This window comes from Streptomyces sp. BF23-19, from assembly GCF_041106355.1.
GTDB classification, from domain to species: Bacteria; Actinomycetota; Actinomycetes; order Streptomycetales; family Streptomycetaceae; genus Streptomyces; species Streptomyces virginiae_A.
The window spans coordinates 31,532-86,400 of the sequence record NZ_JBGBPT010000006.1 but is presented as its reverse complement, the minus strand read 5'-3'; the positions used below and the strand labels follow the sequence as shown (position 1 = coordinate 86,400).

The following is a 54,869-nucleotide window of genomic DNA, read 5'->3' as shown; positions in this document are numbered from 1 at the left end:
TGTGCAGCTCGTCGATGAAGGTGATGATCTGGCCGTCGCTGGACTTGATCTCCGCGAGGACGGTCTTCAGCCGCTCCTCGAACTCGCCGCGGTACTTGGCGCCGGCGACCATGGCGCCGAGGTCCAGGGAGACGAGCCGCTTGTTCTTCAGGGACTCGGGGACGTCGCCCTTGACGATGCGCTGGGCCAGGCCCTCGACGACGGCGGTCTTGCCGACGCCGGGCTCGCCGATGAGCACGGGATTGTTCTTCGTACGGCGCGAGAGCACCTGCACGACGCGCCGGATCTCCTGGTCACGGCCGATGACCGGGTCGAGCTTGCCCTCACGCGCGGCTGCCGTGAAGTCGGTGCCGAACTTCTCCAGGGCCTTGTACTGACCCTCGGGATCGGGGGTGGTCACCCGCCGTCCTCCTCGTGCGTTCTCGAAGGCGTCGAGCAGCTTCTTCGCCGTCGCGCCCTGGGTGGAAAGGACCTCGCCGGCCGCGCCGCCCTTGGGGGGGGCGGGGATGAGGAGGTGTTCGGTGGAGAGGTAGTCGTCGCCGAGCTTGCCGGCCTCCGCGTCCGCCTCGGCGAGTACGGCGAGCAGTTCGCGGGTGGGCTGCGGGGGCGCGACCGTGGAGCCGGTGACGCTGGGCAGGGCGGCGAGCAGTCGCTCGGCTCCGGTCCGCACGGCGGCCTGGTCGGCGTCGGTGGCGACCAGCAGGTCGATGACGTTCTCGTTGTCCTCGCCTGCGAGCAGGGCCAGCAGGAGGTGCGCGGGAGTCAGATCCGCGTGGCCGTCCTTGACGGCCCTGCTGGTGGCCGCGTTCAGCGCGTCCCGGCTCTTGTTGGTCAGCTCGGCGTCCACGGTGTCCTCTCCTCTCCCCAAGGGGTAGTTCCGACTGGCTCCGACAACAACACTGACAATGTCAGCGTATGCAAAGTTGAGTCTATTCCACTCAAGGCAAATGAGGGCACGATCGGGCCGTACCCTTCGGGCCATGTCCCATGACGTACTCAATCCGACGCCCGAGTACCTCGCCTTCTGGCGGGAGCGGCACGTCTGCACCCTGACCACCCCGCGCCCCGACGGCACGCCCCACGTGGTGCCGGTGGGGGTGACGTACGACCCGGAGGCCGGCCTGGCCCGGGTGATCAGCAACCGGCACAGCAAGAAGGTGCGCAACATCCTGGCGGCGCAGGAAGCGCAGGACGCTCAGGCCGGGGAGGCCGGGGAGGCCGGGGAGGCGACGGCTCGGCCGGAGGGCGCGCGGGTCGCGGTCTGCCAGATGGAAGGGCGCCGCTGGGCCACGCTGGAGGGCCGTGCGGTGATCCGCACGGACGAGGCGTCGGTCGCCGACGCGGTGGCGCGCTACGCGGAGCGCTACGGGCGCACGCCGTCACCCAATCCCGACCGGGTCGTCATGGAGATCACCCTGGACCGGGCCATGGGGCGCGCGTAAGCCGTTGATTCTTCATCTTGTCCGGTTCAGGCACTGGACTTGGACATCACAACGGCGCCATCGTGGTCAGGTCCACGATGGCGCCGTTGTGTGGGGGTAGCGCCTGAGCGATCTGGAACGACGGGGGAATCGCGTCAGGCACTGCGGGGGGTGGCGGTGGTGATATCGGGTTCGAAGAGCTGGTGGTCCCGCTGATCGAGATTGACGAAGACCATTCCGTAGCGCACCTCGCAGCGGACGGGCTGCGGCGCGCCCCGCGGGCGGCGCAGGCACCGGTAGGCACGTACGTCCTCGTCCTCCTCGCGCACGACGACGATCGGTTGGCCGAACAGGGTGACCATCAACGAGTCGCCCGGGTGGGGGATGGCCGTGGCGAGATCGATGAACTGCCAGCCCGACCGGTAGGCCGAGGCCATCTCGCGGCGGAAGCCGCGATCGTCGGGGGTCACGCGGACACCGTCACAGGCGCGTCGGTCCAACCCGTATCGCCGTTCCCGCCCAGCTGGTGGCTGGTCCAGCCGGTGTCCGCGTACTTACCCGCGGGCGCCGTGGTCCAGCCCGTGTCGTCCGTGCTCGTCAGGCTCGTGCCCTGACCGTCCCTAGCGCTCCCCGCGTCACTTTCGACGGCGCTGACTGCCCCAAAAACCGCAACGGCGGAGAAAACTATGGCAAGCACCGAGCGAAGCATTCTCTTGTACATGGTCGGCTTCGTCCTCACTTGATGGAATCCTCTCCCCCGCGTGACAGACGATGGCTCATTCAGGCACGTCAATGCCACAGGGACGATGCATCATGTTCTTGCATGTTCAGGACCCTGGGGGGTGGAGATTTGACGCGAAACGAGACAAAGGCGACACATCCCCACCCTGTGACGTCCATGTGCGCCGAGGGGACGCGGCTCTACGCGACCGCGCTGAGCACCGGCCGGATCGCCCGGGGCGAGATCCAGAACGCCCCCTGCCTGCTTGAATTCGCTCTTCTGCAGCCCGACCCGGATGACGCGAACCAGCTCCGTCCGGTTCCGCCGGCCGTAGCTTTGGCTCAACGGCTCCATCCGATTGAACGCGAGATCCAGGACCGCCGACGCAGCGCTGTAGATCTCACCGACACTTTCGAGCCTTTCCTCGCCATCAGCGCACAGAGCCCGGCCAACACGCACGCCATCACGGTGCTGGAGGGCTTCGAACAGATCAACGCCGCCCTGAACCTCGCGACGGCCGAATGCCACACCGAGGTGCTGACGGTCCAGCCGGGCGGCGCCCGGCCCTCCCTGGCCCTCACCCAGGCCCTGGAACGCGACCAGCCGCTGATCGACCGCGGGGTCAGCATACGGACCCTGTACCAGCACACCGCGCGGCACAGCCAGGGCACGCTGGCCTACGTGGAACGGATCTCGACGGGCAAGGTGGAGATCCGCACCCTCGAAGAGCTGATAGAACGCCTGATCATCTTCGACCGCACGGTCGCCTTCATCCCCGTGAGCGACGACCGCCGGGTCGCCCTGGAACTGCGCCACCCGGGCCTGGTCGACTACCTCATCAAGGTCTTCGAGCAGCTGTGGCACCGGGCCGTGCCGCTCCAGGAGGAAGTGACGTACCGCAGCACCCCCGGCGGGATCTCCGGCGTGCAGCGGACCATCGCCCAGCTCCTGATCGAGGGCCACGTCGACGAGGCCATCGCGCGCCGCCTCGGCATGAACGTCCGCACCTGCCGGGCGCACATCGCCAAGCTCGCCACCACCCTCGGCAGCGGCAGCCGCGCCCAACTCGGCTACCTCATCGCCCAGGCGGGCATCCTGGGCCGGCCCTCCTGCCCGGACCAGGACGCCGACGGACATCCGGACCACGAGCCGGACCCGGAAGGCCTCTGAGGGCGCCGAGGGCGCCGAGGGCGCCGAGAGCCGCGAGCCGCGAGCCGCGAGGCCGCGAGGCCACGAGGCCGCAAGGGCTCCGAAAGCCCGCAGGCCCCGCCCTGGGAGGGGCGGGCCCGGCGGGTGTGCGAGACGGGGACCGGGGTGCCGGTCAGTCCATCGGGCGCTTGGGGCTGGGCCGCCAGACGACGAGGGCACTGCCCGGCTGCGGGGGCTGGTACGGGACCAGGTCGCGCCGGTACGAGGCGTGCACCTGGGCCTCGCGGGCCTGCAACGTGGCCGCCGCCCCGTCCACGGCCGCGGCGAGCTCGGCCACGCGCTGCTGGAGCGCGGCGACCTGGTTCTCCAGTTCGATGATGCGCTTGATGCCCGCCAGGTTGATGCCCTCGTCCTGCGACAACGCCTGCACCGTACGGAGCAGTTCGATGTCACGGGCCGAGTAGCGCCGGCCGCGGCCGGCCGTACGGTCCGGGGAGACCAGGCCGAGGCGGTCGTACTGGCGGAGGGTCTGCGGATGCAGACCGGAGAGCTGGGCGGCCACCGAGATCACATAGACCGGGGTCTCGTCGGTGAGTTGGTAGGCACCATTTCCCAGACGGGAGGACTGTCGTCGGCGGCCGTCCATGTCATGCTCCCTTCGCGGACTCGAACAGCGCGGAGCGCGGGTCCTGCGACTCCGTCGCCTCGCGGTACATCTCCAGGGCCTCGCGGGCCTTGTCGGACAGTTCGGTCGGGACCGCGACCTCCACCGTGACCAGCAGATCGCCGCGGGTGCCGTCCTTGCGGACCGCTCCCTTGCCGCGCGCCCGCATGGTGCGCCCGTTGGGGGTGCCCGGCGGCAGCTTCAGCGTCACCGAAGGGCCGTTCAAGGTCGGGACCTTGATGTCGGCCCCCAGCGCCGCCTCCGCGAACGTCACGGGCACGGTCACCGTCAGGTTGTCGTCCTTGCGGCCGAACACCGGGTGGGAACCGACGTGCACGACCACGTAGAGGTCACCGCCGGGACCGCCGCGCTCGCCCGGCGCACCCTTGCCGCGCAGCCGGATCCGCTGGCCGTCGGAGACGCCCGCCGGGATCCGGACCTGCATGGTGCGGGAGCTACGGGCACGCCCGCTGCCCTTGCAGACCTCGCAGGGGGTCTCCGCGATCAGGCCGCGGCCCTTGCAGTCCGCACAGGGGTCGGTCAGGGAGAAGCCACCGCCGCTGCCCCGCGAGACCTGGCCGGTGCCGACACAGGTCGGGCACACCCGGGGGGTGCCGTTCTTGTCGCCGGTGCCCGAACAGGCCTTGCAGGGAGCCTGGGAGGACATCCGGAGCGGGACCGTGGCCCCGTCCACCGCCTCCGTGAAGGAGAGGGTGACCTCCGACTCGATGTCCTGGCCGCGGCGCGGCTGGGTACGGGTGCCCGTACCCGGGCCGGCGCCGCGGTTGAAGAGGCCGCCGAAGACGTCACCCAGGCCGCCGCCGAAGCCGCCGGCCTGGCCGGCGCCCTGCTGCTGCCCCCCGAAGAGGTCGCCGAGGTCGAAGTTGAACGAGCCGCCGCCGCCCGGCCCGGGGCGGAAGCCACCGTTGCCGAACAGGGCGCGCGCCTCGTCGTACTCCTTGCGCTTCTTGGCGTCGCCGAGGATGTCGTTCGCCTCGGAGATCTCCTTGAAGCGCTCCTCGGCCGAGGCGTCGCCCTTGTTGGCGTCCGGGTGGAACTCGCGTGCGAGCTTCCGGTACGCCTTCTTGATCTCGGCCTCGGTGGCGTCCTTCGGGACACCGAGGACCTTGTAGTAGTCCTTCTCGACGAAGTCCTTCGTGCTCATCCCCGGTGTCCCTCCTCCCGTGCTTCTACGTGTGGTGCATCAGCCCTTGTCGGGGGCATCCGCGTCCAAGCCGTCCGGCGCTTCGCCCTCCGCGGACTCGGACTTGGGGGCCGCGCCCGGCTGGGGCTCGGCCACCGCGACCCGTGCGGGACGGATCGTACGCTCGCCGATCCGGTACCCCGGCTGAAGGATCGCCACGCAGGTGTCCTCCGTGATGTCCGGCGCGTACGAGTGCATCAGGGCCTCGTGGATCGTCGGGTCGAAGGGCTCGCCCTCCTTGCCGAACTGCTGCAGGCCCATCTTCGCGGCGACGGTCTCCAGCGATTCGGCCACCGACTTGAAGCCGCCGACCAGCTCGCCATGCTCCCGCGCCCGGCCGATGTCGTCCAGGGTCGGGAGCAGTTCCGTCAGGAGGGACGCGACCGCGATCTCCTTGACGGTGATCCGGTCCCGCTCCACCCGGCGGCGGTAGTTCTGGTACTCGGCCTGGAGCCTCTGGAGGTCCGCGGTGCGCTCGGAGAGCGCGGTACGGGCCTGGTCCAGCTGCGCCAGCAGCGCCACGTCCTGGCTTGCGTCCCCGGCCGGGGCCGCCGCCTCCTCCTTGGCGGAGTCGGCGGCCTTCGGCTCGGCGTCGTTCTGACCGGCGTCGGGGACTTCGGGCTTCTCGTCGAAGCCCGGGGTCTCCTCCGACATCAGGCAGCGCCGCCCTTCGGCTTCTCGTCGTCGACGATCTCGGCGTCGACCACGTCGTCGTCGGCCTTGGCCTGGCCCGTGTCACCGGCGCCGCCGGCGGCCTGGGCGGCCTGCGCGTCGGCGTAGATGGCCTGGCCGAGCTTCTGGCTGACCGCGGCGAGCTTCTCCGTCGCGGTGCGGATCTCGGCCGTGTCCTCGCCCTTGAGCGATTCCTTCAGCTCGGCGACGGCGGACTCGACCTCGGTCTTGACGTCGGCCGGGACCTTGTCCTCGTTGTCCTTGACGAACTTCTCCGTCTGGTAGACGAGCTGCTCGCCCTGGTTGCGGGACTCGGCCGCCTCCTTGCGGCGCAGGTCCTCGTCCGCGTACTGCTCCGCCTCCTGGCGCATGCGGTCGACCTCGTCCTTGCCGAGCGAGGAGCCGCCGGTGACGGTCATCTTCTGCTCCTTGCCCGTGCCAAGGTCCTTGGCCGTGACGTGCATGATGCCGTTCGCGTCGATGTCGAAGGAGACCTCGATCTGCGGGACGCCACGCGGGGCCGGCGGCAGGCCGGTCAGCTCGAACATGCCGAGCTTCTTGTTGTACGCCGCGATCTCGCGCTCGCCCTGGTAGACCTGGATCTGCACGGACGGCTGGTTGTCCTCGGCCGTCGTGAAGATCTCGGACCGCTTGGTCGGGATCGTGGTGTTGCGCTCGATGAGCTTGGTCATGATGCCGCCCTTGGTCTCGATGCCGAGGGACAGCGGGGTCACGTCGAGGAGCAGGACGTCCTTGACCTCACCCTTGAGCACACCGGCCTGGAGGGTGGCGCCGATGGCGACGACCTCGTCCGGGTTGACGCCCTTGTTGGCGTCCTGACCGCCGGTGAGCTCCTTGACGAGCTCGGCGACGGCCGGCATACGGGTGGAGCCGCCGACCAGGACCACGTGGTCGATCTCGGACAGCGCGATGCCGGCGTCCTTGATGACGTTGTGGAACGGGGTCTTGCAGCGGTCGAGCAGGTCCGCGGTCAGCTGCTGGAACTGGGCGCGCGTGAGCTTCTCGTCCAGGTGCAGCGGGCCCTCGGCGGAAGCCGTGATGTAGGGCAGGTTGATCGTGGTCTCCGTGGAGGAGGACAGCTCGATCTTCGCCTTCTCGGCGGCCTCGCGCAGACGCTGGAGCGCCATCTTGTCCTTGGAGAGGTCCACGCCGTGACCGTTGGCGAACTGCTTCACCAGGTAGTCGACGACGCGCTGGTCCCAGTCGTCACCACCGAGGTGGTTGTCACCGTTGGTGGCCTTCACCTCGACGACGCCGTCGCCGATCTCCAGGAGCGACACGTCGAAGGTGCCGCCACCGAGGTCGAAGACGAGAATGGTCTGGTCGTCCTTGTCGAGGCCGTAGGCCAGGGCGGCGGCCGTCGGCTCGTTGACGATGCGCAGGACGTTCAGGCCCGCGATCTCGCCGGCCTCCTTCGTCGCCTGACGCTCGGAGTCGTTGAAGTAGGCCGGGACGGTGATGACCGCGTCCGTGACCTTCTCACCCAGGTACGCCTCGGCGTCGCGCTTCAGCTTCTGCAGGATGAAGGCGCTCATCTGCTGCGGGTTGAAGTCCTTGCCATCCAGGTTGATCTTCCAGTCAGTGCCCATGTGGCGCTTGACGGAGCGGATGGTCCGGTCCACGTTCGTGACCGCCTGGCGCTTGGCCACCTCGCCGACGAGGACCTCGCCGTTCTTGGCGAAGGCGACGACGGACGGCGTGGTCCTGGCGCCCTCGGCGTTGGTGATGACGGTGGGCTCGCCGCCTTCCAGAACGCTGACGACGGAGTTAGTGGTGCCCAGGTCGATGCCGACCGCACGTGCCATTTCAATTCCTCCAGCTGACTTGAGTGGAACAGACTCAACCATGCCGCATCGCCACGCTTGCGTCAACAGAGCTGAGTCGAGTCGACTCAACCTTTAGCTAGCGCTTACGCGCAACCCTGGGAGCTCGAACCCGGCCCCGTCCGGCCTCCGGGGGTCGGCCCCCGGCAACGGAGGGACGGCCGAACGGGTCACCATGGCCGCGCGCCACCGCAAGACCGCCGGAGGCGTACGGCAGCGTGCTGGCATGCCTCTCACCCTCACCGCTCCGCGGGTGCGGACCCCCGCCGCCCCACCGGCGAAGCGGGTGTTCGACCTCGTCGGGGCACTGGTGCTGCTCGCGGCGCTCGGCCTGCCGCTCGCGGCAATCACCGCTCTGCTGTACGCGACCCTGCGCGGCCGCCCGTTCGCGCGGGAGGTCGCGGCGGGGTTGGGCGGCAGACCCTTCCGCACCTGGCGACTGCGCACCGACGACGGCGCCGGCCGGATCGGCGCGGCGCTGGACCGCTGCGCCCTCGACGGCCTCCCGCAACTGCTGAACGTGATCCGCGGCGAGATGTCACTGGTCGGGCCGCGGCCGGAGGCCCGTACCGACCGCCCCGAACGACTGCTCGTACGCCCCGGAATGACCGGATTGTGGCAGGTCAGCGCGCGTTCGGACCTCCCCTGGGAGGAGATGGCTCTGCTCGACCGGCATTATGTGGAGAACCACTGGCTCGGGATGGACCTCGCGATCCTGGCGCAGACCCCGCGCGCGGCGTACCGGCAAAGGGTCGCCTGAGCGACACAGATCACCGCACGCTCGGCTACATTGCGGCGTCGGGAATGGGTAACCTCAAGCCTTGACTTCATAAGTTACCGCTTAGTAAGTGCCGCCCGAGGAGCCCTTCCATGCAACTCGCCGCGATCATCGTGTCGCTGGTCATCACGGTGGTGGCCGTCGCGCTGTTCGGCCGTGCCACCGTGCAGATCTACCGTTTCGTGCGACTCGGCCAGCCAGTGCCCGCGGGCACGCGCACCGGCGATCCCACGCAGCGCACCATCACCCTGGTCAAGGAGTTCCTCGGCCACACCCGCATGAACCGCTGGGGCATCGTCGGCTTCGCGCACTGGTTCGTGGCGGTGGGCTTCTTCTCACTGCTGCTGACGATCGTCAACGCCTTCGGCCAGCTCTTCCAGGCCGACTGGCTGATCCCGATCATCGGTGACTGGCTGCCGTACGAGATCTTCACCGAGTTCCTCGGCCTGATGACCGTGCTCGGCATCGTCACCCTGATCGTGATCCGGCAGCTGAACCGGCCGGGCGGGGCGGGGCGCAAGTCCCGCTTCACGGGCTCCAAGACGGGCCAGGCCTACTTCGTCGAGGCCGTCATCCTGATCGTCGGCGCCTGCATCATGACGCTGCGCGCGCTGGAGGGGACCCTGCACGGCGTCGACGGCTGGGAGCCCGGCTTCTTCGCCTCGTACCCGCTGATCGCCCTCTTCGACGGGCTGAGCCTGAGCACGCTGCAGTACCTCACCTACTTCTTCGCGGCGCTCAAGATCGTCACGTCCTTCACCTGGATGATCACGGTCTCGCTCAACACCAACATGGGTGTCGCCTGGCACCGCTTCCTCGGCTTCCCGAACATCTGGTTCAAGCGGAACGCGGACGGCGCCACGGCGCTCGGCGCCCTGCAGCCGATGACCTCGGGCGGCAAGGAGATCGACTTCGAGGACCCGGGCGAGGACGACTCCTTCGGTGTCTCCCAGGTCGAGCAGTTCTCCTGGAAGGGCATCCTCGACTTCTCCACGTGTACGGAGTGCGGTCGCTGCCAGTCGCAGTGCCCGGCCTGGAACACGGGCAAGCCGCTGTCCCCGAAGCTGCTCATCATGTCGCTGCGCGACCACGCGCACGCCAAGGCCCCGTACCTGCTGGCCGGTGGCGGCAAGGACATGGAGGGCAACGAGAAGGCCACGGCGGAGCAGCTCGCCGGTGTCCCGGCCGCCGCTCTCGCGGAGGCCGAGCGCCCGCTGATCGGCACCGCCGAGGAGAACGGCGTCATCGACCCGGACGTGCTGTGGTCCTGCACCACCTGCGGTGCGTGCGTGGAGCAGTGCCCGGTCGACATCGAGCACATCGACCACATCGTCGACATGCGCCGCTACCAGGTGATGATCGAGAGCGCGTTCCCGTCGGAGGCGGGCACGATGCTCAAGAACCTGGAGAAGAAGGGCAACCCCTGGGGCCTGGCGAAGAAGCAGCGCGTCGAGTGGACCAAGGAGGTGGACTTCGAGGTCCCGATCATCGGGAAGGACGCGGAGGACCTCTCCGAGTTCGACTACCTCTACTGGGTCGGCTGCGCCGGCGCCCTGGAGGACCGGGCCAAGAAGACCACGAAGGCCTTCGCGGAGCTGCTGAACATCGCGGGCGTCAAGTTCGCGATCATGGGCGGCGACGAGAAGTGCACCGGTGACTCGCCGCGCCGCCTGGGCAACGAGCCGCTGTTCCAGCAGCTGGGCCAGGAGAACGTGGCCATGCTGAACATGGCGTTCGGCGAGGACGACGACGATCCGTCGACGAAGAAGCCGAAGTCGGCGAAGCGGATCGTCTCGACCTGCCCGCACTGCTTCAACACCATCGCGAACGAGTACCCGCAGCTGGGCGGCGAGTACGAGGTCATCCACCACACGCAGCTGCTGCAGCACCTGATCGACGAGGGCCGCCTCACGCCGGTCACGCCGGTCGACGGCCTGATCACGTACCACGACCCGTGCTACCTGGGCCGGCACAACAAGGTCTACACGCCGCCGCGCGAGATCATGTCGGCCGTGCCGGGCCTGCGCCAGCAGGAGATGCACCGCCACAAGGAGCGGGGCTTCTGCTGTGGCGCCGGTGGCGCGCGGATGTGGATGGAGGAGCGGATCGGCAAGCGCATCAACAACGAGCGCGTCGACGAGGCCCTGTCCCTGAACCCCGACATCGTCTCCACCGCCTGCCCCTTCTGCCTCGTGATGCTCACCGACTCGGTGAACGGCAAGAAGAACGACGGCCAGGCGAAGGAACACGTCCAGGTGGTCGACGTGGCGCAGCTGCTGCTCGACTCCGTGAAGGCCCCGGGCCCGACGGAGGAGGAGCTGGCCGCGCTGGCGGCGGAGGCCGAGGCGGCAGCCGCGGCGGAGGCGGAGGCAGCTGCCGCGAAGGCCGCGGCGGAGGCGGAAGCCAAGGCGAAGGCCGAGGCTGAGGCGAAGGCCAAGGCAGAGGCCAAGGCGAAGGCCGAGGCCGAAGCAAAGGCGGAAGCCGAGGCGAAGGCGGCGGCCGAAGCCGAGCCGGAGGCCGAAGCCGAGCCGGAAGCCAAGGTCAAGGCCGAGGCCGAGGTCAAGCCCGAGGCGGAGGCCGAGGTCAAGCCCGAGGCGGAGGCCGAGGTCAAGCCCGAGGCGGAGGCCGAGGCCGAGGTCAAGCCCGAGAGCGAGCCCGAGGCCAAGACCGAGCCCGAGACCGAGGCCGAGACCAAGTAGGCCGTAGGACGCAGGACACCCGCAGTACCGGAACGGCCGGTCCCCCACCCGGGGGACCGGCCGTTCCGTCGTGCAGGCAGGGAGGGGAGGGCCTCAGGCCTGGTGGCTCAGCATGGTGAAGCCCAGCCCGGCCGCACCGGCCGCCGCCGTGCCGCCGCCCGAGGCGACCAGCACCGGGCTGCCGACCCCCGCCGGGTCCACCGTGTACTTCTCGATCAGCCTGCCGTCGAAGTCGTAGACCCAGCTGTTCCCGCCGCCCTTGCCGTCGATGACGACGAACTTCACGTGCTTGCCGTCGCGGACGAGCTTGCACGTCCAGCCGTCGTGCTGGACGCTCGCACGTCGCACGTCGATCGTGGCGAGGGCGTGGCCCTTCGACGTGGAGAGCTCGACGCGCTTGCCGTTCGGGCCGTCCACGAGCTTGGCGATCCGCCCGTCGGCAAGGGTGATCCGCACGGAGCTCTCCTTCCTGATCTCCTCCTCGGGGGCGGGCTTCGGCTTCGGCTGCGGCTTCGACGCGCCGTCCATCCAGGAGGTGACCGTGCCGTTCGGCTGGAGCACGACGTGCAGGCCGTTGTTCTGCCCGTACGACGCCGCCCCGCCCTTGCCGACCAGTCTGTCCAGCTTCGTGGAGCCGGCGAAGATGTCCGCCTCGAAGTAGCTGTCGCCGATCTTGTAGACCTTGGCGACGGAACCGTCCGCCAGCTTCACGGTGGTGACGTACACGCGGACGCTCGGGGCCGGGCCGGCGGACGACTTGACCGACGGGGCCTGCGGTACGGCCGGCGAGTGCGCGAAGGCGGAGCCGACGGGGACGGCCAGGGCGGTGGCCGCGCCGGCGACGACGGCGGCGCTGCGAAGGGTGGTTCGGCGAGTGGTGCGCATGTGTGGGGCTCTTCTCGTGTCTCGTGCTCGTACTCGTTCGTCCTGCCTGGCGGCGACGAGTACGAAGCTACGGACCCGATATGTGCGTAATCCGTCGAGAACGTAACGGAAAGCCGCAGAACACACCGCAATCTCGTAAATCGGGCACTCGGCGGGGTCGCACACGGGGTGGGGACAGCCCCTCCGGGATCCCCTAAGGGATGTCACAGGTCAGCCGCAAAGGGTGGCTGTTCCGGCTGCCCGTCCACCGATGCTCGCCGGACCAGGTACGTTCGATCACGTGGCTGGATTCAGGATCGGACGCGGCAGGGACAACAACCGCTCTCCGCAACAACCCCCGCAGCAGCAGCAGTCGTACGGTCAGCAGCAACCGCCGCCGTACGGCCGCCCGCCCTACCCTCCCGTCGGCGGCCCGCCACCGCAGCAGCAGTGGCCGCAGCCGGGCCCGGGAGGTCAAGGCGAGCCGGAGTACTTCGACCCGTACGGGCAGCAGCAGCCGCACGCGCAGCAGCCCCCGTACGGCCACGGAGGCGGTGGGGGCGGTGGGGGCTACAACGACAACCCGGGGCACACCCAGGTCTTCGCCGTCGGCGAGGACCCGTACGGCCAGGGCGCGACCTACCAGGCGGGTGCGGCCTCGGCGGCGCCGTCCGGGCCGCGGCTGCCGTGGAAGGAACTGCTCCGCGGGATCGTGACGCGGCCCGGTCAGACCTTCCTCCAGATGCGCGACTACGCGGTCTGGGGTCCCGCGCTGATCGTGACCTTCCTCTACGGGCTCCTGGCGGTCTTCGGCCTCGACGACGCCCGCGAGGACGTCATCAAGGCGACCGTGCCGAAGGCCATCCCGATCGTCCTGTCCGCCGGTGTGGCCTTCGTCATCTGCGGCCTGATCCTGGGCGCGGTCACGCACACGCTGGCCCGCCAGCTGGGCGGCGACGGCTCGTGGCAGCCGACGGTGGGCCTGTCGATGCTGGTCATGTCCATCACGGACGCGCCGCGCCTGCTGTTCGCCGTGTTCCTCGGCGGCGACAACATGGTCGTCCAGGTGCTGGGCTGGGCCACCTGGGTGGCGGCCGGCGCCCTGTTCACCTCGCTGGTGAGCAAGTCGCACGACCTGCCGTGGCCGAAGGCCCTGGGCGCGTCCGCGATCCAGCTGGTCGCCCTGCTGTCGATCATCAAGCTGGGCACGATCTAGCCCGCAGCCCGCACCCCGCACACGAAAGGGCCCGCCGCGCACTGTGCGCGGCGGGCCCTCTGTGTGGTGCCGTCGTCCGTCCGTCCGCCTGTCAGGCGTCGAGGACCTGGCCCTCACGCTTGACGACGGGCGGCTCGACCGACCACGGGAAGTTGATCCACTCGTCGGTCTTCTTCCACACGTACTCGCACTTCACGAGGGAGTGGGACTTCTCGTAGATGACGGCGGAGCGCACCTCGGCGACGTGACCCAGGCAGAAGTCGTGGACGAGTTTCAGCGTCTTGCCGGTGTCGGCCACGTCATCGGCGATGAGGACCTTCTTGTCGGTGAAGTCGATCGCCTCGGGCACGGGTGCCAGCATGACCGGCATCTCCAACGTGGTCCCGACGCCGGTGTAGAACTCCACGTTCACCAGGTGGATGTTCTTGCAGTCGAGCGCGTACGCGAGGCCGCCGGCGACGAACACCCCGCCGCGGGCGATGCTCAGGATGATGTCGGGCTCGTAGCCGTCGTCGGCGATCGTCTGCGCCAGCTCGCGGACGGCGCGCCCGAAGCCGTCGTAGGTCAGGTTCTCGCGTACGTCGCTCATGCCTCGTGCCTCACCTGGGTGCGGTGGAAGTTCTGGAAGGAGCGCGAGGCGGTCGGCCCGCGCTGCCCCTGGTACCTGGATCCGTAGCGCTCACTGCCGTACGGGAACTCGGCGGGCGAGCTGAGCCGGAACATGCACAGCTGCCCGATCTTCATGCCCGGCCAGAGCTTGATCGGCAGGGTGGCGAGGTTCGACAGCTCCAGGGTCACGTGCCCCGAGAACCCGGGGTCGATGAACCCGGCGGTCGAATGCGTCACCAGGCCGAGGCGGCCCAGGCTGGACTTCCCCTCCAGCCTGGAGGCGATGTCGTCGGGCAGCGAGATGACCTCGTACGTCGAGGCGAGGACGAACTCACCGGGGTGGAGGATGAACGCCTCGTCGCCCTCCGGCTCGACCATCCGGGTCAGGTCCGCCTGCTCGATCGCCGGATCGATGTGGGCGTAGCGGTGGTTCTCGAACACCCGGAAAAACCGGTCGAGACGTACATCGATGCTGGAGGGCTGCACCATCGATTCCTCGAACGGGTCGATGCGAACCCGTCCGCTGTCGATCTCGGCCCGGATGTCTTTGTCAGAGAGAAGCACGTCCCGAGGATACGCAGAGCGCGCGGGCCACCCCCAATCGGAGCGACGACCCGCGCGCCGGCCCGGCGACTACCGCTTCGCGCCGCCCACGGGCACCGCCTGCCGCAACCGCGCGCACCGCGGACACCGCAGCAGCCGCCCGGGCCCGATCCGGCCGGCACCGAGGTGCTGCAGCGGGAAGGAGGCGGTACTGAAAACGTGCCCTTCGGCACAACGGACGACGGTGTGCTCCATCGAGTCCCTTTCCCCAACGAGCCGTACTGCGACGAATCGCCACATTAGGGGATGATCGGCACCCACTCCAGCCGCCGCTCCGCATCACACGGTACGCCCCAACTCCCGCACCCACACGTCCCGGTGTACGCCACACACGACAACGACCCCGCGGCAAATTCACCGGGGGTCGATCATGAGGTAGAGTGAGCAAAGCCAGGGATGCAGGCAACTGGCCCACTGTGCGGATGTAGTTTAATGGTAGAACATGAGCTTCCCAAGCTTATAGCGCGGGTTCGATTCCCGTCATCCGCTCCATGACAAAGCCCCAGGTCAGCGACCTGGGGCTTGTTTATTGTCTAGACCGCTCAGAGGTCGACCCGCCCCCGCGTGCCATAACTACCCTCACAGCGCACCAGGTTGGGCGGCCGGGGATGGGATCTCGGCGCGGCGAGGGTCCCACGGAGCAGACCCAGGGAGACCGCGACTGCGCGCTGGATGGGCCGCCCGTCCGCCCGATCCGGCCGTGAGCGCAACCCTCGGTGGCCGACGGCCTTCAGCAACAGCACCTCGCAGGCGACACGGACGTCAGGCGGGCGAAACGCCGGGCCGAATACTCCCAGGCGCGATAGTATCGCCGCCGATACTATCTTCGGCGGAAGCGTGTGGCGTGCGTCGATTCATCGGGCGGGAACACGAGCTGCGGGTTTTGGGCGCGGCCTTCGAGAAGGTCCGCGAGGGGGGCGGTTCCCAGAAGCCGGGCGAGTGCATCCTGCTGCGCGGACGCCGTCGGGTCGGCAAGTCGAGCCTGGTCGAGGAGTTCCTGAGCCGGACCGAGGTCCCCCACCTCTTCTTCACGGCGGCAGGGGGATCAGCAGAGGACGAGCTGACGGAACTGCTCGACGCCGTCGCCTCCTCCACCCTGCCAGAGCGGTATCTGTTCGCCGAGGAGGCTCCGACCCAATGGAACGCCGCGTTCCGGCTGCTTGCAGAGATCCTGCCCGACGACAGCCCGAGCGTGGTCGTGATCGACGAAGTCCCGTACCTCATGGACCGGATCGACGCTTTCGAAGGCATGCTGCAGCGGGCGTGGGACCGGCTGCTCAGCCGCAAGCCGGTACTCCTGCTGCTGGTCGGCTCCGATCTGTCGATGATGGAGGCGTTGAACAGCTACGACCGGCCCTTCCACCAGCGGGGACGCGAGATGGTCCTGGGGTCGCTCAATCCCGCTGACATCAGCGCCATGCTCGGCCTGGAACCGGCGGCCGCGTTCGATGCGGCACTGGTCACCGGCGGGCTACCTCTCATCTGTGCCGAGTGGGCGCAGGGGGCCTCGCTGTGGGAGTTCCTCCGCACCTCGCTCGACAATCCCATCTCCGCGCTCCTGGTCTCCGCCGAACGGTCACTGGCCGCCGAGTTCCCTCCCCAGGCGATGAGCCGAGAAGTACTGCGTGCGATCGGGCGCGGCGAGCGCACGTTCACCAACATCGCCCGGGCAGCCGGCGGAATCGCCCATACGACCCTCACCCGGGCCACGGACGTCCTGGCGGACAAGCGCGTGATCGCGGCCGAACTGCCTGTCTCCCTCCGGCCGTCGAAGGAGCGCCGCTACCGGGTGGCGGACCCGTACCTGCGCTTCTGGCTGGCGTTCCTCGATCCGCACATGGCAGAGATCGAACGCATGCGCGGCGACCTGACCCTGAGCCGGATCAAGGAACAATGGACAAGCTGGCGGGGCCGCGCCGTCGAGCCGCTTGTACGCGAATCCCTTGCCCGCCTCCTGCCCGACGACCACCTGCCCGCCGCCCCTGCCATCGGCGGATACTGGACCCGCAGCAACGACGTCGAGATCGACCTGGTCGGCGCCGACCGCCAGCCGGTGGCCAAACAACTGCTCTTCCTCGGATCGGTCAAATGGCTGGAGAACTCGGCCTTCGACAACCACGATCTCGCCGCACTGCACAAACACCGGGCAGCAGTCACCGATGATCCCGTGCCACTGATCGCGGTTTCCCGCAGCGGCGTCAACTGCGCCGGACTCCAGGCAACGTACGGCCCGGAAGAACTGCTCACCGCCTGGCGCGGAAACTGACCAGCGTGCCACTACGTGCCAGTCAGGGCGGAAAGCAGCGGTCAACAGAGGTGCGGAACGGGATCCGAAAACGAGTTCCAAGCTGGACGTTTCCGCAGGTCAACAATCTTCCAGCGCCTCAAGTACCAGGTGATTCGCAAGCTTATAGCGCGGTTCGATTCCCGTCATCCGCTCTTGAACGAAGGCCCAGGTCACCGACCTGAGCCTTCTTCGTTGTCTGGGCCTCTCGGGCCCAGCCGCGCCCTCCACGCGCCCCAACTCGCAGGCCGGCGGAGTCAGCTGCCCTGACCGGAACGCGGCAGGCGCTGGGCGCGCGTGATCAGCACCAGGGCCAACAGCAGCACCACGGCACCGGGCATGGTGAAGGCACTGCGGCAGGGGGAATCGACCGCCAGGAGACCGTGGCGATGCCGGAGGCGGCGAGCAGCAGTCCCTCACGCCCTCGCCCTCAGCTACGTCGAGGCACCCGCCCCGTTCGGTTCCGCGATGTACTCCGCGTTCGACCGGGTGACCCTGCGGGAGCGGATGGTCTACGTCCACCGGAGCCCGGTGGAGATGCCCCGGGTGCCGCGCGGGGTGACCGTACGCCGTCTGACCTCCCAGGACGCGCCAGCCCTCGAAGCCCTGGACGGGCAGGCCGCCTGGATCCACGCCACCAGGGGCCGGCCCGTCAACTTCGCCGCCTCCGGCTACGGATGGGGCGCCTTCGACCATGACGGCATCGTCTCGCTGGCCTGCACCCGCTTCCGGGGCAGCGCCTACGAGGACATCGCCGTCCTCACCCACCCCGACCGCCGCCACGAACGACTCGCGCTCGCCCGCGTCAGCGCCCTAACCGCCGACATCACCGCCCGCGGCCGCACCGTCAGCTGGTGCTGCTCGCGCGACAATCGGGCCGGCCTGCCTGCCCTCTGTTTGCCCCAATTCCGCGAGCCGCTCGGCGAGTTCCGCGGCACCTCTCCTCGGCACCGGTCGGGACCGCACCGTCAGGGGTTCGCACCGCGGGGCACGACCATGTCGGTCAGCCGGGCGGCACCAGGTTCAAGGGACGACCAGGGCCCCGGCACGCGCAGCACGGCGATCGCGGATGTCGGGAACTTCGTACGGGTCTGCTCCAGCGCGTAGCCGTCCGTCTCACTGGCAAGCAGCAGGACCAGCTCCTGCACGCCGGGGTTGTGCCCGATCAGCATCAGCGTCCGTACGTGCGCGGGGATCTCTCGTACGACGTCGAGCAACTCCCCGGCACTCGCCCGGTAGACGCGTTCCTCGTGGATCACCGCAGTGCCTGCGCCGAACTCGGCCGCGACGAGGTCCCACGTCTGGCGGGTGCGACGGGCAGGGGAACACACGACGAGGTCGGGAACACAGTCGGCTTCGCGCAGCCGGCGGCCGGCCGCCGGGGCGTCACGGCAGCCGCGCGGGGCGAGTGGCCGCTCGAAGTCGGCCACGTCCGGCGGCCAGGCCGACTTGGCGTGCCGCAGGACGACCAGCCGCCGCAAGGTGCCCGAAGTCATGGCGTCGCCGGGTGCTGGTGGCCGACCTGGCGCGCGAGGTCCAGCCCGAGTACGCGGTCGAGGAAGGCGAACGTCTCGAACTTGGCACCGGCCGGCACGTCGGCGCGCTTCGCCACGCTGACCAGCATGTCCAGGACAGCTGGGACGCCGAGATCATCGGCGAGCGCGGCATGGGCCTGTCGCAGCACGTCGGCGGGGATCGGCCTGGACGGCTCCTGTGCCCAGTCGGCCACCTGCTGCCGCCAGTGCCTCAGCATCCGCCGGGCTTCGTCGAGCGCGGCGCTGGTGACCGTGACCGGCGTGCTGTGGGCGTGCCCGAGCAACAGCATCCTCACAGCCAGCGGGTCGGTCCCCTCCGGGGCGAATGCGTCCGGGAGATCCGAGGCGAGGAGGTGGCCACGGCCTGGGACGCCCCCGTCCGGGGGTGCCGGGCTGACCTGGCCCACGTCGATCCGGACCCCGCCGACGGCGTCCTGCACTGAGGTGCCGTACGCGAGCACGTGCACGTCGGCAGCGGCGCACACCGTCTCGGTCAGATGGTGAACGTCGACGGTGGCGGGCGGGTGGATGCCGAGAACGGCCATGGCCCGTTCGAGCGTCCGGGCCGGCTCAGGCGGCAGGTCCGGCGTAGCGAGGACCGTGACGGACTGCAGCCCTTGCAGCTCCGCGGTGCGCGCCAGTACGTCGCCGACCAGGGGCGCCCGCAGGTGCACCGCGCCGATCCCGGTGTCGATGACCGGCAGGTGGACGCAAATGCGCAGCAGGTGGCGGTGTGCGGAGGGGATCTCCACGAGGCGGCCGGTGCGAGTGTCGGCGATACGCAGCATGATGCGGAGGCTAGTCGTGGAAGCCTCCGGTACGGGGGAAGACCTGACCAGAACGCCGACGTTGTGGAATACCGCGCGTCGCACGGTCGTAGGGCGCGGGCCCCATCCGTGCCCTTGGGCGGAAGCGTCGCTCGGGCGCGCTGCTGCCAGGATTCTCACGGCGATAGGTGGCCCGTACCGCCGCGAAACATCACTGGTGCCGGAGAAACGCCAGGGGCATATCATGATAAATGGGTCGATGCACTCTCACGTGCAGCGCCCGGAAGGGCGGCCCCGGCGTGTGAATGTGCCGGGGCCGTTGTGGCACCCTCGTCGCACCGCAGGGAACGGGGCATGATCCATTCAGCCGATATCCGCGAGTGGCGCGACTGCGACGTCGTCGACCCAAAAGGACACAGGATCGGCTCGCTGGAAGCGATCTACGTGCACACCGCTACCGACGAACCGGCCATGGCCACCGTCCTCACCGGCTTGCCCACCCGCCGAGCAGGAAGAAGCGATCTTCAAGCACTACGAGATGGCCTACCAGCCCGGCGCCCACGGCGAACGGAAGCTCGCGCGCCGCTGACCGCCCCGAGCCCCGTGCCAGAGGAGGTGCTCGCAATGGCGATCTTCCTGTTCCTGCTTCTCGCGGCCGTCATCCTGGGACTCATCGGCGCGGTCTCCTGATCATCGCCATCCTGCTCGTCATGGCTGACGTGGCCTTCATCGCCACACGACGGTTACGACGCTCGCATCGCGGCCACCTCCGGTAGTACTCGCAGGGGCCTTCCACCCGTGCCCCATCCGTGCCCTTCGGAGGGGTGAACAGCGGTCGACAGGGGTGCAGCGGCACCGCTCACGACGGGCCACCCAGCAACCAATATTTGCAGGCCAGAGGCCATATCGGCACTCTGAGCGCCATAGATTCCCAAGCTTATGGCGCGGGTTCGATTCCCGTCATCCGCTCTTGAACGAAGGACCAGGTCAACGACCTGGGCCTTCGTCGTTGTCTGGACCTGTGGGACCCTCCCGTGCCCTCCGCGTGCCCAACTGGCGGGAATGCCCTGCTCGGAGGGTCTGCCGCGCACCACTCGCACTGGCCCCACCGATCTCGGATCACGAGAGGCGCATTCTCGATGACCGGCGGCACACGACTGCCGATGCCGCGCGAATTCGCTTTCCCGAAGAGGTGGTTGACCGGAAGGACCAGGGGGCGGACCCGCGACGGGACCACCTGGTCCTCCTCCCCCGCCGACCCGCGGTCGGCGGCGTAGTGCGGGGGCCGGTCGCGCCGCCTTGCCGTGGGCACGTCCTGATGGACTGCACGTCGCAGCCGGCGGACACCCTTGCTCCCGAAACGCTGCACTCGGGGGGAATCAATATCTGTCCCCGCGGTCGGAGAGTTTAATGGACCCCGCAGGGAGAGTTTTTCCGCGCCGCACGCGATGGAGATATTTCACGCACACAAACAGCTACGGCGTGCTACTGTCGATCTCGGTTGCAGTTTTGGTACCCAAAAACTTCAAGCGCTCCAGTCGGCCTTCGCCACATTCGAGCGCTTCATATTTCCGGTCATTTTCCGGCGGGGCATCATCGCGGCGACACGGTGTCCGCACAGTGCGGACGCCGGTGTACTGCCCCCGAAGGAGATATGGCATGGCATCTGGCACCGTGAAGTGGTTCAACGCGGCAAAGGGCTTCGGCTTCATCGAGCAGGACGGTGGCGGCGACGACGTCTTCGCCCACTTCTCGAACATCGCAGTCCAAGGCTTCCGCGAGCTGCTGGAAGGCCAGAAGGTCACCTTCGACATCGCGCAGGGCCAGAAGGGCCCGACGGCCGAGAACATCGTTCCCGCCTGACACTGACGCGCATTTCGTAGCTGGGGCCCGCATCCCTCGGGGTGCGGGCCCCAGCTGCACACATTTCCCGCAGTGGTGTCACCTGCGGGACGAAACATTCGGGGTGAAAGCCTCCTCGGAGTTTCAACCCCACTCGACTTTTCCGAATTTCGCGTCCCCCATGACGCCACCCCGTCTCAGCGCCTGCGACCGTACAGAACATCTGTGGTCCGGAGTCGCTTTCGCATTCCGTTCGGCCCGTTCTTGTGATTCCCTGCGCTTCGTTTCCGCTGCGGGAATTCCTTGATACGTGCCGCATCAAGGAAGGTTCTGAATGAACCGCACTCGTACGAATGACCGTTCCTCCCGCACCCGCAGCCGCACCGGCGGCCCCGCTTTCGGCGCTGCCGCCGATTCGGAGCGGGGCAGGCGGTTCGGATCGTCGGCCCCGAGCCGTTCCGGAGGCCCGAGCCGCTCGGGCGGCTACGGCCGCCGACCCGCCGCGGTACAGGGCGAGTTCGCCCTGCCGAAGACCGTCACTCCCGCGCTGCCCGCCGTCGAGGCCTTCGCCGACCTGGCCATGCCGGCCGAGCTGTTGGCCGCCCTCGCCGCGCAGGGCGTGACCGTACCCTTCCCGATCCAGGGCGCCACCCTGCCCAACACCCTTGCGGGCCGTGACGTGCTCGGCCGCGGACGCACCGGCTCCGGCAAGACCCTGGCCTTCGGCCTCGCCCTGCTGGCCGGCACCGCCGGGCAGCGCGCCGAGCCCCGCCGGCCGCTCGCCCTGGTCCTCGTCCCCACCCGCGAGCTGGCCCAGCAGGTGACCGACGCCCTCACGCCGTACGCCCGCGCCGTGAAGCTGCGCGTGACCACCGTCGTCGGCGGCATGTCGATCGGCAGGCAGGCCGGAGCGCTGCGCGGAGGCACGGAGGTCGTCGTGGCCACGCCCGGCCGGTTGAAGGACCTCATCGACCGCGGCGACTGCCACCTGAACCAGGTCGCGATCACCGTCCTGGACGAAGCCGACCAGATGGCCGACATGGGCTTCATGCCGCAGGTCACCGCGCTCCTGGACCTGGTGCGGCCCGAGGGGCAGCGGATGCTGTTCTCCGCCACCCTGGACCGCAATGTCGACCTGCTGGTCCGGCGCTACCTGACCGACCCGGTCGTGCACTCGGTGGATCCCTCGGCCGGTGCGGTGACCACGATGGAGCACCACGTGCTGCACGTCCACGGCGCCGACAAGCACCGGACAACCACGGAGATCGCGGCGCGCGAGGGCCGGGTGATGATGTTCCTCGACACCAAGCACGCCGTCGACCGGCTGACCCAGGACCTGCTGAACAGTGGTGTCCGGGCCGCCGCCCTGCACGGCGGGAAGTCGCAGTCGCAGCGCACCCGCACCCTCGCCCAGTTCAAGACCGGCCACGTGACCGTGCTGGTCGCGACGAACGTGGCGGCGCGCGGCATCCACGTCGACAACCTCGACCTCGTCGTGAACGTCGACCCGCCGACCGACCCCAAGGACTACCTCCACCGCGGCGGCCGCACCGCCCGCGCCGGCGAGTCCGGCAGCGTCGTCACCCTGGTCACCCCCAACCAGCGCCGCGACATGACCCGCCTCATGCAGGCCGCCGGGATCACCCCGCTGACCACCCAGGTCCGCTCGGGCGAAGAGGCCCTGAACCGCATCACCGGCGCCCAGGCACCCTCCGGCGTCCCCGTCGTCATCAGCGCACCGGTCGTCGAACGCGCCGAGCGCGGCACGGCCTCCCGCGGCAGGCGACGGCCCGCTTCGACGGTCCGGCGTGTGAGCGTGCGGCAGTCGGCCTTCGATGCGGCGGCCTGAGAACCACGTGATCAGGAAACTGACCCATCTCTGCAGGAGGCACGTTGTGACGCTGGTCCGGATGCAGCCCCGCTCGGCGAACGCCAACCCCGTGCACCGGAGGGTGGACGACGCGATGGAGGCGGCCGGTCCACAGGTCTGTGATGACATGACGGTCGAGGTGGCCCTGGCTGTCATGGCCAGTGCCCGAGCGGGTCATCTGCTCGTCTGCGACGAGGACGGCCTGTGCACCGGGCTGGTCACCCAGGCCAGGCTCGCCGCCGTCCGCGACAGCGCGGCGTACACGGACCAGGTCCGTCTCCGCGACCTCCTGGGAGACCGCGGGCCGGTCACCTCGCCCTTGACCACGATGACCGAAGCCGAGCACGCGATGCGCTACCGCAGGCTCGATGCCCTGCCGGTCGTCGACGAGCAGGGCGTCGCTCTGGGCGTCCTCGCCCTGGCCCGCTGAACCGCCCCACCGCGGAACGACCGTCCCCCTTTCTTCTTCCTGTGAGGCAACATGCGCTGTGTCATCGCCCGTTTCCCGTTCGACCTGACCAAGAGCGGTGTCCTGGAGTCGATGAAGGGCGTCAAGCCCGAGCAGGTCGTCGGCGAGTCCGTGATCATCGGGCGCCGTACCTACCCCGTCAAGCAGGTCGGTCAGGTCATCACCCGCCAGGACCGGCGTGACTTCAGCGCCGGTGAAGTCCTCCGGGCCATGACCCAGCTCGGGTTCACCTGCCGCGGCCTTCCCCGGGCCGCCGTGCCCACGCATGTCCTCAGCCCGCTCCAGCAGGCTTCCGCCATGCTCGGCATCCCGGTGACCGTCTGACGGACAGGGCCGGCGTGAGCCGACACCCGAACTGCGAGGAGGGCCCGACCGGCAAGCGCGCCGGTCGGGCCCTCCCGCGTGCCCAGGGGTTTCCTACGTGACGCCGGGTCAGTGGTCGGAGTAGCTGAAGTCGCCCATGGTCCAGGCGCCGACGTCCGCGATCGAGACGCGGTACATCCCACCCGTCTCCGGGATCCCCACCGTGCCCTGCAGGATGCGGGCCACATGGAAGTGCAGGTGGGTGGGCGGCCCCTCCCGGGGTGTCGTGGCGGTGAAGACGGCGGCGAACTCGCCCAGGCGGGCCGAGTCCGTGAGGACCTCCGACACCCGCTGCCTCCACACGGCTTCGGGAGCCAGCCGACCGGTGATGACAGCGCCACCGGTGACCACGGTCAGGGACATCTGATTGCTCTGCCCGGACTCCACCAGGGTGGCGACGTCAACGAGCAGCTCGTCAGGCTTCGACATGGAAGCGGATTCTATTCACCGCTCGTCCCGCCTGCTCGGGCGGTCGCGCCACCGGCGCTCAGCGCAGTGTGCGGTGATGCCGGCCGGAGCGTCGGATGTGCAGGACCAGATACACCAGGGCGGCGACGAACACCACGATGCCGATGATCAGCAGGTAGAACAGTCCTTCGGCGGCGGCGCCGATGATGCCCAGCACGATCGCCACGATGACGAGGATCAGGAACAGCACCATGCGGTAAGGCACCTCCTCGACAGGCCGGTCAGCGGCGGGCGAGCTGCCGCTCACCGTTCGCGCCCGGCTGGTAGGGCAGGCCGTAGTGCGCGAACACCGCGGCCTCGTCCTCGACGGGCAGGACATCGTCCGTCCCGATCGACGGGCACTTCTTCACCAGTGACCGGTCGTAGTCGACCTTGACGTAGCCCGGCCCGACGATCGCGCCGTTCAGCGGGACAAAGACCAGGTGGCGGCGGGTGGGCAGGCCTACCTGGACGGTGGCCATGGCCGGCTCGTCGGTACTGGTGTCCACGTAGACGGCCTCCAGCGTGCCGATCTTATGGCCGCCGGCGTCGACGACGTCGTGGGTCCGCCACTCACGGACATCCGCGCTCTGGATCATCCACGGCTTCCCTTCGCACGGCGGTGCACCGACCCGGTGCACTTCCAGCCTGCCCCGCAAAGCCCGCCCACACCAGCCTGGCCGCCCGCGGCTCCCTCCCGGGCGGCCGGCCACGACGTCACGACCGGTTTCCTCGTGCTCTCCGGCTCATCCACTCCTTGTCCCGTTGCTGTTCGAGGTCGATTACCTCACCGTCGAACACGCGAAAATCTATGACGGCTGGAGTAGACATTGAGCGGTGGCGTGGTTATGGTTTCTCTCGTAGCCCAGAGAGACAGCAGGGCCCGGCAGAGACGAACTGCCGGGCAGCAGTACCCGCAGTTGCAGTGCGCAGGACGGTGCGGTGGTGGAGTTCCGAAGCCAGGGTTGTTGCAGGACGGCGACGGGACTGACGACCGGACCGGGTGGCCCGCAGTGATCAGGGGCCGCCGTAAGAAGTACCGCAGTTGACGCAGTGGCAGTACCAGTAAGTGCAGTACCCAGCAGTGAAGACAGTGAGCAGCACCTCGGTGAAGGCGTCGGCTGCGGACGCGCGCACCGGGAAGTTCGGCAGTGGGGTTCCAAGCCAGAGCAGACGCACGATGGGCGACGGGGCTGGCTGCCGAAGAGTGGCGCTGGGTCAGGCCACCAGCAGTACGCGGTAGAGCAGTACCAGCAGTAGGCAATGAACAGCCGAGGGAAGAACGGAGGAGCCGAGCGCCATCAGGATCGCCCGGGCGGAGGTCTGAGCCCGGGTACCGCAGGACATCGATAGTGAGGTGGTCTCCGGTCAAGCAACCGCGATCCCCGCACTCCCGGCAGCGTGTCGGCCGGGTCGGCGGAAACACGGGGTCGGCGCAGTATCAGGGCCGACAGATGGTGTAGTAGTTCCTTCGGGGCCCTGGTGCCGTACGGCACCAGGGCCCCTCCATGCGTTCCATGAGAGAGGTTCAATGACAGCAGACGACTCGTTCGGCCGTCTCGACGACGACGACTACCCCGCCTACACCATGGGCCGGGCCGCCGAGATGCTCGGCACCACCCAGGGCTTCCTCCGCGCCATCGGCGAAGCACGCCTCATCACCCCGCTCCGCTCCGAGGGAGGCCACCGCCGCTACTCCCGCTACCAGCTGCGCATCGCCGCCCGCGCGCGGGAACTCGTCGACCAGGGCACGCCCATCGAGGCCGCCTGCCGCATCATCATCCTCGAGGACCAGCTCGAGGAAGCACAGCGCATCAACGCCGAATACCGCCGCGCCGCCGAATCAGCCGCGCCGCCGGCCTCGGCCTGAGGTGAGGTGCCCGCCGGCATCGGCGGGCCGCGCACCCAGGGGGCTGCGTTCGCGGAACCGTCCCGCCTCGATCGTCCTCGTCGGGTCGTGGCTGCAAGCCGGGTGGTGGGCGGAGTGCTACGCGGGCGCTGACGCTTCCGTGAGGTCCGCCCCGGCGTCTGCGCTGCGTGTGTCCTGATGGATGCCGTGCCAGTCCAGACACATGACCGTGGCGTCGTCCTGGAGGCGCCCCCTGTGAGCGTGCAGCACCGCTGCGACCAGGGCGCGGGAGGCCTCGCGGGGGTGGAGATCGCATGTGTCCACGATCAGAGAGGGCAGGTCCACCTCGACAGCACGGCGCTCCAGCATGCCGTCGGTGAGCATCACCAGCCGGTCACCCGATTGCAGGTCCAGCCGCTGCACCCGGTAGGCGGCACGGGGAAGGACCCCGAAGGGTAGATCCACTTCGGGAACGATCTCCTCGACCCTCCCGTGTCTCAGGCGCAGCGGCCAGGGATGCCCCGCATTGACGAACTGAGTCATCCCGTCGAGCAGGCTGATGCGCAGCAGCTGCCCGGTGACGAAGCCCCGCCTGCCGTGGTCGATGACGGCCCGGTTGGCCTCCAAGGCCTGTACTTCGAGCTCGGCGCCGGCACGTCTGGCCCTACGGAGGGCGCCCACGGCCAGGGTGGCGAGGAGCGCGGCTTCCACGTCGTGGCCCATGGCATCGGTGACGGAGAGCTGCATGGTGTCGTGGTCGACGACGTAGTCGAAGGTGTCACCCCCGACGTGCGTCGCCGGTTCGAGCGCTCCGGCGACCGTGAACTGGGCCGCCTCACATGCCAGCGAGGCGGGAAGGAGCCGGTGCTGGATCTCGGCCGCCAGGTTCAGGGGCCGCGTACGGCGGCCCCACTGGTAGACATCGGTGAAGGAGCGGTTCGCGATGACGATGTAGGCCAAGGCGTGTGCGGTCGCACCGATCTGCCCCATCGCGTCCTCATCGGGGTGATCAGGGAGGTAGAGCTCCAGCAGCCCGATCGCGTCGCCGCGGTTGGTCACGGGCGCCACGACCCTGACCGCTCCGGCGCCCTCCCGCTGCACGGCCGGCCGCTGTGTGCGCACCACGTCCCCGTAGACGGTGCCGGGCAGAGAGATGCGCTGAGGGGGCTCGTCGGACCTGACGTCGTCGGCCGCTCCCAGCCGTACCACCGAAGATCCGGTGAAGTCGACGATCAGGAACGAGACCGTGGCGGCGTGCAGGCGGTCCCGGAGCATCCGCGCGACAACGTCCAGGGACTCGACCGGGGAAGCGGCTTCCGCTGCCGCGAGCGCGCCGGCAAGGTCCACTTCCCCCTCCTGTTCGCCGCCGGCGCGCCACTGCTGGGCGCCCGGATCCCGGTCCTCAGTGGGTGGCATGGCCTCGCCCCTTCCCGGAAGGCAGTAGTCGCATTCGCCGCAAGGGCTGCTGCTGCCCGGCTCTCGCCGGGCCGCCCGAGGCCGTGTCGGTCGTCGACACGGCCGTGCCGAGGCGTCGGCACGTGGACCGTTCCCGGGCCCGCGGCCACGCCCGGCACCCGTCCGAGGAAGCCACCGGACCGACCGGTGCCCACCTTGCCCGAGGACCCGCGGACCGGGGGCCTGCCGGCGCCCGTGACGGCCGTGCTGCCCGACGGGATCACCCGAACAGCAGGCACGCCTCCAGAGATCCGCCCGCAGGCCACTCGGCGGACGGGATTCCACCCGAGGCCAACGGCACCTTCCCTTTCGTCGTGGCCAGAGGGCTCACCCCTCGGTCACCCTTCACCCCGGCCGGTGAGGGGTGATGCCTTCTTGTCGTCCTGGCCGGTCCGAAGCGAGGGCACCCACCGGCGTTGCCAGGGGCAAGCGAATTGACGACGAACCGGCCGCCACGCCCGCCCCTGCGGGTTCGCGAGATCACCTGCCTGGCTGTACATCTCCGTGTGCGGCGGTTGGATTTATTTGGGCAGGTGTGCGGCGCTGCCTCTTGCGAGTTAACCGAGCTCTGCCCATTCGGGGGCAATGTCGGATGATCAACAATGTGAGTCTGATTATTTTCAGCGCGATTTCAGCCATGGAATGCGTTTATATTAATCCCCCCTCCGCGCCTTACTCATCGTTGGTGCGCGAAATTTCCTGCGTAATATGCGGCAGCGATACACCAGGGCTTCCCGGGCGAACGGTAGGGCCCGGTACGCCACGGCCCCCCACAGGAAATGGCCTCTTGATGAAGCTGAAAATCCAGGCGGCTCGGCGCCGCACGCTGTCCGGCTGGCTGTCCTCGGCCGTCGCCGTCACGGTTGCCGCTGTAATGGTCGCCGGATTGCCGTCGCCGGCAATGGCCATCGCGACACCCGTACCGCTGGGCACCACCGCCAGCTACTCCGTCCTGGCAGGTCAGGGAGTCACGAACACCGGCCCCTCGGTGCTCGACCACGACCTCGGGACGCACCCGAACCCGGCGATCACCGGTTTCCCGCCCGGACTGGTGCTCGGCGCCGTGCACGCCGCGGACGCCGCGGCTGCTCAGGCCAAGAGCGATCTGATCGTGGCGTACAACCAGGCGGCCGGCCAGTTGGGCGGCCAGGCGCCGGACTTCGCGCTCGCGGCGGGTATCGGCGGGGGTCAGGAGCTGCTTCCCGGCGTCCACAGGGCTACGTCCGGTGTCGGACTCACCGGCGACCTGGTCCTGAACGCCGGGGGAAACCCGAATTCGGTCTGGGTGTTCCAGATTCCTGAAGCCCTGACCACGGCATCCAGCAGCCGGATCCTCCTGACGAACGGCGCTTCGCCGTGCAACGTGTACTGGCAGATCGGGAGTTCGGCGACCCTCGGCACCACCTCCACCTTTGTCGGCACCATCATGGCTCTGACCTCCATCTTTGTGAATCAGGGGGCGAACATCGAGGGCCGGGCGCTGGCCCGTAACGGCGAGGTGACGCTCAACAACAACAGGATCTTCCTCGGCGGCTGCGCCACCGGCGGAACGACGACCGGCACCACCACCGGAGCGACCGCAGGAACGACCACCGGCACGACAACCGGCACGACCACCGGCACGACCACCGGAGCGACGGCCGGAACGCCGACCCCCGGTACGACGACCGGTACGACCGTGGGTCTGATCGGTGGTGGCCTTCTGGGCGGACCGATCGTCGGCCTCGTGTCCGGCGGCACCTCGGGGAACATCGCCGGCAACACGGCCGGAAACACCGCGGGCAACACGGCCGGGAACACCACCGGGGGGAACACCACCGGTGGAAACGTCACCGGCGGGCACGGCGGTCAGCCCGGCGGACCGGGCCACGGCGGACCGGGCCACGGCGGTCCGGACCACGGCGGCCTGGAGCACCACGGCCCGGAGCACGGCGGCCCGGACAACGGCGGCCCGGACAACGGGCACGAGGAGGGACCCGGCAAGCCGGGCCACGACCACGACCACGGCCACGGCGGGAAGCCCGGCGACCACTACGGCTACGGCAACAAGCCCGCGGGCCACGAGGGCCACGAGGGCTAGGCAACAGGCTTCACGAAGCCCGTTCATCGGATGACTGCGCGCGGCGGAATCCTGATCGAATCCGCCGCGCGCCGTCGGTGAGGGTCGCAGAGACCTCAGGCGATCAGCAGACATGAGAAAGACCGGGTGGGTGGTGTCGAGCGGAATTGAATCTGCGGACGTGAAGGAACTCCATCAGTCCGATTCCGGTCCGGTCCCCCGGCAGCGCAATGAGGAAGCGGTCAGACCGGGTAAGTCACCCATGGGCTTTCGTACGGTGAAAGCAGGGCTGCACACCGCCGTAGTCCTCTGCCTGGTGACGGCTCTGGTCCATGTCGTCCTGGTGTTCCTTCATGTGGCCCCCTCCAACCCCGTATCGACGCGGTACAGCTCGCAGGTCAACGGATGGGTGTTCCCGCTCTTCGAGCAGAACTGGCGGCTCTTCGCCCCGGACCCCGACTCCTTCAACCGAAAAATCCTGGCGAGAACCGCACACACCGACTCCGAAGGATCGGTGCAGGTGACCCCCTGGTTCGACCTGGCTGCCGTGGACCATTCCGCAGTCGACCACAATGCATTTCCGAGCCACACGTCCCAGAACCTTCTGCGCCGCGCCTGGACCTCCTACGTCGAGACACACGGAGGAAGCGACACCGCTCGCTCGGAACGGGCCGTGATGTTGCAGACGTACCTGCGCAACATCGCCGCGGACCGCTTCGCCGCCCACAACGACGGCGGCGCTTTCGACTTCATTCAGCTCCGGGTCGTCACACTGCCCGTCGCTGCGCCCGGCACACCGGCCGGAAACCGCCGGCCGGCACCCACCGAGGACCGGCTCCTGCCCTGGTGGAAGGTGACCTCCCATGGGAAATGAGCAGATCCCCCAGCCCCCTCCCACGCCGGCCACGCCGGCCACGCCGGCCACTCCGCACCGGCCTACGGCCCAGGAGACTTCGATCGCCGGCACGGCCCACCGCCGGCTCCTCGACCGGATCGGCGACCTGTGGGCGCTTCTCACCGACCGGCCGATCTCCCTGTACGCCGCATCGGTCCTGCGCATCGGCTACGGGCTGCTCTACCTGGTCTTCCTCCTGCGCGAGTTCCCGCACCGTGACGAGATCTGGGGCCCCGGCGCCCCCTGGACACCCGCGCTGGCACAACAGCTCTTCGACCAGACCGGCTGGAACAGCATCCTGCTCCTGTCCGACAGCCGCGCCTACTTCGAACTCTGCTACGTGACGGCCCTCGTCACGTCCGCGCTGTTCATGCTGGGCTGGCGGACCCGCGCCACGTCCGTCCTCTTCGCCGTCGTGGTGACCTCCTTCCATGCCAGGTCCATCTTCATGACGGACGGGGGCGACAACCTGATCCTGCTGATGGCCCTCTACCTCGTCCTCACCGCGTGCGGTCGGCACTGGTCGCTGGACGCACGCCGAGAGCGGCTCAAGACAGCCCGCTCGGGCAACGCGGCGGCGCCCGTGAGGAGCTCGTACGCGCAGCAACTCCGGTCCGCTCGCGTCACCTTGACCACGGTGGTGCACAACTGCGGCGTCCTCGTCATCGCGGCACAGGTCTGCTTCCTCTACGGATCAGCCGGCTTGTACAAGATCCAGGGCCCGACCTGGGGCGGCGGCACCGCTCTCCACTACGCCCTGAACCTCGAACTCTTCCAGCCCTGGCCCGCACTCTCCCACCTCGTGGACGAGTACCCGATGGTGATCGCGATCGCCGGCTACGTGACGGTGCTCCTGCAGGTCGCCTTCCCGTTCGTGCTCTTCGGCCGGCTCAAGTACCCCGTTCTGACCGTGCTGCTGGGCATGCACATCGGCATCGCGGTGCTCCTGGGACTGCCCCTCTTCTCCGGCGCGATGATCGTTGCGGACGCCGTGTTCCTTCCTGACCGCTTCTACGCCTTCCTGCCTCACCTGTGGCGACGCGCAGCACAGCGCACAGGAGTGCGGCGACCGGCACCCGGCAGAGCGGCGGGATCGGGAACCGTGCCTTCACAGGGCAGGGCCTGCGTACCCGGCACCACGCATCGAGCCGCTCCCGCGCGGAAGGACACCACGCCGGCCACCGGGCTCGCGTCCGAGCAGAGCTGAGCAGCCAGGTGGACCACAAGGGATCGGTATGCCAGGCAGCATCCGGCCCGCGCGGGCGACGGCGGCCCCTGACTCCGGTGTGAAGACGGCTGTTGGGCCGTCCTCATCGCCGGCGCTCTCGTCGTTGAACCAGTGATCACCGGCGGCCAGGTACCGGAAGGGATGCGTGCTCTCGATCGGCAGCTCGACCGTGACGGCCCGCTTCCCGTCCTTGCGCGGCCGCGGGGTGTGGGCACCCGGCTGCCGGTCGTTGAATTCGCCCACCACGCTGACCGCGCCGGGCGGGGTGTCGGCGGGCAGGACGAAGGTGATGTCCGTGCGGTCCTCGTGCAGCGTGCGTTCCAGCATGGAACGGGCTCCTGACCGCAGGGGGCGGGGGGGAATCGCGCCCGTCCTCGGCACCGATCGGCCGGCCCGCCTCCCGACGCCGCCACATCGGGGACGGGCGTCACCCGCGTGCCTCGCTTCGCAGTCCAAATGATGCAGACCGTAACGGTGCATGTCAGCGTCGTCCGAGAGGAATCCTTACCCCACCGCATCAAGAGGAGTCACCGTCATGGGCGGTACGCAGGACAAGCCCAAGAAACCGGGCAAGGGCAGCGAGGCGCAGGAGCACCGTCGCTCGGGAGACCCCGCTCACCCCCAGCCGGGCAAGTCATCCCGTGAGCAGGGCCAGAAGCAGAGCCAGAAGGAGACCTCGCACCGCCGCGAGGACGATCTGCTGCGTGAAGAGGACCTGCACGACGAGAACCTCTGACCAGAACACCACGCGCGCACTTCCAGGGCCCGGCCGCGGTCCGCAGTCACCCGGCCGGGCCCTGTCACATACCGCCCGACCAAGGCCTGCCCATGGCAGGCAGGGGCTGAAGCTCGATCAACGACACATGCCGTCCGGTCCGCCGTTCGGCGGCCTAGGCCGTCTCTTACGGATCTTGCCGGGTCCGCGCCGCCCGACCTGACCGACAAGATCCGAAAGAGACGACCTAGCCCGACTCGGCACCCGAACGGGCTTGTATCGCACGGCATTCACCGGCTCGGCAGGGCCGGCGCGCGGGCATCCGGCGACGGCTCCGGGCCGGCGTACACCTTGATGACTTCCTCGACGAAACTCCGGGTGACATCCGGGCTCAGCGCCTGGGCCTGCACGTGCGCGTACATGTCGCTGTAGCGTCGCACGTCGGATCGTTTCTCCAGATAGAGGTCGCTGGTGAACCTCTCCAGATACACCACGCCGGCATCGGTGGCCTCGGCGAACTCGAGCAGCGTGAACTGTCCCGAGACACCCGGGTGCGCACCCACATCGTGCGGGAGAACCTGCACGGTGATGTGTGGCTGGGCGCTGAGGTGGGTCAGATGCTCCAGTTGTTCGCGCATGATCTCGCGGCTGCCCACGACGCGCCACAGCGCCGATGCGTCCAGCACGACCCATAGGCGCAGCGGGTTGCCCGGGGTGCGCAGCCGGTCCTGGCGCCGCATCCGTACCTCGAGGCGTGTGGCGGCCTGTTCGGCAGTCGCGTGAGGGATCGTTCCTGCGATGACCGCCCGTGCGTAGGAGGAGGTCTGCAGCAGGCCGGGGATCACCAGGGGCTCGTAGCAACGGACCGCAGCCGCCTCGGTCTCCAGGCCGATGTAGGCGCCGTACGGGACGTCGTCGTAGGCGTTCCACCAGCCCTGCCGACCCGATTCCCTGGCCATCTGCATCAAATCGTCGACTCGCCGCTGATCCCGGACTCCGTACAGCCCGCAGAGATCTCGCACGTCGCGTGGCTTGATGACGCGGCGGCCGTTCTCCAGCAGACTGATCTTGGGCTGGGAAATCAACAGGCGTGCCGCCACCTGCTGCGTCGTCATACCGCTGATCTCCCGGAGCCGACGTAGCTCCGACCCCAGTCGGCGCCTACTGACGGTGGGATTGACAGTGACACCCACGGGGCGCGTACCTCCGCTCCAAGAACCTTGCGCTGGCGAGAAGAGTGCCACGGGCAGAGCAGCTGGATCCCTCTTGGCTCCACGTCATGGAGGGTGATTCGCGTCGGGCGCAGGGTGACCCGAATTTCGCATTGCTTCTCACCCGGCCGACCAGATCTTCCGATTGCAATAAATGAATGACGGGCACAGCCCGGCCGGAGCTCGGTGTTCAGTGCGTCTCGGTGCGCCTTCAGCTGGATGTCGCTGCCGGTCCAGGGCTCGCGTCCGTCGGATCGGGTGTGGTGGCGATGAGGATCTGAGCGGCCTGCGTGATGTTGTCGGCACGGACGGCGCGGGCCATCGCTTCGCGGGCGGCGTCGGCGGTGGTGTCCGGGGGAACCACCAGCAGGGCGAAGTGGTCGTTGTGGCCGCGCGTGATGAGGACGGTGTCGTCGCCGACCGGATCGGAATCGAGGTGCACGACCCGGCCGTCGATGACCAGCCGGGTCGGGAGGTCGTTCCAGGCGGACGCGTCCACGCCCACCCGGGTGATCGGGCCGAGGTGCCCGGTCAGGACACTGATCAGCGCAGGCAGCTCGGTTCCGATGTCGCGGGTCCGCGGCCACCACGCACCGTCCAGGAGCCCCTCCCGGGACTTCGTGGTCTCCAGCCGCAACAGCGCCGTACCGGGTTTGATCGCCTGGTGGATCGCATCCGGCAGGAGCAGTGGGGGCCTGCGGGGGGTGTCGGAGTCAGCCATGTGGGTCCGCCCGTCTACGGGGTGCGGCCGTGCCTCGTCGCAGGTCAGCACCGGTGCCGACCTGCGACGTACGCGAGCCCGCCGTCGTTTCACGGTACTCCCGCAGTCCTCACCACCGCTCTCCACCGCATCTCCGCCGGAAAATGCCTGGTCAAAACGGCTATAAGTCATCGAACGGGCGTACAGTCAAAGGACCGGAAGTACTTCGAGCACCGGCTTTCACGCGGGTGTCGTTTCCGGCGATCGCCTAAAAACCGGGCTGCCGACGGGCAGTCCGGGGGCAGGTCCGCATCATGACCACCACCCTCGACCGGACCGCGCCCCGCGACCTCGCCGCAGAGCTCCCGGCCCGCTTGTCCCTCACCCCGAAGACCACGCTCGCCGGCCTGTTGGACGGCGCCTGGTGGCCCCGCTCCCGCGACCTCGAAGTCGAGCTAACACCGCTCGCCGCCGCCCTGGAGGGACCCTGGGGGCGCGTCACCCGCGTCACCGTGAATCCCGCCCGCTGGCCGGTCGTTCCGCGCACGGTTGCCGTGGACGGGCGGACGCTGCACGTGGGCTGGTTCACCGAACAGGACCCCGACAAGCTGATCCTGCTCTCCTACACCGTCGGCCGCTGGGACCTCCTGGTGATCCCGCCCGAGACCGAGCCCGCGGCCGCGGCCCGGCTGATGGCCGCCGCCGCGATCCCGGGCAGCGTCCTGGCCGCAGGCGTCCTGATGGCCAACGAGACCGTCATCGGGCGCGGCATCCGGGACGCCCGGCGCCGGGAAGCCGCCTGGGAGGACGAGGGCGGGGCCTGCATGTCGCCCTTCGGGGAGCCGATGGGCCGGTCCGCCCTGCCACTGTCCGGGAACGGCTGGAGGTGAGTTCCGTGGAGACCGTCGTCCTCATCGCGGTGATCATCCTCGTGATCGGCGTCGCCATGCGCTGGATCCACGTGCTGAACGCCCGGGACGACGCGCGGATCGAGGCCTACCGCTTCAGCGACCCCCTGCCGAGACCTCCCGGCCTGGCGGACGACACCGGTGGTCGAGCCCACTCCACGGATGCCGACCGGTGAGGAACAGCGCCTCCGCCGACTCCCTGCCTCACGCTCACTGCGAAGGGAACCACGCCCACGTGAAGTTCATCGAGACCCAGACACTGCCCTCGTTCGGGCACGCCGAGGTTCGGATCATCGCGCGCACCCCCGAAGCCGCCCGAGCGGTCGCGGAAGCCCTCCGCGGCTGCTTCGCAGGAGCGGAACAGCGCAGCTACCCCGGCCTCGACGGCGACACCCGCCTCCACCTCACCGTGGACACGGCAGCGCCCGCCGGCCCCGCCCGCTCCCGGCCGGCCGCCGTCAGGCCCTCCGCCGGCACCGGCGCGCACTCCGACGAGATCTGAGCAGCCCCGACCGGCCCCGGAGCCCACCCGCCCCACCCCACACTCGAAAGGACGCGGTCATGGCCACGCTGCGCGAACGCAAGACCTACCGCGACCAGGTGCTCCAGGTCCTGTACGAAGCCGTCGAAGGCAATCGCCTCCTCGGCATCACCGGAGCACAGCTACGGCGCGACCTCCACGTACCGGAACAGGACCTGGCCGCCGCCTGCACCTACCTGGCGGGCGAAGGGCTGATCACCGTCGACTGGGAACCCGGCAACACTCCCGCGATGGTCACCCTCACGCACGAGGGAATCCGGCGCATGGAGGCCGAGGAGGAAAGGACGGCCACCGGTCCGGACCGGTCCGGACCGCACACCTAGGCCGTCTCTTCCGGATCGTGCAGGGCCCGGCCCGCCCGACAAGATCCGGAAGAGACGGCCTAGATGCGGGCGAATTTCTCGGTCTGCTGGGCGAACTCCTGGGCCATGGCCGCGCTGACCGTGGGTCTGGTCTCGCCGATCGTGCGCAGGTAGTCCTCGGTGGTGGGGCGGGCCCGAGCTCCGGTGTCGAAGGTGCGCTCGAACTGGGCTTGGGAAACGGTGCGCGCCACATGGGCGATGTCGGCAGGCGTGAACCCTTCGCTGGCGGACGCCAGCACCGTGCTGTCGGCCTCGGCGGCCGCTCGGGCCAGGTAGCTCTCCCACAGCGCGGTCCTCGCGCGGTCGTCGGGCGGGCCGATCGGCAGCACGTAGTCGAAACGGCCGTGCCGCAGGAACGCGGAGTCGAGGGTGGTCACGTCGTTCGTGGCGCAGACGAGCAGCCGTCCGTCCTGGCCCCGGAACCGGACGATCGCCTTGAGCAGTTCGTTGACGACGCCGACGGCGGTCGCGTCCGCGCCGCTCCGGGTCCCCGCGATCTCCTCGACCTCGTCGATGAAGACCAGGACGTGGTCGAGCCGGGCGATCTCGTCGAAGCGCCGGTTCAGCCCGCTCGCCAGCCCGTACTCGGCGGCCAGCCGGGCGGGGAACAGTTCGAGGAACGGCCATCCCAGGCGGCTGGCGATCGCGTGCGCGAACGTGCTCTTGCCGGTTCCGGGCGGGCCGAACAGCATCACCGCCCGCGGCAGCTCCACCCCGTGCTGGGCGGCCATTTCGGGATGGGCCAGTGGCAGGACCAGACGCCGCTCGATGAGCTCCTTCTCCCGCTGCATCCCCGCGACCTTCTGCCACAGTCCCCCGGGCGGCAGCTCCGCTCCCAGCGACGCGAGCATGCTGACCGCCTGCGGGGTAACGCGCCCGCGCTTCTCGAAGAAGACCAGGCCCGGACGGGCGCGGAAGTCGCAGTTGTACAGGGCGGCAGCACCGGTCTCGCCGTCGGGCAGGACCGCGTGCACCGTTCGGACGCCACCGGCGAACAGCCGGTGCTCCAGTGCCGTGATCAGGTCGCTGCCCAGCCCCTGGTGCCTCCAGGCCGGCGCCATGCAGATGCGCAGGATCCACGCGCGCTCACCCTCCACCCTGCTCACCGCGGCGCCGATCACCACCTCGTCCGCCGTGGCCACCACCGCCGGGTGGAGGGCCTGGAGGGCCGCCACCGCGTCCGAGAGCGGAAAGAGAGGTGATTCTTCCGTCGTGCCGCTCTCCGCGTCGACCCGGATCACCGCTTCGAGATCGTCCTGGGTGTAGTCCCTGACATGCCAACCCGTCATGGTCAGCTCCGCGTGCTCGGCCGTACTCCCATCATCGGCCGAGGTGAGCCGGGGCGCTCCCGGAAGCCGTGTGGCGTGCCCGGTCGCCGGGGAGCATCCTGGAGGCCACGCCGCCCGTGGAGCCAGGACGTCGGCCTGGCGCCCGGTTGGAGGCAACAGGATGACCGTCGCAGGGCGCGGGGCCCCGGACCGCTCGGAGAGCTTCGGGGAGGAGCTGCTCGGGGTGTTGCTGGATCGTGCGCATGAGCTGCCACCCCATCTGGTCGGCCCGCTCGTCGCGGAGACAGTGGCCCGGATGGGTGGCCGCGTACCGCAGATCCTGCTCCAGGACTACGGACAGCAGCAGCTGGTCCCCCTGTCCGCCGACGGTGTGGCCGCCGGTGATCCGCAGCCCATCGACCGGTCCGAAGCCGGCCGGTGCTTCCTGGAGTCACGCACCGTCGAAGTCCTGGCGCCCGACGGCGTACGGGTCCACCTGCCCCTGCTGGACGGCGGCGACCAGGTGGGGGTCCTCTCGGTCACGCTGGACGGGATCGACGACGACGCCCGCCGCCTCCTGCGCAGGATCGCGGGCCTGGCGGCCGACCTGCTGCAGACCAAGAACGGCTACACCGACCTCTTCTTCCGGACCCGCCGCAGGGAACCGATGAGCGTGGCTGCGGAGATCCAGTGGTCCCTGCTGCCCCCGCTGTCGATGGTGATGCCTCGCGTCGCGGTCGCCGGAGTCCTGGAGCCCGCCTACGCCGTGGCGGGGGACAGCTTCGACTACGCCCTGAACAACGAGATCCTGCACCTCGCCATGGTCGATGCCATGGGGCACGGCCTGGACGCGGCCACGATGGCCACGGTGGCCATCGGTGCGTACCGTCACGCCCGCCGGATCAGCGTCGAACTGTCCGAGATCTACCTCTTCATGGACCGAGCCGTCGCCGAGCAGTTCGACCCGGACCACTTCGTGACCGCCCAGATGATGCGCCTGGACACGGACACGGGGCGCCTCCAGTGGGTCAACGCGGGGCATCCCGCGCCCATGCTGATCCGCGGGCACCGCGTCGTGTGCCGTCTGGACAGCCCCACGACCCTCCCCGTCGGCTTCGGAGGGGCCCAGCCGCAGGTCAGCAGGGTGGAGCTGGAGCCGGGCGACCGCGTCCTCTGCTTCACCGACGGCCTGATCGAAGAGCATGAAAGCGGGCAGGAACAGTTCGGCGAGGATCAGCTGATCGACTGGGTGAACCAGCTGGAGCAGGCCGACCACGGGATCCGCACGGTGGCCCGGGACCTGTCCCACACCCTCAAGCGGGCACGCGGCGAAAGCACCTCGGACGACGCGACGCTCGTCCTCTTCGAATGGCGTGGATGACGGAAGGCAGCGCGTCGCGGTCCGGGCCCTGCCCCGTACGTTGCCGCCCTGCGGCAGCGGTGCGTCAGCTCTGCGCGGCGCCGCCCTCGGCCTCGGCCTCGGCCGCGGCGGCCTTCTCGCGCATCTTGCGCACCAGGTCCGCCTTCTGGTCGGCGGCGCCCTTGCGGTCGAGGTTGCGGTGCGGACCGTTGTTCTGGCGCTCGGCGCGGGACAGCCGCTTGCGCTGGCCGCCGCCCTGGCCCACGGGGTTGTTGATGTTCTTGCTCACGGTCATGGGTTCTCCCGGTGATGGTGTGAAGTGATCTACGGATTGGCCGGTGGGGAGCAGGGTCCCGTCACGTTCTCACTCGTGGATCGGCATCCGGAAGAACATGACAACGACGGTACCCGCTCCCGCCGGCCCCGCGGACCAGGCCTTCCCCGAGCCCGGTATCGACCGAGGCAGTCGGTACCGCGCACCTCTCGGAGCGAGCAGCGGCAAGGGGCAGCACGGGCGAGAACGCCCGGCGTCTCGGTGCCGACCTGCGAGGTGTGCGAGCGGTGGGCACCGTCCGGTGCCCGATCCGCCGCCGTCCGGTAGTGGCCGGTAGGCGCCCGGTAGCGGCTCAGGGCGCCGTTCCGCGCAGGTCGGGGCGGTTCCGGGGGAGTCCGAAGCCCGCCATCCCCTTCTCCTCGTAGGACAGGAAACCCGGGCTTCGGGAGAACGCGTTGTTGCGCCTGCCCTCCGGTGACGACGCGTGGTCCGTGGACAGGAGGAAGAAGGACAGTGCGAGTACCGCCGCATCAGGTGCTCGATCAGTGCCCGGCCGACGCCCTGCCGGTGGTGGGCGGGGTCGACCACGACGTGCCGCGTATCAGGTCGGGTCCGTTCCCCTCGCGGACGTGTCGGCCGTGGTGAAGATCCGGTCCAGGTGGTGGCGGAGCACCGCGACGGCCGACTCCGCGCTCCGCTGGCCCACGAGGATGCCGGTCCCCATGGCCGCCGCCATCGCGAGCAGGCTGATCGCCTCGATGCGGGCATCGACGCCGGGGTCGGCCGAGCCCTCCGCCTGGGCCCGTTCGACCAGGGCGGTCACGGTGTTCTCGGCGGCGTCCGGGTCGTCGACGAACGGCTGGGCGGCCAGCGTCTCGTCCGTGACCGACAGGATCGCGTACGAGCTGTACAGCAGGTGGAACGTACGACTCTCCTCATCGGTCGGCAGCGAGGCCAGCAGCAGCGCCTGCGCCATGGCCCTCGGGCCCTGGTGCGGGCCCGAGGCGGCCGGCCGGACGCCCGCCCGCGCGGTGAAGCCGTCCGTCAGGTGCCGGAGGCAGTAGAAGAGCAGCCTCCCCTTGGTCTCGAAGTAGTACTGCACGAGACGGAGGGACACTCCGGCCTCCGCGGCCACGTCCCGCATGCCGACCGCGTGCAGCCCGCGCCGCCCCGCGACCCGGATGAGCGCCTCGGCGATCTGGGCGCGCCGCTCCTCGTGATCCACGCGCTTCGGCATGTTCCCGTCTTTCCGCCCGTCGGTGGTGGGGTCGCGGTGCGCTCCACGGACCCCTTCATGGTACCGCCGTATCACAATCATGGTACGGTCGTACCACGAAGAATGGATCTTCACAGGAGGTGCCGCCGTGCCCGAGAACAGGACCCGCGTACGCCGCGACGTAGGCCGCTACGTCAACGACGCCCTGCGTGACCGCTACTTCGCGGCCGCAGACGCCCTCTACGCCATGGGCGCGCCGATCCGTTCCGAGACGGACGTCGAGACCAGCTTCGGCACGACCCACGTCTACCGGTACGGCCCCACGGACCCCGCCGCCGAGTCCCGTACGCCCGTGGTGCTGATCCACGGCGCGGGCTACAGCTCGGCGATGTGGTACCCCAACACCCCCGCCCTCAGCGGCAACCGCCCCGTCTACGCACTCGACACCCCGGGCGACGCCAACCGCAGCGTCCACCGCGAGCCCATGTGGCAGCCCGAGCGCGCCGCGCAGTGGATGGACGAGGCCCTCGACGCGCTCGGCCTCGACCGGGTGCACCTCGTAGGCTCCTCCTACGGCGGCTGGCTCGTGCTCAACCAGGCGCACCGGCGCCCCGAACGGCTCGCCTCCGTCACCGCCCTCGACCCGGGCGGCCTGGAGAAGGTGGGCCTGCGCTTCTTCGCCTGGGTGTTCGTGAGCCTCTTCGCCAGCTTCGCCCCCAAGGCCCTGCGCCCCCGGCTCGCCAAGTGGCTGGAGCAGCCCGTCATCTCCGTCCCCGAGCTGCGCACCTGGGTCCAGGCGGGCGCCCGCGCCTACCGGGTCCGCCGGCCCGCGCCTCTCCCCCTGGCCGAGGACGCGCTGCGCTCGATCCGCACACCGCTCTACTTGATCATGGGCAAGCGGAGCCTGCTCGTGCACCCTCAGCGGCAACTGGAGCGCGTACCGCGGCTCGTCCCCGGCGCCCGCGCCGAGATCATCGCCGCGACGGGCCACGGGCCGCAGATCGACCACCCCGACGTCGTCAACGCCCGCATGCTGTCCTTCATGGAGGACATCGATTCCCTCGACCCCGCCGCGATCGACACCCCCTAGAGGAGGTCGGTCGGCCGGGCCGACGATCGACCCCGTCAGCGCGTCGATCGCCACGGGAGCACGCCGACGCCGGCGAGCGGGCCCACGCCTGAGAACACCGGAATCAGTCAGGGGACCGGCGTGCAGGATCGCGCTGATCACGCGGGCCTCGGCGACGTCGGAGACGGTCAGGGACGCAACATCATGGCCCACCGTCTCCCGGCGCCACGAGCCCCGATTCGTACGCCACGATCACGAGCTGCGCGCGGTCGCGCACCCGCAACTTCCCCATGATCCGGCTCACATGGGTCTTCGCGGTGAGGGGGCTCAGGGCCAACGCGTCGGCGATCTCCGTGTTGTTGAGGCCCCGGGCCACGAGGGTGAGGACCTCCCGTTCCCGGTCGGACAGCGGGTCGAGGGCGGCAGGCGCCGGGCTGGTACGCGGGCTGCGCAGCACCCGGGCGATCAGCCGGGCCGTCGGGCCCGGCGAAAGGAGCGACTCGCCGCCGGCCACCGTGCGGATGGCGGCCAGGAGTTCGGCCGGCCTGGTGTCCTTCACCAGGAAGCCGGAGGCTCCGGACCGCAGCGCTTCGACCACGTTCTCGTCGGTGTCGTACGTCGTCAGGACCAGGACCTTCACCCCGGCCAGGTCCTCGGTGGAGGCGATCAGCCGGGTCGCCTCGATGCCGTCGGTGCCCGGCATCCTGATGTCCATGACGACCACGTCGGCCCGCTCGGCGTGGGCCAGTCGCACGGCTTCCCGCCCGTCGCCGGCCTGGCCGACGACCGCCATGTCGGGAGCCGATTCGATGAGCATCGCGAAGGCCGCCCGGACGAGCGTCTGGTCGTCGGCGAGCAGCACCCGGATGACGCGGTCCTGACCGTCGGGTGGGGTGGTCACGCGGATGCCTCCAAGGAACGGGGTGGGAGGGGTGGGAGGGGCAGGCTCGCCGACACTTCGAAGCCGCCGCCGGCGCGGGGGCCCGTCCGCAAGGTGCCGCCGACGCTGCGGGCCCGCTCGCCCATGCCGACGATGCCGAAGCCCGAAGCGGTGGCGGAACCCGCTCCCGGGCCCCGGCCGTCGTCGCTGACGGTGAGCCGCAGCGCCCCGTCCGCCGCCGCCACGCGGACCCGGACGGTGGCGGCGGGACCCGCGTGGCGGACCGCGTTGGTCAGCGACTCCTGGACGATGCGGTAGGCGGCCGCCCCCACGGCCGGCGGGACATGGACCCCGCCGGTGTCCAGGGTCAGTTCCGCCTCGGCCGTACGGGCCAGGTCGGGCAGCCCCGCGAGGTCCGGCAGCGGCCCGTGCTCGTCGGCGCGGAGCACGGTCAGGGTGGTACGGAGCTCCGCGCGGGCCTCGCGGCAGGTGTCGGCGATGGAGTCCAGCGCCTCGGCGATCGCCGCCCGGTCGAGCCGGTCCGGGTCCACGGTGAGGACATGGGCGGCGACCGACGTACGGACCCCGATCAGCGTGATGCTGTGGGCCAGCAGATCGTGCAGGTCGCGGGCGATGCGCAGCCGCTCCTCCGCGATCCTGCGGTCGTTGGCCTGTCCGATCCGGGTGCGCTCCTCGGCCAGGTACTTGCGGTAGTTGCGGACGGCGACACCGAGCACGAGGGCCGCCACCAGCCAGCCGGAGGTGCGCAGTACGTCCAGGACGCGGTGGACACCGTTGGAGGACATGGCGCTCACCGCGAAGCCCACGACGCACACGCCGACCGTCACCGTCCGGCGGACGGTGCCGGTGGCGGCCACCGTGTACAGGGCGACCACCCCGGCCGGCACCGGCGCCGCGTGGGCGTTGTCGAGCAGTTGGTACGGGGCGATGCAGACGACCGTCGCGATCACCACCCCGAGCGGCCGGCGCCGCCGCCACACCAGGACCAGGACCGAGCAGGCCAGCAGGGCCCACCCGAGCGCGTCCGGTCGCAGCGCGGTGTCGGCGTACGCCAAGGCCCCGCAGAGCAGGGCCAGACCGGCCGCGAGCACCGCGTCGTTCCGGGTCGGGTGCGCGGCCGCCAGGGGGTCCTGGTGCAGTGCGCGCAGTACGCGCTCGGCCGCGCTCGGGGGTTCGGTCACTTCTGCCACCCGGACATCGTCGCCCTCATCGGCGCTCGGCGACCAGGTCGGACGCGGGTGGGGGTGCGACCGCGGGTGCGGCGGCCGGGGCCGAGGGACCGGCGGGCCGGCCCGGCCACCACACCGTGCGGCCGAGCAGGACGCTCGCGCTGGTCACCAGGTAGGTGCGGACGAGGAAGGTGTCCAGGACCACCCCGACCGCGACGACCGTGCCCAGCTCCACGAACATCACCAGCGGCAGCGAGGCGAGTACCGCGAACGTCGCCGCCAGGACGATCCCGGCCGAGGCGATCACCGCGCCGGTGGTGCGGAGCGCGGTCAGCGCCGCCTGGGCCGGCTCGGCGCCGGCCCGGGTCTCCTCGCGGGTGCGGTGCATCAGGAAGATGCCGTAGTCGACGCCGAGGGCGACCAGGAAGACGAAGGTCAGCAGGGGCAGGCCCGGGTCGACGCCGGTGAAGCCGAAGACCGGGCCGAAGACCAGTCCGCCCAGGCCCAGGGCCGCGCCCCACACCAGCACGACGGCGGCGACCAAGAGCAGCGGGGCGACCAGGCTGCGCAGCAACAGGACGAGGACGAGCAGCACCGAGGCGAGGACGAGGGGGATGACGAGCAGGCGGTCGTGGGCGTTGGTGGTGGCCAGGTCGAGTTGCCGGGCGCTCGCGCCGCCCACGTGCGCGCCGTCGAGTGCGGCCCGGAGCCGTTCGATGGCGGCGCTCTCCGCGGCGGACTCCGGCGGGGCCCCGGCGGTGACGGCGATCTCCGTCCAGCCGCCGCCGCTACGCCCCCTCTCGGCGCCCGCGACTCCCTCGACGGACCTGGCTTCGGCGAGGATCCGGTCGGCGGCTCCGGTGGGTGCCATGACCTCGATGGGCCGGGTGCCGCGATCCGGGAAGGCCTCGGCGAGCGTCGCCATGGCGGCGATCGACTCGGGCTTGGCGGTGAAGCTGTCCTCCCGCTTGAGCGCCCCGGGAAGCTGGAACACACCGAGCGCCAGCGCGCCCAGCAACACGACCCCCGTCACGAGCACGGCGACCGGCCGCCTGCCCGCCGAACTCCCCATCGCGGCGAAGACGCCGGGTCCGCCCTGCTTGGGCTCGCTGCCGTACGCGGGGATCAGCGGCCAGAACACCCGCCGTCCGAGCAGCACCAGGATCGCCGGCAACAGCGTGGTCATCGCGATCAGCGCGCACAGGACACCCACCGCGCCGACCGGGCCGAGGCCGCGAATGTTGTTGAGGTCGGCGGCGAGCAGACAGGCCAGCCCCGCCACGACCGTCCCGCAGGAGGCCAGCAGCGCCGGCCCGCAACCGCGCAGCGCGGAGCGCATCGCGTCGTACGGAAGGGGGGTACGGCGCAGTTCGTCGCGGTAGCGGGCGACGAGCAGCAGCGCGTAGTCGGTGCCCGCGCCGAACACCAGGACCGTCATGATCCCGGCGCTCTGGCTGGTCACGGTGAGCCCGAAGCCCGAGGCGAGCCCGTACACGGCGGCCCGCGCGCAGACCGCGCCCGCCCCGACCACCACCAGCGGCACCAGCCAGAGCACCGGGCTCCGGTAGGTGAGGATCAGGAGCAGGGCCACCACCAGACCGGTCGCCAGCATCAGCGTGCCGTCGATGGAGCCGAACACCTCCTTGGCGTCGACGTCGACGGCTCCGTCACCGCCGACCCGCACGGTCAGCCCGTCGGCACCGCGGGCGTGCGCCCGTACGGCCTCGACGAAGGCCTTCTTCGCGGTGTCGTCCGTGCCGGGCGCGGTCGTGGACACCGCGTACATGAGGGTGGTGCCGTCCGCGGAGGGGACGCCGGGTCCGTGGAGGGTGGCGGCGAAGTCGCGGGGGTCCTTCGAAGCGGCGAGCGACGCGGGGGACGTGACGGAGCCCGCCGTGGGCGCCGCACTCGCCGTACCCGCCGTACCCGCCGCACTCGCCGTACCCGCCGTACCCGCCGTACCCGCCGTACCCGCCGTACCCGCCGACACCGTGACGGCCGCGACCTGCCGTTCGGCGGTGACCCGGTCGGCGGCGGTCAGCCCGCCGTCGCGGTGGTAGACGAGCAGCACGCCGGTCGCCTCGCCGCCCGGCAGTTCCTCCTGGAGCCGGGCCACCCGCGTCGAGTCGGCTCCCGACGGCAGGTAGTCCGCCGGCCGGTCACGTTGTACGTCCGCGAGCTTGCCCGCGAACGATCCGGCGACGGCGATCGCGACCACCCACAACACCAACACGGCCCACGGAATCACCCTGCCGTATCCGGCCGTCCGCCCTGTCTGCCCCATCTCGGGCCCCTCCGCATGGACTCAGCCCGGTGGCCCTGACGGCGCGCCCGGTTGCCTCTCCAGCGTCCCGCCCGCGAAAGGCCGTTCCCTCACGCCGGCGCAGGAGATCGCCCGTACTCCCCCGGGCGTCCGGGGCCCTCCCGTACTCCCGCGGGAGTAACGCCACCACCTCGCCGCGCGAGGTGCGCGCGCCGACGCGTCGAACCCGGCCTGGGCGACGACCTCACCCCGTTCGCCGCCGAGAACCTCCCCTTCATGAGGCCGTCCTTCGACACCATGACCACGCGGGCCCTCGTCGTCGCCGGGGACAACGACCGGTCCCACCTGTCCACCCGCTGGGGGAGCTGCGGAGCAAGTGAGGGTCCGCTCCGGCCGCACATTTCTGTGAGAAAGGTGTTATCGCCGGGGCCCTGGTGAGTCTCCTTCAGTGTCAGGCCAGGTGGGCCGTCACCTTCGAGGAGATGCGATGCAGTTTCACGACGATGAGTTCACGTACGGCGCGGACGTGAACGCGGCCGCGGACCCGGAGGTGAACGCTGCCGGTTCCCGGGCGGACCGGCGCGGTCGGGCGCGCGCCGCGGGCAGGGCGGCCGGTGGCCACCGCAAGGGCCGTCGTAGGGCTCCCCTGATGGCGGCGGCCGCCGTGGTCCTGCTGGCCGGGGTCGGGAGTGCCTACGCCCTCATATCCGACCAGGCTCCGCAGCGCACGGCGGCGACCGGCTCCCCCTCGGCGCTCGCCGGCCGACCGGACGCGGTGGACGGCCTGCAGACCGCCACGGCATCTCCCACCGCCGCGGCCGATGCGACGGCGAGCCCGGAGGCCGGCGCCTCCGCGTCCGCGTCGGCGTCGGCGTCCGCATCGGCATCGGCGCCCGCGCCCGCCGCGCGGTCCGAGGACGGCGGACAGCGCTCCGGAGCCACGGCCACGGAACGCGCGCCGGGGCCCAGCACCCCGCCGACCCGCGGCACCTCGGGGAACGGTCCGACGGGACCGGACCCCAAGGTGCCCGGCCCTCGCACCACGACGCAGGACGTCGCGACGGCCCAGTCGCTGTCCCTGCAACTGCTCAACAACGAACGGGCCGCCGTCGGTCGGCCGCCGCTCGCGCTCAAGCAGGACCTCAGCGCCTTCGCCCGTAAGTGGGCCGAGCACATGAGGAACAACGGATTCGCCCACTCCTCGTCGGACGACCGCGCCTACCTGAAGACGGGCTCGCGCACCTGGACCGGCGAGAACATCGTCTGGTTCAGCGATGCCTCGATGACCGCCCAGGAAGCCGCCGAGAAGTTCCAGTCGATGTGGCGGCACAGCTCCGGCCACTACAAGGCCCAGGTCAACCCGGACTTCACCGAGGTCGGCGTGGGCCTGTACCGCGACTCCACGGGCTGGTGGGGCGTGCACAACTTCTCCGACGGCAAGTGACAGACCTTCAGCGGAGCACCCCGGCAGCGCGGGCCGCCTCGAGCCAGTCCGGGAATTCCTTCATGAGGCGGTCGTAGAGGTCCGCGTCCGAACGTGAGGCCGGCTGTTGGCCCGCCGCGAAGTAGCCGGCGTTGTCGACCGTACGTCGGTCGAGGGTGTCCAGGCTGCGGAGGAAGCGGAGATCCCGGCTCGATCCGAAACCGACGAACTGCCAGAAGATCGGCAACGCGCCGGCCCGGTGCAGCAGTTCCCTGGTCGCCTTGCGGTCGAAGGGCTCTCCGTCGGTCTGGAAGATCACGAAGGCCGGATCGGCGGAGCCCGTGGCCCGGTAGTGCTCGATGACGGCCGGCATGGCCGGGATGTAGCAGGTACCACCCCGGTCCAGCGGTGCGTGGAGCCGCTCGATCCGGCCGCGGTAGTTCTCCAGATTGAGGTCCGCGACCAGGTCGACGCCGCCGTACTCGCGTTCGCGCTCCTGATCTCCACCGCCCTCAGACCCCCGACCCACGACTGACCCCGCACCGACCCCGCACCGACGCCGCACGGACCCCGCACCGGCATCGCACCGGCATCGCGCGCGCCCCGGCCGCGCCCTACGAGTCGGCCGCGGCGGCATCGGACTGCGCCGCGCGGACGATGGCCGCGGCCGCCCGGGACGCCGCCAGGACCGGGTCCGTGCTCCGTGCGGCCCGGCCGAGCATGAACGCGCCCTCCAGCAGGGCGATCACCGAGCTCGCGGTCTCGTGCGCGGCGGGCTCCGCGATGCCCCCGGCGCGGTAGAAGGCGGCGAGGCCGTCCGTCCAGCTCGCGAAGACCTCGGCGGTGGCCAGGCGCAGCGGCTCATGGGTGCCGGCCACCTCCAGCGCGATGGTGGCGATGGGGCACGGGTCGGTGAAGTCGAGCTCGCGCAGGGTCTGCGCCGCGGCCCTGAACGCGTCCCCGGTGACGGTGGCCATGTCCGCGGCCTCCGACACGGGTACGGGGAAGAGGCCGGCGATCAGTTCCAGGTAGGCCGCGCCCGACGTGCGGATCACCTCCTCGCCGAGCTGCGATTTGCCCCCGGGGAAGAAGTGGTAGGCCGAGCCGTACGGGGCGTCGGCCGCCGCGACGATCTGTTTCATGCCGCTGGCGGCATAGCCCTGGCGCCGGAACAGTTCGGTCGCGGCGGTGACGATGCGCGCTCTGGTGTCGCCCGTGGTTCTCACACTCGCTAGTCTCTCACTAGATCGGTCTATCCAGTGAGAGGTAGCACCTTGCCCGAGATCGAACTCAGCGCAGGCGTCATCGACTTCACGGACACGGGCGGGGACGGCGAGGTCGTGGTGCTCGTCCACGGGCTCGGCTTCGACGAGTCGGTCTGGGACCACGTGGTACGGGAACTGCGGGGCACATACCGGGTGGTGGTGCCCGTCCTGCCGATCGGCAGCCATCGCAGGCCGATGCGGCCGGACGCCGACCTGTCGGCGCACGGGGTCGCCGCGCTCCTGGCCGAGTTCCTGGAGCGGCTCGACCTGCGCGACGTCACCCTGGTCCAGAACGACGCGGGCACGGCCCAACTCCTGGTGGGAGTGCGCGACGAACGCGTCGGCCGTCTGGTGCTCACCTCGTGCGAGGCGCTGGAGAACTACCCGCCGGGCATCCAGGGCCGGACCCTGCACGCGGCCTGCCGGATCCCGGGCGGCCTGTTCCTGCTGCTGCAGACCTTCCGCGTCCCCTTCCTCGTACGGATGGGGAGCTCGCTGGGCGGGATGGCGAAGCGGCCGATCCCGTACGCGCTGGTCCGGCGCTGGTACCGGCCCCTGCTCACCCGGCGCGCGATCCGTCGGGACCTCGCCAGGTTCTGCCGGAGCACCCGTAAGGACACCTACCTCCGGGCCGCGGCGAAGCTCGCGCACTTCGACCGGCCCGCGCTGGTCGCCTGGGGTGCCGAGGACCGCATGATGCCGCCCGCCACCGGCCGCCGGCTCGCCGAACTGCTGCCGCAGGGACGGTACGTGGAGATCCCCGAGGCGGGCACACTCGTCCAGTTGGACAACCCCGGGGCCCTCTGCGCGGAGCTGCGCCGCTTCATCGGGGAGAACGCCACGGAGGCCACCGAGTGACCCTGCCCGAAACGGTCGTTGTCGGGGGACTTCCAGGGCCGGATCGCCGGATCGACCTGGAGAGCGGCGAGATCGTGGAGATCAACACCTGGCGCTGAGGCCGCGTGGGTACAGGGGACACAATCAACTCCGTTCCTACGGAAGAGGAGTTGCTGTATGCGTGTGTTGTTGATGGCGTACGGGTCGCGCGGGGACATCGAGCCGATGCTCGGGCTCGCCGGGCAGTTGCGGGATGCGGGCGCCGAGGTGCGGATGTGCGCGCCACCCGACTTCGCCGAGCTGGTCGAGGGCGCCGGCGTTGCGCTGACGCCGATCGGCCGGTCGGTGCGCGAGATGGTGAAGGGGGCGGTGACCGGGACGAAGCCGATGCCGGCGGAGGGGCTGCCGGAGCGGGCGGCCCGGATGGTCGCCACGACGTACGAGGCGGTCGCCACGGCGGCCGAGGGGTGCGACGCGATGGTGGCGACCGGACTGTTCCCGGCGGCGGCCGGTGCGCGGTCGGTGGCCGAGAAGCTGGGCATTCCTTATGTGTTCGTGGCCTACTTCCCGACCTACCTGCCCTCCCCGCACCACCCGCCGTTCGCGCGGATGGGCCGCCCCTTCCCGCCGGAGGTGACCGACAACCGGGAGCTGTGGGACCTGGACGTCGAGAACCTGAACGTGCTGTTCGGCACCGGGCTCAACGCCCACCGGGCGACGGTCGGCCTGCCGCCCGTGGACAACTTCCGCGACTACGTCCTCACCGACCGGCCGTGGCTGGCGGCGGACCCGACCCTGGCCCCGTGGCAGGAGCCCGCCGACCTGGACGTCGTACAGACCGGCGCGTGGCTGCGGCCCGGCGGACTCCCGCTCCCGGCCGACCTGGAGGCCTTCCTCGACGCCGGCACGCCGCCCGTGTACGTGGGCTTCGGCAGCATTCCCGTACGCGACGCGCAGGACGTGGCCCGGGTGGCCATCGAGGCCGTCCGCGCCCAGGGCCACCGCGTGCTCCTCTCCGGCGGCTGGGCGGAACTGGCCCTGATCGACGACCAGGACGACTGCTTCCGCGTCGGCGAGGCCGACCATTCCACGCTGTTCCCGCGGGTCGCCGCCGTCGTGCACCACGGCGGCGCGGGCACCACCACCACGGCCGCCCGGGCCGGGGCGCCGCAGGTGGTGATACCGCAGATGGCGGACCAGCCGTACTGGGCCGGTCGGGTGGCCGAGCTGGGCGTCGGCGCGGCGCACGAGGGCTCGGAGCCGACCTTCGCGTCGCTGTCGGCCGCGCTCGCAGCGGCCCTGGACCCGAAGGCCCGGGCCCGCGCGAAGGCCGTGGCCGACCTCGTCCGCGCGGACGGGGCGACGGTGGCCGCCCAGCTGCTGCTCGACGCCGCCGGCACCGCCGGAGCCGGCCGGGAGGCACCGCCCGTGGCCGGGTGAGGTCCGCCCCCTCCGACACCGGCCGCTGATCTACCCCATGGCAAAGCCCCAGGTCGAGGACCTGGGGCTGCTGCCGTGCCGAATCAGCCGGCGGCCCGCTCGACGAGTTCGGCGATCAGCGTCTCGTCGGCCGGGGTCAGCTCCGTCAGGGCGTACGAGGTCGGCCACATCGTGCCCTCGTCCAGGTTCGCCGGGTCGCTGAAGCCGAGGGTGGCGTACCGGGTCTTGAACTTCTGCGCGCTCTGGAAGAAGCAGAGGACCTTGCCGGCCTTGGCGTACGCGGGCATCCCGTACCAGAGCTTCGGCAGGAGGTCCGGCGCGGCGGCCCTGATGATCGCGTGGAGCCGTTCCGCGAGAACGCGGTCCGCGTCCTCCATCTCGGCGATCTTCGCGAGGACCTCGACCTCCGGGTCCGGCTTGGCGGCACGCGGACCGCGGCGCCCGGTGGCCCTCAGCTCCTGGGCACGCTGCTTGATCGCGTCCCGTTCAGCGTCGGTGAATCCGTCGGCCTGCTCCTCGGCCGCGCCGGTGTTCCTCGTCGACGTCTGCGTGCCCTTCATGTGCGGGTTCCTCTCTCGCGAAGCCGGACGCTCGATGCTCGATCGGGTGGTGCGCAACGGGTGGTGCGGGACGGGCGGTACGGGACGGGCGGTACGGGACGGGCGGTACGGGACGGGAATCAGGCCGTGGGGGCCGGTACCGCGGCCTCCCAGGCGAAGCCGTCCGGGTCGGTGAAGGGCCCGCCGGCGCCACCGATCACGAGCCGGTGGGAGCCGGAGCCGTCGATCGGGACGCCGACGTCCTTGGCCAGGGCGCGGCGCCCGTACAGCGCCAGCTTGAAGGGACTCGACGGGGTGGCGAACTCGACGTACTTGCTGCCGAAGCTCTTGGCCACGGCGAGGCCCTGGTCGACGTAGAACCGCTTGCTCGCGGACACGTCGGCCGCCCCCAGCAGGAGCACGACGTCGTCGATCTGCCCGGTGGCCGGGCCGGTGTCGCGCTTCGCGGACGTCGCGAGCTTCCAGATCGTCCCGTCCGGGGCCCGCACGATCGCGGCGTAGCCCCAGAACGACTTCGAGGCGGGCTTCAGGGTGGTGGCGCCGGCGGCGAGGGCGGCGCCGGTGAGGGCGTCCACATCGGCCGGCCGGGGGACGGTGAGCGAGAGCGCGAACCCGCGGAAGCCGGTCGTCGGTGCTTCCGAGGCGCGCAGGCGGACCTGCACGTCGGGAGCGAAGGCGGTGTAGAAGCGGTGGGCGGCCGTGGTGTCGGCCACCTCAAGGGTGAAGGTTTCGATGGAGGCCATGAACATCACGCTAGTTGTGGCGTCGGGGCGGACGCTTCTCGAATCCTGACCGGTTCGGCCGGGCCTCGCGCGGTACGCGGATAGGCGTCCGGAGCCGTCCCGACCAGCTCGGTGAACCGGGTGCGGAAGATGCCCGGGGTCGCGCAGCCGACGACCCGGCCGACCTCGGTGACGCCGAGGTCGCCGGCCCGCAGCAGGGCCGTCGCGCGCTGGATGCGGCGCGCCGTCAGATAGGCGTACGGGGACGCCCCGTAGGCGAGCCGGAACTGGCGGCCGAGGTGCCCGGCCGCCATGTCCGCGGCGCGGGCGAGCTCCTCGACGTCCAGCGGACGCGCGTACTCCCGGTCGATCCGGTCCCGGACGCGGCGCAGCCGTGCCAGGTCCTTCAGGTGCGATGCCTCGATGAGTGCCTGTCTCCACGCGGGACGACACACGGTGGACCCCCTTCGTCGACGGAACCGTTCAGCGGAGTTCTTGGATGCGGATCAGGTTGCCCGCGGGGTCGCGGAACGCGCAGTCGCGGACGCCGTACGGCTGCTCGGTCGGTTCCTGGACGACCTCGGCGTCGCCGGCCTGGATCTTCTCGAAGGTGCTGTCGAGGTTCTTGGTGGCGAGGAGGATCCAGCCGTAGGTGCCCTTCGCCATCATCTCGGCGATGGTGCGGCGCTCCGCCTCGGTGACACCGGGGTCGACCGCCGGCGGGGCCAGCAGGATGGACGTGCCGGGCTGGTCGGCGGGGCCGACCGTGATCCAGCGCATCTTGCCCTGGCCCACGTCGCTGCGGACCTCGAAGCCGAGGACGTCGCGGTAGAAGGCCACGGCGGCGTCCGGGTCGGTCTGCGGGAGGGTGCTCATGTGAATGCTGATGTCCATGTCCGTCACCGTAACTGCGCCCGGACCAAGGGCGCTTCTCGAATCCTGACCGATCCGGGGCCCTTCTGCGGGCCGTGCCCCGACCCCTTCCAGGGCCTCGGCGACCCGGTGCGTCGGGGGCCGGTCCGGCGCCCTTGATCACTACGGGTTGCGGCCGGGCGGGGGACGGGGAGCGGGCCCTCGGGCCACTGTCGGCGCAGCTCAGGGCGGTGTCTTCACCCGGGCGGCCCGAAGCTCGAATGATCTTCTCGATGTGCGGCGCCCGACGGCTCGGCATAGGTCTGTGCTCGTAGGCGTCGAAGGCGTCGTCGGTGCCCTGTGCCCCCGCACGGACACCCGCCGCTCCAGCACCCCTGGTGAGGAGTCACATGTCACGCATCAAGAGCCGGTCCGCGCGCCGGTCGGCCGACCGGGCCGCCGACCGGACCGCCCGCCGGTCCGCCCGCCGGGCCGCGATCTCCGTCCTCGCGGCCACCGCCGCCCTGGTCGCCGCCGTTCCGGCGGCCGCGCACGACGGTTCGGCCCGCCCCGAGGAGAAAGCGGCCCTCGGCGCCGAACACGCCCAGGAGCATACGAAGGTCCGCGAGCAGCTGCTCAAGCTGGGCGGGTACTCCCAGCTCGCCCGGATCGACAGCCTGAACTCACTGACCCGGTCCCAGGCGGACGTGAACGCGCGCTTCCACCCCAAGGCGTTCGGGCAGTTCGCCGAGTACTTCCAGTCGCCGGACTTCGCCGCCCACATCGCCATGCTCCCGACCGGCAAGGTGCTGCTCTTCTCCTTCGAGCGCATGGAGACCGACCCGACCGAGGAGCCCGCGCCGACCAACACCCTGGGCAAGGCCAACGCAGGCCGCGCCTTCCTGTGGGACCCGCGCCGCGGAACCGGGGCGGACGCCTTCAAGAAGGTCACCCCGCCCGAGCTGGTCGTGCCGGACGGCACCGGCGAGAAGCGCCCGGCGCCCTTCTTCTGCGCCGGACACGCTTTCCTGCCCAACGGCATGGTCGGCGTCTTCGGCGGCAACCTCGGCTACGGCGGCGGCGCCGGCGCCAAGCTCTCGCTGGTCTTCGACCCGTGGACCGAGGGTTGGTCCGTGAACAAGGACATGGAGGTCGGCCGCTGGTACCCCTCCGTGGCCACCGCCCCCGACGGCCGCCTGCTGATCATGTCCGGCCACACCGACCAGGGCTGGGGCACCTCCACCTCCGTCATCGAGCGCTTCCCCGCCAAGAGCCACCCCGTCCCCTTCGAGAAGACGGTGATCCCGAGGGACGTCCCGACCGACACCCTGCGCGTGGACGCGCCGTTCGGCGCCGACAGCGACTACCCGCACCTGTTCACCCTGCGCGACGGCAAGGTGTACGGCCTGGGCCGCCACGCCACCCGTCAGTGGGCCTTCGACCCGGTCGCGGAGACCCGTACGGACCTGCCCGCGCGCCCCGACGGCGTCCACCGCGGCTACGGCTCCGCCGTGCCGCTGCCCGCGGGACTGCGCGGCCCCGACTCCGTACTGGTCCTCGGCGGCGACCGGGACGACCCCAACACCTACCGGCTCACGAGCGGCGGCGGCTGGGAGAAGCAGCAACCCCGCGCCTTCGGCCGGACGCAGGACGACACGCTGCTGCTCCCCGACGCGAGCCTGCTGACCGTCAACGGCGCCTACGGCATCCGGGACTACGGCAACGGCGACTACAACCCCAAGTCCGATCTGAAGTACCGGCAGATCGAGACCCGCAACGCGCTGGGCGAGTGGAAGCTGGGCCCGGCGCAGCGGCTGCCGCGCGGCTACCACTCCAACGCCGTCGTCCTCCCGGACGGCCGGGTCATGGTCACCGGTGACGAGCTGCAGCAGCTCGCCAACGACCCGAAGATCGACGACGACATGAACGGCAGCATCGAGATCTTCGAGCCGGCCTACCTCCACCAGGGCAGCCGCCCGGCCCTGGACCGCGTCCCCGACGGGCCGCTGCGGTACGACACCGCCTTCACCGTGGGGACCTCGACGCCCGACAAGGTCAAGAAGGCCGTCCTGCTGGCCCCGACCACCGCGACGCACGCGCTCAACACCAGCCAGCGCCACGTGGAGCTGGGCATCGTCAAGCGCCAGGGGAACAGCCTGCGCCTGCAGGCACCGCCCTCGGCCAATGACATCCCGCCCGGCTACTACATGCTCTTCCTGCTGGACGAGAACGGAGTGCCGAGCACGGCCAAGTGGGTCTCCTTCAGATAGCCCGCACCACACCGCACCGCAGCCCCGGGCCGTCGG

General features: G+C 70.2%; 56 protein-coding genes, 1 tRNA gene and 3 pseudogenes (1 of these 60 cut by a window edge). 29 read left to right on the top strand and 31 right to left on the bottom strand.

Annotation, left to right across the window (positions count from 1 at the left end; genetic code table 11):
• On the bottom strand, positions 1-847 hold the beginning of the coding sequence (clpB, locus tag AB8A24_RS05680) for an ATP-dependent chaperone ClpB (protein WP_369474975.1). The gene continues 1,754 nt to the left of window position 1, outside the view; only the first 847 of its 2,601 coding nucleotides appear in the window; it begins with the start codon at positions 845-847; the stop codon falls past the left edge of the window.
• Positions 848-980: 133 nt separating this feature from the next.
• On the opposite strand from clpB, the gene AB8A24_RS05675 reads away from it, so the two are divergent.
• On the top strand, positions 981-1,442 hold the full coding sequence (locus AB8A24_RS05675; protein WP_369474974.1) for a pyridoxamine 5'-phosphate oxidase family protein: 462 nt from the start codon (positions 981-983) through the stop codon (positions 1,440-1,442).
• Between the two features lie 134 nt (positions 1,443-1,576).
• On the opposite strand, the gene AB8A24_RS05670 is transcribed toward AB8A24_RS05675, so the two are convergent.
• Together AB8A24_RS05670 and AB8A24_RS05665 are read right to left on the bottom strand one after the other, a co-directional pair.
• Complete coding sequence (locus AB8A24_RS05670) at positions 1,577-1,858, bottom strand: (2Fe-2S)-binding protein (RefSeq protein ID WP_051762453.1); 282 nt, start codon at positions 1,856-1,858, stop codon at positions 1,577-1,579.
• 29 nt (positions 1,859-1,887) lie between these two features.
• Positions 1,888-2,142, bottom strand: coding sequence for a hypothetical protein (locus AB8A24_RS05665; RefSeq protein WP_369474972.1), 255 nt, complete (start codon positions 2,140-2,142; stop codon positions 1,888-1,890).
• Positions 2,143-2,244: 102 nt separating this feature from the next.
• Here AB8A24_RS05665 and AB8A24_RS05660 point away from each other — a divergent pair, with 102 nt between their 5' ends.
• Positions 2,245-3,312, top strand: coding sequence for a helix-turn-helix transcriptional regulator (locus tag AB8A24_RS05660; protein ID WP_328962357.1), 1,068 nt, complete (start codon positions 2,245-2,247; stop codon positions 3,310-3,312).
• A gap of 151 nt (positions 3,313-3,463) precedes the next feature.
• On the opposite strand, the gene AB8A24_RS05655 is transcribed toward AB8A24_RS05660, so the two are convergent.
• Genes AB8A24_RS05655 through dnaK form a run of 4 tightly spaced genes read right to left on the bottom strand, consistent with a single transcriptional unit; the run spans position 3,464 to position 7,657 of the window.
• Positions 3,464-3,937, bottom strand: a complete 474-nt coding sequence (locus AB8A24_RS05655; protein WP_030726584.1) for a heat shock protein transcriptional repressor HspR — start codon at positions 3,935-3,937, stop codon at positions 3,464-3,466.
• Position 3,938: 1 nt separating this feature from the next.
• Positions 3,939-5,120, bottom strand: a complete 1,182-nt coding sequence (gene dnaJ / locus AB8A24_RS05650; RefSeq protein WP_266382605.1) for a molecular chaperone DnaJ — start codon at positions 5,118-5,120, stop codon at positions 3,939-3,941.
• Positions 5,121-5,159: 39 nt separating this feature from the next.
• On the bottom strand, positions 5,160-5,813 hold the full coding sequence (gene grpE / locus AB8A24_RS05645) for a nucleotide exchange factor GrpE (RefSeq protein WP_030726590.1): 654 nt from the start codon (positions 5,811-5,813) through the stop codon (positions 5,160-5,162).
• Positions 5,813-7,657 (bottom strand): molecular chaperone DnaK, encoded by a 1,845-nt coding sequence (gene dnaK / locus AB8A24_RS05640; protein WP_369474968.1) that lies wholly within the window; start codon positions 7,655-7,657, stop codon positions 5,813-5,815. The genes grpE and dnaK overlap by 1 nt, the downstream gene beginning before the upstream one ends.
• 244 nt (positions 7,658-7,901) lie before the next feature.
• Here dnaK and AB8A24_RS05635 point away from each other — a divergent pair, with 244 nt between their 5' ends.
• Both AB8A24_RS05635 and AB8A24_RS05630 read left to right on the top strand, forming a co-directional pair.
• Positions 7,902-8,435, top strand: a complete 534-nt coding sequence (locus tag AB8A24_RS05635; protein ID WP_328962358.1) for a sugar transferase — start codon at positions 7,902-7,904, stop codon at positions 8,433-8,435.
• 110 nt (positions 8,436-8,545) lie between these two features.
• The gene (locus AB8A24_RS05630; protein WP_369474966.1) at positions 8,546-11,152 is read left to right on the top strand and encodes a heterodisulfide reductase-related iron-sulfur binding cluster; all 2,607 of its coding nucleotides are present in this window, start codon (positions 8,546-8,548) and stop codon (positions 11,150-11,152) included.
• A gap of 93 nt (positions 11,153-11,245) precedes the next feature.
• Here AB8A24_RS05630 and AB8A24_RS05625 read toward each other — a convergent pair whose 3' ends face one another.
• The gene (locus AB8A24_RS05625; RefSeq protein ID WP_369474964.1) at positions 11,246-12,037 is read right to left on the bottom strand and encodes a hypothetical protein; all 792 of its coding nucleotides are present in this window, start codon (positions 12,035-12,037) and stop codon (positions 11,246-11,248) included.
• 280 nt (positions 12,038-12,317) lie between these two features.
• On the opposite strand from AB8A24_RS05625, the gene AB8A24_RS05620 reads away from it, so the two are divergent.
• Positions 12,318-13,232 (top strand): Yip1 family protein, encoded by a 915-nt coding sequence (locus AB8A24_RS05620; protein ID WP_369474963.1) that lies wholly within the window; start codon positions 12,318-12,320, stop codon positions 13,230-13,232.
• A gap of 91 nt (positions 13,233-13,323) precedes the next feature.
• Here the strand turns inward: AB8A24_RS05620 and AB8A24_RS05615 are convergent, their stop codons facing one another.
• Both AB8A24_RS05615 and dcd read right to left on the bottom strand, forming a co-directional pair.
• Positions 13,324-13,821: a phosphoribosyltransferase gene (locus tag AB8A24_RS05615; protein ID WP_030726602.1), complete on the bottom strand. Its 498-nt coding sequence runs from the start codon at positions 13,819-13,821 to the stop codon at positions 13,324-13,326.
• Positions 13,818-14,405, bottom strand: a complete 588-nt coding sequence (gene dcd / locus AB8A24_RS05610) for a dCTP deaminase (RefSeq protein ID WP_030009868.1) — start codon at positions 14,403-14,405, stop codon at positions 13,818-13,820. The genes AB8A24_RS05615 and dcd overlap by 4 nt, the downstream gene beginning before the upstream one ends.
• Before the next feature lie 457 nt (positions 14,406-14,862).
• Between dcd and AB8A24_RS05605 the strand changes: the two genes are divergently transcribed.
• From AB8A24_RS05605 to AB8A24_RS05595, 3 genes and pseudogenes are all read left to right on the top strand, one after another.
• Positions 14,863-14,936 (top strand) — tRNA-Gly (locus tag AB8A24_RS05605).
• A 352-nt stretch (positions 14,937-15,288) separates the two neighbouring features.
• Positions 15,289-16,710 (top strand): DUF234 domain-containing protein, encoded by a 1,422-nt coding sequence (locus AB8A24_RS05600; protein WP_328965907.1) that lies wholly within the window; start codon positions 15,289-15,291, stop codon positions 16,708-16,710.
• Positions 16,711-17,067: 357 nt separating this feature from the next.
• A pseudogene (locus tag AB8A24_RS05595) lies at positions 17,068-17,580 on the top strand (GNAT family N-acetyltransferase); the annotation flags it as partial.
• Positions 17,581-17,696: 116 nt separating this feature from the next.
• Here the strand turns inward: AB8A24_RS05595 and AB8A24_RS05590 are convergent.
• Together AB8A24_RS05590 and AB8A24_RS05585 are read right to left on the bottom strand one after the other, a co-directional pair.
• On the bottom strand, positions 17,697-18,224 hold the full coding sequence (locus tag AB8A24_RS05590) for a histidine phosphatase family protein (RefSeq protein WP_328962378.1): 528 nt from the start codon (positions 18,222-18,224) through the stop codon (positions 17,697-17,699).
• A complete protein-coding gene (locus tag AB8A24_RS05585; RefSeq protein ID WP_369474961.1) occupies positions 18,221-19,051 on the bottom strand; it encodes a hypothetical protein in 831 nt (276 codons plus the stop codon). Before AB8A24_RS05585 ends, AB8A24_RS05590 begins: the two co-directional genes overlap by 4 nt.
• Positions 19,052-19,384: 333 nt before the next feature.
• On the opposite strand from AB8A24_RS05585, the pseudogene AB8A24_RS05580 reads away from it, so the two are divergent.
• The 5 genes and pseudogenes from AB8A24_RS05580 (at position 19,385) to AB8A24_RS05560 (ending at position 23,535) form a co-directional block, all read left to right on the top strand.
• Positions 19,385-19,619 (top strand): annotated as a pseudogene (locus tag AB8A24_RS05580) (hypothetical protein).
• 1,070 nt (positions 19,620-20,689) lie between these two features.
• Positions 20,690-20,893 carry a cold-shock protein gene (locus AB8A24_RS05575; protein WP_328962380.1) on the top strand — a complete coding sequence of 68 codons (204 nt, stop codon included), beginning with the start codon at positions 20,690-20,692 and terminating at the stop codon, positions 20,891-20,893.
• Between the two features lie 313 nt (positions 20,894-21,206).
• Complete coding sequence (locus AB8A24_RS05570) at positions 21,207-22,721, top strand: DEAD/DEAH box helicase (RefSeq protein ID WP_328962381.1); 1,515 nt, start codon at positions 21,207-21,209, stop codon at positions 22,719-22,721.
• A gap of 46 nt (positions 22,722-22,767) precedes the next feature.
• Positions 22,768-23,172 (top strand): CBS domain-containing protein, encoded by a 405-nt coding sequence (locus AB8A24_RS05565; protein WP_328962382.1) that lies wholly within the window; start codon positions 22,768-22,770, stop codon positions 23,170-23,172.
• A gap of 51 nt (positions 23,173-23,223) precedes the next feature.
• Positions 23,224-23,535 (top strand): SCO5918 family protein, encoded by a 312-nt coding sequence (locus AB8A24_RS05560; RefSeq protein WP_328962383.1) that lies wholly within the window; start codon positions 23,224-23,226, stop codon positions 23,533-23,535.
• A 108-nt stretch (positions 23,536-23,643) separates the two neighbouring features.
• Here AB8A24_RS05560 and AB8A24_RS05555 read toward each other — a convergent pair whose 3' ends face one another.
• The 3 genes from AB8A24_RS05555 to AB8A24_RS05545 are packed head-to-tail and all read right to left on the bottom strand — an operon-like array spanning position 23,644 to position 24,620.
• Complete coding sequence (locus AB8A24_RS05555) at positions 23,644-24,003, bottom strand: hypothetical protein (RefSeq protein ID WP_328962384.1); 360 nt, start codon at positions 24,001-24,003, stop codon at positions 23,644-23,646.
• Between the two features lie 58 nt (positions 24,004-24,061).
• The gene (locus AB8A24_RS05550; protein ID WP_328962385.1) at positions 24,062-24,235 is read right to left on the bottom strand and encodes a hypothetical protein; all 174 of its coding nucleotides are present in this window, start codon (positions 24,233-24,235) and stop codon (positions 24,062-24,064) included.
• Between the two features lie 28 nt (positions 24,236-24,263).
• Positions 24,264-24,620, bottom strand: a complete 357-nt coding sequence (locus AB8A24_RS05545) for a PRC-barrel domain-containing protein (protein WP_328962386.1) — start codon at positions 24,618-24,620, stop codon at positions 24,264-24,266.
• Between the two features lie 932 nt (positions 24,621-25,552).
• Between AB8A24_RS05545 and AB8A24_RS05540 the strand changes: the two genes are divergently transcribed.
• Complete coding sequence (locus tag AB8A24_RS05540; protein WP_328962387.1) at positions 25,553-25,891, top strand: MerR family transcriptional regulator; 339 nt, start codon at positions 25,553-25,555, stop codon at positions 25,889-25,891.
• A gap of 117 nt (positions 25,892-26,008) precedes the next feature.
• On the opposite strand, the gene AB8A24_RS05535 is transcribed toward AB8A24_RS05540, so the two are convergent.
• A complete protein-coding gene (locus tag AB8A24_RS05535; RefSeq protein WP_328965908.1) occupies positions 26,009-27,217 on the bottom strand; it encodes a PP2C family protein-serine/threonine phosphatase in 1,209 nt (402 codons plus the stop codon).
• A gap of 898 nt (positions 27,218-28,115) precedes the next feature.
• Here AB8A24_RS05535 and AB8A24_RS05530 point away from each other — a divergent pair.
• From AB8A24_RS05530 to AB8A24_RS05520, 3 genes are all read left to right on the top strand, one after another.
• A complete protein-coding gene (locus AB8A24_RS05530; RefSeq protein ID WP_369474957.1) occupies positions 28,116-29,405 on the top strand; it encodes an ice-binding family protein in 1,290 nt (429 codons plus the stop codon).
• A gap of 112 nt (positions 29,406-29,517) precedes the next feature.
• Positions 29,518-30,258 (top strand): DUF5819 family protein, encoded by a 741-nt coding sequence (locus tag AB8A24_RS05525; protein WP_369474955.1) that lies wholly within the window; start codon positions 29,518-29,520, stop codon positions 30,256-30,258.
• Positions 30,248-31,486, top strand: coding sequence for an HTTM domain-containing protein (locus tag AB8A24_RS05520; protein ID WP_369474953.1), 1,239 nt, complete (start codon positions 30,248-30,250; stop codon positions 31,484-31,486). Before AB8A24_RS05525 ends, AB8A24_RS05520 begins: the two co-directional genes overlap by 11 nt.
• On the opposite strand, the gene AB8A24_RS05515 is transcribed toward AB8A24_RS05520, so the two are convergent.
• On the bottom strand, positions 31,388-31,834 hold the full coding sequence (locus AB8A24_RS05515; protein WP_328962391.1) for an isoamylase early set domain-containing protein: 447 nt from the start codon (positions 31,832-31,834) through the stop codon (positions 31,388-31,390). The genes AB8A24_RS05520 and AB8A24_RS05515 overlap by 99 nt on opposite strands.
• 208 nt (positions 31,835-32,042) lie before the next feature.
• Here AB8A24_RS05515 and AB8A24_RS05510 point away from each other — a divergent pair, with 208 nt between their 5' ends.
• The gene (locus AB8A24_RS05510; RefSeq protein ID WP_328962392.1) at positions 32,043-32,243 is read left to right on the top strand and encodes a hypothetical protein; all 201 of its coding nucleotides are present in this window, start codon (positions 32,043-32,045) and stop codon (positions 32,241-32,243) included.
• Between the two features lie 269 nt (positions 32,244-32,512).
• Here AB8A24_RS05510 and AB8A24_RS05505 read toward each other — a convergent pair whose 3' ends face one another.
• Both AB8A24_RS05505 and AB8A24_RS05500 read right to left on the bottom strand, forming a co-directional pair.
• Positions 32,513-33,415, bottom strand: a complete 903-nt coding sequence (locus tag AB8A24_RS05505; RefSeq protein WP_328962393.1) for a helix-turn-helix transcriptional regulator — start codon at positions 33,413-33,415, stop codon at positions 32,513-32,515.
• Positions 33,416-33,644: 229 nt separating this feature from the next.
• A complete protein-coding gene (locus tag AB8A24_RS05500; RefSeq protein WP_328962394.1) occupies positions 33,645-34,154 on the bottom strand; it encodes a DUF5994 family protein in 510 nt (169 codons plus the stop codon).
• A 293-nt stretch (positions 34,155-34,447) separates the two neighbouring features.
• Here AB8A24_RS05500 and AB8A24_RS05495 point away from each other — a divergent pair, with 293 nt between their 5' ends.
• From AB8A24_RS05495 to AB8A24_RS05480, 4 genes are read left to right on the top strand one after another with little or no spacing between them, the layout of a single operon-like run.
• Complete coding sequence (locus AB8A24_RS05495) at positions 34,448-35,023, top strand: DUF5994 family protein (protein ID WP_369474950.1); 576 nt, start codon at positions 34,448-34,450, stop codon at positions 35,021-35,023.
• A gap of 5 nt (positions 35,024-35,028) precedes the next feature.
• Positions 35,029-35,217, top strand: a complete 189-nt coding sequence (locus AB8A24_RS05490; protein WP_369474948.1) for a hypothetical protein — start codon at positions 35,029-35,031, stop codon at positions 35,215-35,217.
• A 59-nt stretch (positions 35,218-35,276) separates the two neighbouring features.
• Complete coding sequence (locus tag AB8A24_RS05485) at positions 35,277-35,543, top strand: hypothetical protein (RefSeq protein WP_328965909.1); 267 nt, start codon at positions 35,277-35,279, stop codon at positions 35,541-35,543.
• A 59-nt stretch (positions 35,544-35,602) separates the two neighbouring features.
• A complete protein-coding gene (locus AB8A24_RS05480; RefSeq protein ID WP_266382666.1) occupies positions 35,603-35,905 on the top strand; it encodes a hypothetical protein in 303 nt (100 codons plus the stop codon).
• A gap of 59 nt (positions 35,906-35,964) precedes the next feature.
• On the opposite strand, the gene AB8A24_RS05475 is transcribed toward AB8A24_RS05480, so the two are convergent.
• Positions 35,965-37,233 (bottom strand): bifunctional GNAT family N-acetyltransferase/ATP-binding protein, encoded by a 1,269-nt coding sequence (locus AB8A24_RS05475; RefSeq protein WP_328962397.1) that lies wholly within the window; start codon positions 37,231-37,233, stop codon positions 35,965-35,967.
• A 160-nt stretch (positions 37,234-37,393) separates the two neighbouring features.
• Between AB8A24_RS05475 and AB8A24_RS05470 the strand changes: the two genes are divergently transcribed.
• Positions 37,394-38,593: a PP2C family protein-serine/threonine phosphatase gene (locus AB8A24_RS05470; protein ID WP_328962398.1), complete on the top strand. Its 1,200-nt coding sequence runs from the start codon at positions 37,394-37,396 to the stop codon at positions 38,591-38,593.
• A 64-nt stretch (positions 38,594-38,657) separates the two neighbouring features.
• On the opposite strand, the gene AB8A24_RS05465 is transcribed toward AB8A24_RS05470, so the two are convergent.
• Positions 38,658-38,867, bottom strand: coding sequence for a DUF6243 family protein (locus tag AB8A24_RS05465; RefSeq protein WP_328962399.1), 210 nt, complete (start codon positions 38,865-38,867; stop codon positions 38,658-38,660).
• 580 nt (positions 38,868-39,447) lie between these two features.
• Positions 39,448-40,083, bottom strand: coding sequence for a TetR/AcrR family transcriptional regulator (locus AB8A24_RS05460; protein ID WP_328962400.1), 636 nt, complete (start codon positions 40,081-40,083; stop codon positions 39,448-39,450).
• Positions 40,084-40,210: 127 nt separating this feature from the next.
• On the opposite strand from AB8A24_RS05460, the gene AB8A24_RS05455 reads away from it, so the two are divergent.
• Positions 40,211-41,152, top strand: a complete 942-nt coding sequence (locus AB8A24_RS05455) for an alpha/beta fold hydrolase (RefSeq protein WP_369474945.1) — start codon at positions 40,211-40,213, stop codon at positions 41,150-41,152.
• A gap of 181 nt (positions 41,153-41,333) precedes the next feature.
• On the opposite strand, the gene AB8A24_RS05450 is transcribed toward AB8A24_RS05455, so the two are convergent.
• Genes AB8A24_RS05450 through AB8A24_RS05440 form a run of 3 tightly spaced genes read right to left on the bottom strand, consistent with a single transcriptional unit; the run spans position 41,334 to position 45,485 of the window.
• Complete coding sequence (locus AB8A24_RS05450) at positions 41,334-42,032, bottom strand: response regulator transcription factor (protein WP_328962402.1); 699 nt, start codon at positions 42,030-42,032, stop codon at positions 41,334-41,336.
• On the bottom strand, positions 42,029-43,222 hold the full coding sequence (locus AB8A24_RS05445) for a sensor histidine kinase (protein WP_369474942.1): 1,194 nt from the start codon (positions 43,220-43,222) through the stop codon (positions 42,029-42,031). The genes AB8A24_RS05450 and AB8A24_RS05445 overlap by 4 nt, the downstream gene beginning before the upstream one ends.
• A gap of 16 nt (positions 43,223-43,238) precedes the next feature.
• Positions 43,239-45,485 carry an MMPL family transporter gene (locus tag AB8A24_RS05440; protein WP_369474941.1) on the bottom strand — a complete coding sequence of 749 codons (2,247 nt, stop codon included), beginning with the start codon at positions 45,483-45,485 and terminating at the stop codon, positions 43,239-43,241.
• A 207-nt stretch (positions 45,486-45,692) separates the two neighbouring features.
• Here AB8A24_RS05440 and AB8A24_RS05435 point away from each other — a divergent pair.
• Positions 45,693-45,821: pseudogene (locus AB8A24_RS05435) on the top strand (chlorophyllase); the annotation flags it as partial.
• Between the two features lie 130 nt (positions 45,822-45,951).
• The gene (locus AB8A24_RS05430) at positions 45,952-46,908 is read left to right on the top strand and encodes a CAP domain-containing protein (protein ID WP_369474940.1); all 957 of its coding nucleotides are present in this window, start codon (positions 45,952-45,954) and stop codon (positions 46,906-46,908) included.
• Between the two features lie 7 nt (positions 46,909-46,915).
• Here the strand turns inward: AB8A24_RS05430 and AB8A24_RS05425 are convergent, their stop codons facing one another.
• Both AB8A24_RS05425 and AB8A24_RS05420 read right to left on the bottom strand, forming a co-directional pair.
• Positions 46,916-47,416 (bottom strand): VWA domain-containing protein, encoded by a 501-nt coding sequence (locus tag AB8A24_RS05425; protein ID WP_328962406.1) that lies wholly within the window; start codon positions 47,414-47,416, stop codon positions 46,916-46,918.
• A gap of 85 nt (positions 47,417-47,501) precedes the next feature.
• On the bottom strand, positions 47,502-48,113 hold the full coding sequence (locus AB8A24_RS05420; RefSeq protein WP_369474937.1) for a TetR/AcrR family transcriptional regulator: 612 nt from the start codon (positions 48,111-48,113) through the stop codon (positions 47,502-47,504).
• Positions 48,114-48,161: 48 nt separating this feature from the next.
• On the opposite strand from AB8A24_RS05420, the gene AB8A24_RS05415 reads away from it, so the two are divergent.
• Entirely contained in the window at positions 48,162-49,010 is an 849-nt protein-coding gene (locus tag AB8A24_RS05415) for an alpha/beta fold hydrolase (protein WP_328962408.1), read from the top strand.
• A 156-nt stretch (positions 49,011-49,166) separates the two neighbouring features.
• The gene (locus AB8A24_RS05410; protein WP_328962409.1) at positions 49,167-50,429 is read left to right on the top strand and encodes a glycosyltransferase; all 1,263 of its coding nucleotides are present in this window, start codon (positions 49,167-49,169) and stop codon (positions 50,427-50,429) included.
• Between the two features lie 83 nt (positions 50,430-50,512).
• Here the strand turns inward: AB8A24_RS05410 and AB8A24_RS05405 are convergent, their stop codons facing one another.
• The 4 genes from AB8A24_RS05405 to AB8A24_RS05390 all read right to left on the bottom strand — a co-directional run bounded on the left by AB8A24_RS05405 (position 50,513) and on the right by AB8A24_RS05390 (position 52,605).
• Positions 50,513-50,989, bottom strand: coding sequence for a DUF1801 domain-containing protein (locus AB8A24_RS05405; RefSeq protein ID WP_328962410.1), 477 nt, complete (start codon positions 50,987-50,989; stop codon positions 50,513-50,515).
• A gap of 119 nt (positions 50,990-51,108) precedes the next feature.
• The gene (locus tag AB8A24_RS05400; protein ID WP_328962411.1) at positions 51,109-51,732 is read right to left on the bottom strand and encodes a glyoxalase; all 624 of its coding nucleotides are present in this window, start codon (positions 51,730-51,732) and stop codon (positions 51,109-51,111) included.
• Between the two features lie 5 nt (positions 51,733-51,737).
• Positions 51,738-52,166 (bottom strand): helix-turn-helix domain-containing protein, encoded by a 429-nt coding sequence (locus tag AB8A24_RS05395; protein ID WP_369474934.1) that lies wholly within the window; start codon positions 52,164-52,166, stop codon positions 51,738-51,740.
• A 28-nt stretch (positions 52,167-52,194) separates the two neighbouring features.
• On the bottom strand, positions 52,195-52,605 hold the full coding sequence (locus tag AB8A24_RS05390; protein WP_030714449.1) for a VOC family protein: 411 nt from the start codon (positions 52,603-52,605) through the stop codon (positions 52,195-52,197).
• 368 nt (positions 52,606-52,973) lie between these two features.
• Between AB8A24_RS05390 and AB8A24_RS05385 the strand changes: the two genes are divergently transcribed.
• Positions 52,974-54,833: a galactose oxidase early set domain-containing protein gene (locus AB8A24_RS05385; RefSeq protein WP_328962413.1), complete on the top strand. Its 1,860-nt coding sequence runs from the start codon at positions 52,974-52,976 to the stop codon at positions 54,831-54,833.
• Positions 54,834-54,869: the final 36 nt, after the last annotated feature.

Bases quoted from the DNA above. Each gene is read 5' to 3' on its own strand.
- AB8A24_RS05675 (WP_369474974.1), top strand. From the start codon at position 981: ATGTCCCATGACGTACTCAATCCGACGCCCGAGTACCTCGCCTTCTGG.
- AB8A24_RS05670 (WP_051762453.1), bottom strand. From the start codon at position 1,858: ATGGCCTCGGCCTACCGGTCGGGCTGGCAGTTCATCGATCTCGCCACG.
- AB8A24_RS05665 (WP_369474972.1), bottom strand. From the start codon at position 2,142: ATGTACAAGAGAATGCTTCGCTCGGTGCTTGCCATAGTTTTCTCCGCC.
- AB8A24_RS05660 (WP_328962357.1), top strand. From the start codon at position 2,245: ATGTTCAGGACCCTGGGGGGTGGAGATTTGACGCGAAACGAGACAAAG.
- AB8A24_RS05655 (WP_030726584.1), bottom strand. From the start codon at position 3,937: ATGGACGGCCGCCGACGACAGTCCTCCCGTCTGGGAAATGGTGCCTAC.
- dnaJ (WP_266382605.1), bottom strand. From the start codon at position 5,120: ATGAGCACGAAGGACTTCGTCGAGAAGGACTACTACAAGGTCCTCGGT.
- grpE (WP_030726590.1), bottom strand. From the start codon at position 5,813: ATGTCGGAGGAGACCCCGGGCTTCGACGAGAAGCCCGAAGTCCCCGAC.
- dnaK (WP_369474968.1), bottom strand. From the start codon at position 7,657: ATGGCACGTGCGGTCGGCATCGACCTGGGCACCACTAACTCCGTCGTC.
- AB8A24_RS05635 (WP_328962358.1), top strand. From the start codon at position 7,902: ATGCCTCTCACCCTCACCGCTCCGCGGGTGCGGACCCCCGCCGCCCCA.
- AB8A24_RS05630 (WP_369474966.1), top strand. From the start codon at position 8,546: ATGCAACTCGCCGCGATCATCGTGTCGCTGGTCATCACGGTGGTGGCC.
- AB8A24_RS05625 (WP_369474964.1), bottom strand. From the start codon at position 12,037: ATGCGCACCACTCGCCGAACCACCCTTCGCAGCGCCGCCGTCGTCGCC.
- AB8A24_RS05615 (WP_030726602.1), bottom strand. From the start codon at position 13,821: ATGAGCGACGTACGCGAGAACCTGACCTACGACGGCTTCGGGCGCGCC.
- AB8A24_RS05590 (WP_328962378.1), bottom strand. From the start codon at position 18,224: ATGACTTCGGGCACCTTGCGGCGGCTGGTCGTCCTGCGGCACGCCAAG.
- AB8A24_RS05585 (WP_369474961.1), bottom strand. From the start codon at position 19,051: ATGCTGCGTATCGCCGACACTCGCACCGGCCGCCTCGTGGAGATCCCC.
- AB8A24_RS05575 (WP_328962380.1), top strand. From the start codon at position 20,690: ATGGCATCTGGCACCGTGAAGTGGTTCAACGCGGCAAAGGGCTTCGGC.
- AB8A24_RS05570 (WP_328962381.1), top strand. From the start codon at position 21,207: ATGAACCGCACTCGTACGAATGACCGTTCCTCCCGCACCCGCAGCCGC.
- AB8A24_RS05560 (WP_328962383.1), top strand. From the start codon at position 23,224: ATGCGCTGTGTCATCGCCCGTTTCCCGTTCGACCTGACCAAGAGCGGT.
- AB8A24_RS05555 (WP_328962384.1), bottom strand. From the start codon at position 24,003: ATGTCGAAGCCTGACGAGCTGCTCGTTGACGTCGCCACCCTGGTGGAG.
- AB8A24_RS05550 (WP_328962385.1), bottom strand. From the start codon at position 24,235: ATGGTGCTGTTCCTGATCCTCGTCATCGTGGCGATCGTGCTGGGCATC.
- AB8A24_RS05545 (WP_328962386.1), bottom strand. From the start codon at position 24,620: ATGATCCAGAGCGCGGATGTCCGTGAGTGGCGGACCCACGACGTCGTC.
- AB8A24_RS05540 (WP_328962387.1), top strand. From the start codon at position 25,553: ATGACAGCAGACGACTCGTTCGGCCGTCTCGACGACGACGACTACCCC.
- AB8A24_RS05530 (WP_369474957.1), top strand. From the start codon at position 28,116: ATGAAGCTGAAAATCCAGGCGGCTCGGCGCCGCACGCTGTCCGGCTGG.
- AB8A24_RS05525 (WP_369474955.1), top strand. From the start codon at position 29,518: ATGAGAAAGACCGGGTGGGTGGTGTCGAGCGGAATTGAATCTGCGGAC.
- AB8A24_RS05520 (WP_369474953.1), top strand. From the start codon at position 30,248: ATGGGAAATGAGCAGATCCCCCAGCCCCCTCCCACGCCGGCCACGCCG.
- AB8A24_RS05515 (WP_328962391.1), bottom strand. From the start codon at position 31,834: ATGCTGGAACGCACGCTGCACGAGGACCGCACGGACATCACCTTCGTC.
- AB8A24_RS05510 (WP_328962392.1), top strand. From the start codon at position 32,043: ATGGGCGGTACGCAGGACAAGCCCAAGAAACCGGGCAAGGGCAGCGAG.
- AB8A24_RS05500 (WP_328962394.1), bottom strand. From the start codon at position 34,154: ATGGCTGACTCCGACACCCCCCGCAGGCCCCCACTGCTCCTGCCGGAT.
- AB8A24_RS05495 (WP_369474950.1), top strand. From the start codon at position 34,448: ATGACCACCACCCTCGACCGGACCGCGCCCCGCGACCTCGCCGCAGAG.
- AB8A24_RS05480 (WP_266382666.1), top strand. From the start codon at position 35,603: ATGGCCACGCTGCGCGAACGCAAGACCTACCGCGACCAGGTGCTCCAG.
- AB8A24_RS05475 (WP_328962397.1), bottom strand. From the start codon at position 37,233: ATGACGGGTTGGCATGTCAGGGACTACACCCAGGACGATCTCGAAGCG.
- AB8A24_RS05470 (WP_328962398.1), top strand. From the start codon at position 37,394: ATGACCGTCGCAGGGCGCGGGGCCCCGGACCGCTCGGAGAGCTTCGGG.
- AB8A24_RS05465 (WP_328962399.1), bottom strand. From the start codon at position 38,867: ATGACCGTGAGCAAGAACATCAACAACCCCGTGGGCCAGGGCGGCGGC.
- AB8A24_RS05460 (WP_328962400.1), bottom strand. From the start codon at position 40,083: ATGCCGAAGCGCGTGGATCACGAGGAGCGGCGCGCCCAGATCGCCGAG.
- AB8A24_RS05440 (WP_369474941.1), bottom strand. From the start codon at position 45,485: ATGGGGCAGACAGGGCGGACGGCCGGATACGGCAGGGTGATTCCGTGG.
- AB8A24_RS05430 (WP_369474940.1), top strand. From the start codon at position 45,952: ATGCAGTTTCACGACGATGAGTTCACGTACGGCGCGGACGTGAACGCG.
- AB8A24_RS05410 (WP_328962409.1), top strand. From the start codon at position 49,167: ATGCGTGTGTTGTTGATGGCGTACGGGTCGCGCGGGGACATCGAGCCG.
- AB8A24_RS05405 (WP_328962410.1), bottom strand. From the start codon at position 50,989: ATGAAGGGCACGCAGACGTCGACGAGGAACACCGGCGCGGCCGAGGAG.
- AB8A24_RS05400 (WP_328962411.1), bottom strand. From the start codon at position 51,732: ATGGCCTCCATCGAAACCTTCACCCTTGAGGTGGCCGACACCACGGCC.
- AB8A24_RS05390 (WP_030714449.1), bottom strand. From the start codon at position 52,605: ATGGACATCAGCATTCACATGAGCACCCTCCCGCAGACCGACCCGGAC.
- AB8A24_RS05385 (WP_328962413.1), top strand. From the start codon at position 52,974: ATGTCACGCATCAAGAGCCGGTCCGCGCGCCGGTCGGCCGACCGGGCC.